Annotated in this window: 54 protein-coding genes and 4 pseudogenes (1 of these 58 only partly in view); 36 read left to right on the top strand and 22 right to left on the bottom strand. The window is 68.1% G+C overall.

Annotated features, from left to right (window positions below; genetic code table 11):
* From AB0G28_RS37935 to AB0G28_RS37920, 4 genes are all read left to right on the top strand, one after another.
* A protein-coding gene (locus AB0G28_RS37935) for a hypothetical protein (protein ID WP_361100927.1) crosses the window boundary here: on the top strand, positions 1–113 show its final stretch. The gene continues 175 nt to the left of window position 1, outside the view; the window shows 113 of its 288 coding nt (coding positions 176–288); the start codon falls outside the window, past its left edge; its stop codon occupies positions 111–113.
* Between the two features lie 35 nt (positions 114–148).
* Positions 149–1,663, top strand: coding sequence for an alpha-amylase family glycosyl hydrolase (locus AB0G28_RS37930; protein ID WP_361100924.1), 1,515 nt, complete (start codon positions 149–151; stop codon positions 1,661–1,663).
* 70 nt (positions 1,664–1,733) lie between these two features.
* On the top strand, positions 1,734–2,102 hold the full coding sequence (locus AB0G28_RS37925; RefSeq protein WP_361100921.1) for a low affinity iron permease family protein: 369 nt from the start codon (positions 1,734–1,736) through the stop codon (positions 2,100–2,102).
* 62 nt (positions 2,103–2,164) lie between these two features.
* A complete protein-coding gene (locus tag AB0G28_RS37920) occupies positions 2,165–2,545 on the top strand; it encodes an STAS domain-containing protein (protein WP_361100918.1) in 381 nt (126 codons plus the stop codon).
* Here the strand turns inward: AB0G28_RS37920 and AB0G28_RS37915 are convergent.
* From AB0G28_RS37915 to AB0G28_RS37905, 3 genes are all read right to left on the bottom strand, one after another.
* Positions 2,538–2,885: a hypothetical protein gene (locus AB0G28_RS37915; RefSeq protein ID WP_361100915.1), complete on the bottom strand. Its 348-nt coding sequence runs from the start codon at positions 2,883–2,885 to the stop codon at positions 2,538–2,540. The genes AB0G28_RS37920 and AB0G28_RS37915 overlap by 8 nt on opposite strands.
* A gap of 793 nt (positions 2,886–3,678) precedes the next feature.
* Positions 3,679–3,915 (bottom strand): hypothetical protein, encoded by a 237-nt coding sequence (locus AB0G28_RS37910; RefSeq protein ID WP_361100949.1) that lies wholly within the window; start codon positions 3,913–3,915, stop codon positions 3,679–3,681.
* Positions 3,916–3,976: 61 nt separating this feature from the next.
* Positions 3,977–4,354, bottom strand: a complete 378-nt coding sequence (locus AB0G28_RS37905; RefSeq protein ID WP_361100912.1) for a VOC family protein — start codon at positions 4,352–4,354, stop codon at positions 3,977–3,979.
* 105 nt (positions 4,355–4,459) lie between these two features.
* Here AB0G28_RS37905 and AB0G28_RS37900 point away from each other — a divergent pair, with 105 nt between their 5' ends.
* Positions 4,460–5,038, top strand: coding sequence for a TetR/AcrR family transcriptional regulator (locus AB0G28_RS37900; protein ID WP_361100909.1), 579 nt, complete (start codon positions 4,460–4,462; stop codon positions 5,036–5,038).
* Between the two features lie 642 nt (positions 5,039–5,680).
* Here AB0G28_RS37900 and AB0G28_RS37895 read toward each other — a convergent pair.
* From AB0G28_RS37895 to AB0G28_RS37880, 4 genes and pseudogenes are all read right to left on the bottom strand, one after another.
* The gene (locus AB0G28_RS37895) at positions 5,681–6,658 is read right to left on the bottom strand and encodes a sugar ABC transporter substrate-binding protein (protein ID WP_361100906.1); all 978 of its coding nucleotides are present in this window, start codon (positions 6,656–6,658) and stop codon (positions 5,681–5,683) included.
* 263 nt (positions 6,659–6,921) lie between these two features.
* On the bottom strand, positions 6,922–7,128 hold the full coding sequence (locus AB0G28_RS37890; protein ID WP_361100903.1) for a hypothetical protein: 207 nt from the start codon (positions 7,126–7,128) through the stop codon (positions 6,922–6,924).
* Between the two features lie 13 nt (positions 7,129–7,141).
* A pseudogene (locus AB0G28_RS37885) lies at positions 7,142–7,273 on the bottom strand (transposase); the annotation flags it as partial.
* A 281-nt stretch (positions 7,274–7,554) separates the two neighbouring features.
* Entirely contained in the window at positions 7,555–7,863 is a 309-nt protein-coding gene (locus AB0G28_RS37880; RefSeq protein WP_361100900.1) for a hypothetical protein, read from the bottom strand.
* A 346-nt stretch (positions 7,864–8,209) separates the two neighbouring features.
* Here AB0G28_RS37880 and AB0G28_RS37875 point away from each other — a divergent pair, with 346 nt between their 5' ends.
* Together AB0G28_RS37875 and AB0G28_RS37870 are read left to right on the top strand one after the other, a co-directional pair.
* Entirely contained in the window at positions 8,210–8,629 is a 420-nt protein-coding gene (locus AB0G28_RS37875) for a hypothetical protein (protein WP_361100897.1), read from the top strand.
* 73 nt (positions 8,630–8,702) lie between these two features.
* On the top strand, positions 8,703–9,233 hold the full coding sequence (locus AB0G28_RS37870) for a hypothetical protein (RefSeq protein ID WP_361100894.1): 531 nt from the start codon (positions 8,703–8,705) through the stop codon (positions 9,231–9,233).
* Here the strand turns inward: AB0G28_RS37870 and AB0G28_RS37865 are convergent.
* Both AB0G28_RS37865 and AB0G28_RS37860 read right to left on the bottom strand, forming a co-directional pair.
* Positions 9,218–9,895: a response regulator transcription factor gene (locus AB0G28_RS37865; RefSeq protein ID WP_361100891.1), complete on the bottom strand. Its 678-nt coding sequence runs from the start codon at positions 9,893–9,895 to the stop codon at positions 9,218–9,220. The two genes, AB0G28_RS37870 and AB0G28_RS37865, sit on opposite strands and share 16 nt — an antisense overlap.
* An 18-nt stretch (positions 9,896–9,913) precedes the next feature.
* The gene (locus AB0G28_RS37860) at positions 9,914–11,122 is read right to left on the bottom strand and encodes a sensor histidine kinase (protein WP_361100888.1); all 1,209 of its coding nucleotides are present in this window, start codon (positions 11,120–11,122) and stop codon (positions 9,914–9,916) included.
* Positions 11,123–11,424: 302 nt separating this feature from the next.
* Between AB0G28_RS37860 and AB0G28_RS37855 the strand changes: the two are divergent.
* The 3 genes and pseudogenes from AB0G28_RS37855 to AB0G28_RS37845 form a co-directional block, all read left to right on the top strand.
* Positions 11,425–12,278 (top strand): annotated as a pseudogene (locus AB0G28_RS37855) (IS110 family transposase); the annotation flags it as partial.
* Between the two features lie 313 nt (positions 12,279–12,591).
* Positions 12,592–12,753, top strand: coding sequence for a hypothetical protein (locus tag AB0G28_RS37850; protein ID WP_361100885.1), 162 nt, complete (start codon positions 12,592–12,594; stop codon positions 12,751–12,753).
* Positions 12,754–12,806: 53 nt separating this feature from the next.
* Positions 12,807–13,409 (top strand): TetR/AcrR family transcriptional regulator, encoded by a 603-nt coding sequence (locus AB0G28_RS37845; RefSeq protein ID WP_361100882.1) that lies wholly within the window; start codon positions 12,807–12,809, stop codon positions 13,407–13,409.
* A 56-nt stretch (positions 13,410–13,465) separates the two neighbouring features.
* Here AB0G28_RS37845 and AB0G28_RS37840 read toward each other — a convergent pair whose 3' ends face one another.
* Together AB0G28_RS37840 and AB0G28_RS37835 are read right to left on the bottom strand one after the other, a co-directional pair.
* Positions 13,466–14,263 (bottom strand): class II aldolase/adducin family protein, encoded by a 798-nt coding sequence (locus tag AB0G28_RS37840; protein WP_361100879.1) that lies wholly within the window; start codon positions 14,261–14,263, stop codon positions 13,466–13,468.
* Entirely contained in the window at positions 14,260–15,759 is a 1,500-nt protein-coding gene (locus AB0G28_RS37835) for an aldehyde dehydrogenase family protein (RefSeq protein ID WP_361100876.1), read from the bottom strand. Before AB0G28_RS37835 ends, AB0G28_RS37840 begins: the two co-directional genes overlap by 4 nt.
* 108 nt (positions 15,760–15,867) lie before the next feature.
* On the opposite strand from AB0G28_RS37835, the gene AB0G28_RS37830 reads away from it, so the two are divergent.
* From AB0G28_RS37830 to AB0G28_RS37800, 7 genes are read left to right on the top strand one after another with little or no spacing between them, the layout of a single operon-like run.
* On the top strand, positions 15,868–16,839 hold the full coding sequence (locus AB0G28_RS37830) for an SMP-30/gluconolactonase/LRE family protein (protein ID WP_361100873.1): 972 nt from the start codon (positions 15,868–15,870) through the stop codon (positions 16,837–16,839).
* Positions 16,840–16,852: 13 nt separating this feature from the next.
* Entirely contained in the window at positions 16,853–17,707 is an 855-nt protein-coding gene (locus tag AB0G28_RS37825) for an SDR family NAD(P)-dependent oxidoreductase (protein ID WP_361100870.1), read from the top strand.
* Positions 17,704–18,891, top strand: coding sequence for an amino acid deaminase/aldolase (locus tag AB0G28_RS37820; protein ID WP_361100867.1), 1,188 nt, complete (start codon positions 17,704–17,706; stop codon positions 18,889–18,891). The genes AB0G28_RS37825 and AB0G28_RS37820 overlap by 4 nt, the downstream gene beginning before the upstream one ends.
* Positions 18,892–18,912: 21 nt before the next feature.
* Complete coding sequence (locus tag AB0G28_RS37815) at positions 18,913–20,169, top strand: MFS transporter (protein WP_361100864.1); 1,257 nt, start codon at positions 18,913–18,915, stop codon at positions 20,167–20,169.
* 21 nt (positions 20,170–20,190) lie between these two features.
* Positions 20,191–21,468 carry a cytochrome P450 gene (locus tag AB0G28_RS37810; RefSeq protein ID WP_361100861.1) on the top strand — a complete coding sequence of 426 codons (1,278 nt, stop codon included), beginning with the start codon at positions 20,191–20,193 and terminating at the stop codon, positions 21,466–21,468.
* Entirely contained in the window at positions 21,465–22,637 is a 1,173-nt protein-coding gene (locus tag AB0G28_RS37805) for an FAD-dependent oxidoreductase (protein ID WP_361100858.1), read from the top strand. The genes AB0G28_RS37810 and AB0G28_RS37805 overlap by 4 nt, the downstream gene beginning before the upstream one ends.
* Positions 22,628–22,951 carry a 2Fe-2S iron-sulfur cluster-binding protein gene (locus AB0G28_RS37800; protein ID WP_361100856.1) on the top strand — a complete coding sequence of 108 codons (324 nt, stop codon included), beginning with the start codon at positions 22,628–22,630 and terminating at the stop codon, positions 22,949–22,951. The genes AB0G28_RS37805 and AB0G28_RS37800 overlap by 10 nt, the downstream gene beginning before the upstream one ends.
* Positions 22,952–22,964: 13 nt before the next feature.
* On the opposite strand, the gene AB0G28_RS37795 is transcribed toward AB0G28_RS37800, so the two are convergent.
* The gene (locus tag AB0G28_RS37795) at positions 22,965–23,597 is read right to left on the bottom strand and encodes a TetR/AcrR family transcriptional regulator (protein WP_361100853.1); all 633 of its coding nucleotides are present in this window, start codon (positions 23,595–23,597) and stop codon (positions 22,965–22,967) included.
* A 178-nt stretch (positions 23,598–23,775) separates the two neighbouring features.
* On the opposite strand from AB0G28_RS37795, the gene AB0G28_RS37790 reads away from it, so the two are divergent.
* The 3 genes from AB0G28_RS37790 (at position 23,776) to AB0G28_RS37780 (ending at position 25,901) form a co-directional block, all read left to right on the top strand.
* On the top strand, positions 23,776–24,147 hold the full coding sequence (locus tag AB0G28_RS37790) for a hypothetical protein (protein ID WP_361100850.1): 372 nt from the start codon (positions 23,776–23,778) through the stop codon (positions 24,145–24,147).
* Positions 24,148–24,184: 37 nt separating this feature from the next.
* Positions 24,185–24,685 carry a DUF1269 domain-containing protein gene (locus tag AB0G28_RS37785; protein WP_361100847.1) on the top strand — a complete coding sequence of 167 codons (501 nt, stop codon included), beginning with the start codon at positions 24,185–24,187 and terminating at the stop codon, positions 24,683–24,685.
* A 94-nt stretch (positions 24,686–24,779) separates the two neighbouring features.
* The gene (locus tag AB0G28_RS37780; RefSeq protein WP_361100844.1) at positions 24,780–25,901 is read left to right on the top strand and encodes an AI-2E family transporter; all 1,122 of its coding nucleotides are present in this window, start codon (positions 24,780–24,782) and stop codon (positions 25,899–25,901) included.
* A gap of 1 nt (position 25,902) precedes the next feature.
* Here AB0G28_RS37780 and AB0G28_RS37775 read toward each other — a convergent pair whose 3' ends face one another.
* Complete coding sequence (locus tag AB0G28_RS37775; protein ID WP_361100841.1) at positions 25,903–27,246, bottom strand: D-arabinono-1,4-lactone oxidase; 1,344 nt, start codon at positions 27,244–27,246, stop codon at positions 25,903–25,905.
* 335 nt (positions 27,247–27,581) lie between these two features.
* On the opposite strand from AB0G28_RS37775, the gene AB0G28_RS37770 reads away from it, so the two are divergent.
* From AB0G28_RS37770 to AB0G28_RS37745, 6 genes and pseudogenes are all read left to right on the top strand, one after another.
* The gene (locus tag AB0G28_RS37770) at positions 27,582–28,271 is read left to right on the top strand and encodes a TetR family transcriptional regulator (RefSeq protein WP_361100838.1); all 690 of its coding nucleotides are present in this window, start codon (positions 27,582–27,584) and stop codon (positions 28,269–28,271) included.
* Positions 28,261–29,237, top strand: a pseudogene (locus tag AB0G28_RS37765) (NAD(P)/FAD-dependent oxidoreductase); the annotation flags it as partial. The gene AB0G28_RS37770 and the pseudogene AB0G28_RS37765, both read left to right, overlap by 11 nt.
* A gap of 21 nt (positions 29,238–29,258) precedes the next feature.
* Positions 29,259–29,600, top strand: coding sequence for an oxidoreductase C-terminal domain-containing protein (locus tag AB0G28_RS37760; protein ID WP_361100946.1), 342 nt, complete (start codon positions 29,259–29,261; stop codon positions 29,598–29,600).
* Positions 29,601–29,719: 119 nt separating this feature from the next.
* The gene (locus tag AB0G28_RS37755) at positions 29,720–30,523 is read left to right on the top strand and encodes an SDR family oxidoreductase (RefSeq protein WP_361100835.1); all 804 of its coding nucleotides are present in this window, start codon (positions 29,720–29,722) and stop codon (positions 30,521–30,523) included.
* A gap of 81 nt (positions 30,524–30,604) precedes the next feature.
* A complete protein-coding gene (locus AB0G28_RS37750) occupies positions 30,605–33,037 on the top strand; it encodes a recombinase family protein (protein WP_361100832.1) in 2,433 nt (810 codons plus the stop codon).
* A 741-nt stretch (positions 33,038–33,778) separates the two neighbouring features.
* The gene (locus AB0G28_RS37745) at positions 33,779–37,375 is read left to right on the top strand and encodes a hypothetical protein (protein WP_361100829.1); all 3,597 of its coding nucleotides are present in this window, start codon (positions 33,779–33,781) and stop codon (positions 37,373–37,375) included.
* 154 nt (positions 37,376–37,529) lie between these two features.
* On the opposite strand, the gene AB0G28_RS37740 is transcribed toward AB0G28_RS37745, so the two are convergent.
* The gene (locus tag AB0G28_RS37740; protein ID WP_361100826.1) at positions 37,530–40,901 is read right to left on the bottom strand and encodes a P-loop NTPase fold protein; all 3,372 of its coding nucleotides are present in this window, start codon (positions 40,899–40,901) and stop codon (positions 37,530–37,532) included.
* Positions 40,902–41,606: 705 nt separating this feature from the next.
* Between AB0G28_RS37740 and AB0G28_RS37735 the strand changes: the two genes are divergently transcribed.
* Positions 41,607–42,143: a hypothetical protein gene (locus AB0G28_RS37735; protein ID WP_361100823.1), complete on the top strand. Its 537-nt coding sequence runs from the start codon at positions 41,607–41,609 to the stop codon at positions 42,141–42,143.
* A gap of 22 nt (positions 42,144–42,165) precedes the next feature.
* Positions 42,166–43,182: a hypothetical protein gene (locus tag AB0G28_RS37730; protein ID WP_361100820.1), complete on the top strand. Its 1,017-nt coding sequence runs from the start codon at positions 42,166–42,168 to the stop codon at positions 43,180–43,182.
* 5 nt (positions 43,183–43,187) lie between these two features.
* On the opposite strand, the gene AB0G28_RS37725 is transcribed toward AB0G28_RS37730, so the two are convergent.
* The gene (locus AB0G28_RS37725; RefSeq protein ID WP_361100817.1) at positions 43,188–43,964 is read right to left on the bottom strand and encodes a hypothetical protein; all 777 of its coding nucleotides are present in this window, start codon (positions 43,962–43,964) and stop codon (positions 43,188–43,190) included.
* Here AB0G28_RS37725 and AB0G28_RS37720 point away from each other — a divergent pair.
* Complete coding sequence (locus tag AB0G28_RS37720) at positions 43,954–44,691, top strand: hypothetical protein (RefSeq protein WP_361100814.1); 738 nt, start codon at positions 43,954–43,956, stop codon at positions 44,689–44,691. The two genes, AB0G28_RS37725 and AB0G28_RS37720, sit on opposite strands and share 11 nt — an antisense overlap.
* A gap of 61 nt (positions 44,692–44,752) precedes the next feature.
* Here AB0G28_RS37720 and AB0G28_RS37715 read toward each other — a convergent pair whose 3' ends face one another.
* Entirely contained in the window at positions 44,753–45,373 is a 621-nt protein-coding gene (locus AB0G28_RS37715) for a hypothetical protein (RefSeq protein ID WP_361100811.1), read from the bottom strand.
* Between the two features lie 200 nt (positions 45,374–45,573).
* Between AB0G28_RS37715 and AB0G28_RS37710 the strand changes: the two genes are divergently transcribed.
* Together AB0G28_RS37710 and AB0G28_RS37705 are read left to right on the top strand one after the other, a co-directional pair.
* The gene (locus AB0G28_RS37710; protein WP_361100808.1) at positions 45,574–46,986 is read left to right on the top strand and encodes a glycosyltransferase; all 1,413 of its coding nucleotides are present in this window, start codon (positions 45,574–45,576) and stop codon (positions 46,984–46,986) included.
* Positions 46,983–47,903 (top strand): galactose-1-phosphate uridylyltransferase, encoded by a 921-nt coding sequence (locus tag AB0G28_RS37705; protein ID WP_361100805.1) that lies wholly within the window; start codon positions 46,983–46,985, stop codon positions 47,901–47,903. Before AB0G28_RS37710 ends, AB0G28_RS37705 begins: the two co-directional genes overlap by 4 nt.
* Before the next feature lie 6 nt (positions 47,904–47,909).
* Here AB0G28_RS37705 and AB0G28_RS37700 read toward each other — a convergent pair whose 3' ends face one another.
* The 5 genes and pseudogenes from AB0G28_RS37700 to AB0G28_RS37680 form a co-directional block, all read right to left on the bottom strand.
* A complete protein-coding gene (locus AB0G28_RS37700) occupies positions 47,910–48,353 on the bottom strand; it encodes a hypothetical protein (protein ID WP_361100802.1) in 444 nt (147 codons plus the stop codon).
* Between the two features lie 79 nt (positions 48,354–48,432).
* Positions 48,433–49,416: a nitroreductase family protein gene (locus AB0G28_RS37695; protein WP_361100799.1), complete on the bottom strand. Its 984-nt coding sequence runs from the start codon at positions 49,414–49,416 to the stop codon at positions 48,433–48,435.
* A 4-nt stretch (positions 49,417–49,420) separates the two neighbouring features.
* Complete coding sequence (locus AB0G28_RS37690; protein ID WP_361100943.1) at positions 49,421–49,867, bottom strand: DUF6292 family protein; 447 nt, start codon at positions 49,865–49,867, stop codon at positions 49,421–49,423.
* Between the two features lie 129 nt (positions 49,868–49,996).
* Positions 49,997–50,730, bottom strand: a pseudogene (locus AB0G28_RS37685) (ABC transporter permease).
* Positions 50,727–51,452 carry an ABC transporter ATP-binding protein gene (locus AB0G28_RS37680; protein ID WP_361100796.1) on the bottom strand — a complete coding sequence of 242 codons (726 nt, stop codon included), beginning with the start codon at positions 51,450–51,452 and terminating at the stop codon, positions 50,727–50,729. Before AB0G28_RS37680 ends, AB0G28_RS37685 begins: the two are co-directional and overlap by 4 nt.
* Positions 51,453–51,576: 124 nt before the next feature.
* Here AB0G28_RS37680 and AB0G28_RS37675 point away from each other — a divergent pair, with 124 nt between their 5' ends.
* From AB0G28_RS37675 to AB0G28_RS37665, 3 genes are read left to right on the top strand one after another with little or no spacing between them, the layout of a single operon-like run.
* On the top strand, positions 51,577–53,127 hold the full coding sequence (locus AB0G28_RS37675; protein ID WP_361100793.1) for an AAA family ATPase: 1,551 nt from the start codon (positions 51,577–51,579) through the stop codon (positions 53,125–53,127).
* Positions 53,127–54,137: an NAD(P)H nitroreductase gene (locus tag AB0G28_RS37670; protein WP_361100940.1), complete on the top strand. Its 1,011-nt coding sequence runs from the start codon at positions 53,127–53,129 to the stop codon at positions 54,135–54,137. The genes AB0G28_RS37675 and AB0G28_RS37670 overlap by 1 nt, the downstream gene beginning before the upstream one ends.
* Before the next feature lie 14 nt (positions 54,138–54,151).
* Complete coding sequence (locus tag AB0G28_RS37665; RefSeq protein ID WP_361100790.1) at positions 54,152–54,391, top strand: SHOCT domain-containing protein; 240 nt, start codon at positions 54,152–54,154, stop codon at positions 54,389–54,391.
* Between the two features lie 67 nt (positions 54,392–54,458).
* Here AB0G28_RS37665 and AB0G28_RS37660 read toward each other — a convergent pair whose 3' ends face one another.
* On the bottom strand, positions 54,459–54,650 hold the full coding sequence (locus AB0G28_RS37660; protein ID WP_361100787.1) for a hypothetical protein: 192 nt from the start codon (positions 54,648–54,650) through the stop codon (positions 54,459–54,461).
* Between AB0G28_RS37660 and AB0G28_RS37655 the strand changes: the two genes are divergently transcribed.
* Positions 54,649–55,074 carry a hypothetical protein gene (locus AB0G28_RS37655; RefSeq protein WP_361100784.1) on the top strand — a complete coding sequence of 142 codons (426 nt, stop codon included), beginning with the start codon at positions 54,649–54,651 and terminating at the stop codon, positions 55,072–55,074. The genes AB0G28_RS37660 and AB0G28_RS37655 overlap by 2 nt on opposite strands.
* Before the next feature lie 20 nt (positions 55,075–55,094).
* On the top strand, positions 55,095–56,456 hold the full coding sequence (locus AB0G28_RS37650) for a wax ester/triacylglycerol synthase family O-acyltransferase (protein ID WP_361100781.1): 1,362 nt from the start codon (positions 55,095–55,097) through the stop codon (positions 56,454–56,456).
* Positions 56,457–56,610 lie beyond the last annotated feature (154 nt).

The following is a 56,610-nucleotide window of genomic DNA, read 5'->3' as shown; positions in this document are numbered from 1 at the left end:
GCATCCGGCAGGACGCCGAACGGGCCTGCGCCAAGGGATTCCCTCTCCCCCACGACCCGGACCACCTCTACGCCCTCCTCCGCGGCCAGCACCTCGCGCGGGCTCATGACTGAGTTTGTCCCCGGGGACCGCGGGTAGCCGCCGCATCGTGGACCGGTGGTATCGCAACGGGGTGATCTACTCCCTCGACATCGAGACCTTTCAGGACTCCGACGACGACGGTGTCGGTGACCTGCGCGGCCTCGCCGACCGGCTGGACTACCTCGGCCGGCTCGGCGTCGACACGATCTGGCTCAACCCGTGCCATCCCTCGCCTCGCCGCGACGGCGGCTACGACATCACCGACTACTACGGCATCGACCCGCGGTTCGGTTCGCTCGGGGACTTCGCCGAGCTCGTGAGCCAGGCCGACGAGGCCGGCATCCGGATCGTGCTCGACCTGGTCCTCAACCACACCAGCGACGAGCACCCCTGGTTCCGGTCGGCCCTCTCCGGCCGGGAGGCGCCGCACCACGACTGGTACGTCTGGGCCGACCGCGAACCGGCCGACCGGTGGGACGGCGCCGTGTTCCCCGGGTCCGAAGAGGAGACCTGGACCTACGCCGAGGCAGTCGGCCGCTGGTACCGGCACCGGTTCTACCGCTTCCAACCCGAGCTCGACGTCGAACACCCGCAGGTGCGGGCCGAGCTGGCCAAGATCGTCACCTTCTGGCTGCGGCTCGGCGTCGCGGGGTTCCGGATCGACGCGGCCCCGTTCCTCATCGAGTCACGCGGGCGACAGGACTTCGGTCTCCTGCGGCGGCTGCGGGAAACCGCTTCCTGGCAACGCGGGAACGCCGTGCTGCTCGCCGAGGCGAACGTGCCCGAGGACGAACTGCTGGTCCCGGTGACGTTCGTGGCGTGGGCGTTCGAGCGCCGCGACTCCGGGGAGATCACCGCCGAGCTGGTGTTCCGGACCTTCTTCGTCGGCGGGGTGCTCGGCGTGCTCGGCGCTTCGGTGCTGGAGACCTACCTGCTGTACCCGTCGACGTGGTTGTACGTGGGGGTCGGGCTCATCGAGGAGGCGGTCAAGCTGGTCGCGCTCGCCCTGCTGACCCGCGGGCTGGCCGTGAAGTCCATGCGGGACGGGATCATCCTCGGCGCGACGGTCGGTTTCGGTTTCTCCGCCTTCGAATCCGCGGGCTACGCGCTCACGTCGTTGTTCACCGCCCGAGGCCTGTCGCTTTCCGACCTGGTCACGACCGAGCTGCTGCGCGGGCTGCTCGCGCCGGTCGGGCACGGGCTGTGGACCGCCATCCTGGGCGGGCTGCTGTTCGCGTGGAGCACGCGTGAACACTTCGTGCTGAGCGCCCGCCTGGCACTGGCGTTCCTCGGCGTCGCGCTGCTGCACGCGCTGTGGGACTCGATGTCGGCCATCGCGCTGGTGATCACCCTGGTGCTGACCGGACAGGTGGCGCAGTTCGACCCGCGCGGCCTCGTCGTACCACCCGGGGACGTGACGACGGTGTACACCGTGACGACCTGGGCCGGCCTGGGCGTGATCGCGCTGATCGGAGTGCTCTGGCTGCTGGTCCTGGTTCGGCGGTCGCGGCGGGAACGCCGGGCACCCCACTGGACGTACCGGGTTCCGGCCACGCGCACGCCGGCGACCGGACGTTACTGACTCGCGGAGGGATTCGCCGACGTGACCACTTCTTCCTCTTCCCGACCGGCCACCATGCCCTTGGACGTGAATGCGCATCTCGGACCGTTCGACCGGTTCGCCGGCGTCATCAGCAAATTCGAACTCGCGCGCGTGGTTCTTCGTGCTTTGTGTCCTGGTGGTCGTCCTGTGGGCACCGTCGTTCCTGATCCTGCCGAGCGTCGACACGTGGCAGCTGATCATCAACACCGCGACCACGATCGTGACGTTCCTGCTCGTCGCCTTGCTGCAGAACACCCAGAAACGCTCCGACGACGCCACCCAGCACAAGCTCAACGCCATCGCCTCGGGCCTGTGCCACCTGATGGACCACCTCGCCGACGACCACCCGCAGCTGCACCGCGACTGCGCCCAGCTGCGCAAAGCAGTGGGGCTCGAAGACCACGAAAGCGCAGCCTGAACGCGCGCTCTTCGACGACAGCAAGGAGCACGGCAATGCAGGATTGCTTCCACGATGGTTTGGTGCGCCGTTCCGGCGGGGACTACTGGCGAGACAACCTCGCCTTGTCCATCACCCGCGACGCCGGCGTGGTACTGGCGATCGTGTCCGGCGAGATCGACCTCGCCACGGCACGCGTCTTCACCCAGCACCTCGAATCGACCCTCGCGGGGCCGCCGAGCGCGGTGATCGCCGACCTCGGCAGAGTCACCTTCCTCTCCTCCTCCGGGCTCGCGGCACTCCAGATCTTCACTCAGGCAGCGAAGTCCGCGGGCGTCGCGTTCTGCCTCGTCAGCGCCCAGCGCGCGATGCTCCGGCACCTGCAGCTGACCGCCTTGGACCGCGTCATGACCATCAAGCCCACCGTCGCCGAGGCCCGCGCCTGGCTCAGGCCGGTCAGCTGACGTTGAAGTTCTGGTCCACCTCGGCCGCCAGAGCGCGAAGTGCGCCGTCGAGGGTCGCACACACCTCGTCGGGGTCGACGGCCTCATCGACCTCCACCTGCAGCTCGGCCTGGCTTGCCCCGGTCCCGCTGTCGACGACCCGCAGGTGCCCGGCCCAGCCGTCGTGATCGGCCGGGTGCCACTCCACCCGGCCCTCCGCCGCACGCAAGTCGAGGTCGTAGGCGTGGGAGTCGCCACCCGGCAACCACGCCTTCGCGCGGGTGGCGTCGGAGGCGGTGTTGAGCACGATGTCGGCTTCGGCCGCCATCGCGCGGCTGCTGGTCACGATGCGTGTCGCCATTCCGGATGCTCCTTTCGGCCCTTGCTCGCGGCGAGTCGCCTTCGTGCGGTAGGTCCACGACAGGCTCACTGCGCGACCGCACCGGCGGGCCTGCCGTTGCCACAGTGCGCGTCTCGTGACCATCGGGTACCCCCGTCCTGAGGGGCTACCCGGCTTGTCGTCCCAGACGGGCGTGACCTCCGGAGCACGGTAAGAGCCGCAGGTCAGGTCGTCCGGCGCGGAGAAGCCCGGTTTCGGCTTCGCCGGTCCGGCGGCCGACCGGCGGGGCCGCTCCGCGTGCAGGCACACCGCGACGTTCAGTGGCAGGAACCTCGCGAACACCAACGGCAGCGCCACCACGGTCCGAGCACGACCAGGCCCGGGCTCGACCACAGGCTTCCGGGCACCGAGTACGGCCATTCGAGTGCAGATCAGCCCCGACCTCGTCACCGACGCCAGGCGACTGCATTCCACCCACGACCCGAACCCGCCTCAAGTACCGAGGTGCGCGATGTTCAGCACTACCCAACCAGCGACTCCCACAGACGCGGTGTCTCCCCGTCGGACCGGCGCCCGACGTCGCCAGCAACCGGCCGGGACCACAGGCTGAGGTTCGCGTTCTACGGACGGATGTCCACCGTCGAGTTCCTGGACCGAGGATCTGGGCGGCGTCGGGTCCAGCTTCCAGCCGGGCGATTGTCTCGTCGTGGTACTCATCAGGCGACATGGCGTCGGGTGAGTCCTGCTGGTTCATCAGGGTGGCCCGTACGGCGGGCGGCACCAGCTCGATGACCTGGACGGCTGTGTCGGTGAGCTAAACGCGCAGGCTCTCGGGCTGCATGATGCCGGCCATGGCGACGAGGCCGTTGAGGTCCGGGTGCCGGCCGAGCACTTTGTCTGCTGCGGCGGCGATGGAGGCCGGGCTGGTCGTGTCGATGACTACGGTGTCGATCGCCGGATGTTCGGCGCGAAGGTCGGCGAGCCGATCTGCGCGGCGGCCGCCGATGATGACGGTGTTACCTCGGAGCCGTGGGGCGAGGCCGAACCCGATGCCGGAGGCGGCGCCGGCGATGAAGATGGTGTTGCCGCTGATTTTCCTCTGCCGGTGCCGTTCAGTGTCCGGTGGAGTAGAGGTTGATCAGGTTGCCGTCGGGGTCGCGCAAGAGCATCGACCGGTTTCCCCATGGCTGGTTGGTGGGTTCCTGGACCCAGTCGGTGACCTGGTCGTCCAGGCGGGCGCGTTCGGCGTCGACGTCGTCAACCTCGAACTCGATGATGGCGGATCGGTTGGCGGCGGCCACGACGGCGTCGGTGTTGAAACGCCTGACGGCCGCGCTGCTGGCCAGCGCGATGATGCCGCCTTCGGTGTGCAGTTCGGCGTAGTCGCCGGGGCCGAAGGGGGTCACCGGCTCGGTGTTCGTGAGCGTGGAGTAGAAAGCGGTCAGGGCGGGCAGGTCGTCGGTGACGAGGCGTACTGAGGCGAGCTTCATGGCGTTCTCCTGGCTGCTCCCGGTGAGCCGGACCGTCCGGCTCCACGAAACAGTACGGTACTGTACCGTACTGTTTCTCTGCGGACAAGGAACGGAGATCGCAACGTGGCCCGATCCGGGGACTTCGTCGACGTTCGCGTCCAGCGGTCCAAGGCGGCGGTGCTCGCCCAGACGTACGAGTTGCTCTCGGCGGGCGGTATCGGCGGTGTCAGCATCGACGAGGTGTCGCGACGCTCTGGCGTGTCCAAGACCACGATCTACCGCCACTGGCCGTCCCGGGCCGCGCTGCTGGTCGAGGCGTGCTCGACGATCGGGTCGGCGCCTCCGGTTCCCGACACGGGCAGCTTCGGCGGGGATCTCGTCGCCTTGACCGAAGCGCTGGCCGAGCAGCTGCGGAGCGCCCGCTGGGCGGCGGTCTTGCCCTCCATCGTGGACGCCGCCGAGCGTGAGCCCGAGCTGGCCGGGCTCCATGCGGATCTGCACGCCCGGTTGATGGCTCCGTTCGGCGTGGTGACCGAACGCGCGCGAGCCCGCGGCGAGCTCGCCGCGGATCGCGGGCCGGCCGACGTCACCGCCGCCGTCGCCGGCCCGCTGTTCTACCGTCGCTGGTTCTCCCGCGAGCCGCTCGACGCCGCGTTCGTCGCGCGCGTGGTCGAGGACGCCCTCGGCCATCTCGGCGTCTGAACCCGTTCGACCTCATGGGCGGGCCCCTGCTGGTCGACGGGCACTACGCCTGGACGTCACCGCTGGAGCTGGCCGGTCCCGGCGTCACGGTGCTCGCCGTCCACGGCAGGGCCAACGAAGCCATGTCCGCCGAGCGGAGCCGCCGCTACACCGAGAAGGTGACCGCTGAAGGCGGCCTGACGTCGTGCTCGGTCTGCGCGAGCAGACAATCGCCTCGCAGGGCACCCTCAGGCCGATGGCCAGCCGTTCCGGGGTCGGCGCGTCAGGCCGCAGTTTCCCAGCCTCCCGCATCCGCCTCTTGCCGAATGCGCGGGAGCGGTCGCGGCAGAAGGCCGGCCCTTCAGCGTCCGGGGCTCGTTTCGCGCCGAGGACAGCTCAGTGGCCAGTCGGACCTCAGCGTGCTCCTGCATTGGATCTCGTCAAACGTCAGCTGCGCAAGCTCGACGCCGACGGGACAGAATTCGGCATGATCCTCCGCCGGCCGTTCGACGAGATCGACGCCGGGTCCGCACCGGCCGCTACAGCCCGAGCAGCCATGCCGGTCATCAGGGGCAATCATGATCAGGAGTTACACCGCTCGTCCGGCGGTCCCCACCGTAGCGGAACCCGTTCCCGGCTGGCGGGCGCGGAGCCGATGACCCGTCAACGGGTCCCGCCCTGGATGTACGGCGTGATCGCGTCGACATTCGACTTGTCGACGAAGCCGGGGCCGGTCTGCACCGGCTTGCCGCCGCCGAGGGTGTTCCCGTTCTGCGTGTACAGCTTGAGGATCACGATCGGCAGGTAGCCCTGCTCGTACTGCTGCTGGTCGATGGCGAAGAGGATGTCGCCGCTCTTGATGCCCGACACCACCTCGCTGTTGAGGTCGAACGTGGCGACCTGGGCCTTCGAGCTCGCCTCCTTCGCTGCGCTGTACGCGCGCCCCGCGATCTGCGAGTTCAGGGCGAGGACCGCGTCGATCGACGGGTTCGCCTCGAGCGCGCCGCGGATGCGCGCCTGGACGTCGCTCGGGTTGTTGATGTCGACCTGCAGTGTGGTCGCGTGGCTGAAGCTCTGCTTCGCACCGTCGCAGCGCTGGTTCTGGCCGACGTTCCCGGCTTCATGGATCACGCACAGCAGGTGCGTCTTGCCCGCGTCCTTCAGCCGCTGTCCCGCGCCGTACCCGGCGAGTCCTTCGCTCTGCCCCACGTGCGCGATGGCGCCGAACGCCACGCTGGAGTCCTCGCCCGAGTTGATCGTGACGACCGGGATGCCCGCCTTGACCGCATTCTGCACCGACGTCTGCAGTGCCTGCGGATTCGCCATCGAGACCACCAGCCCGCCGACCCTCTGGGCGACGGCGTTGTCGATCAGCTTGGCCTGGGAGACGGGGTCGCCGTCGGAATAGTAAGTCACGCTGACGTCCAGGTCCTTCCCTGCCTGCAAGGCGCCGTTCTGCACCACGTTCCAGAACGCATCCCCCAGGCTGCCGTGCGTGATGACCGCGACCTTCAGCTTCCCACCGCTCGGACCCGGCACGCCGGAGGTGGTGAACTGCTCCGCCTCCGGGCCGCTGCACGCGGTGAGAACCAGGGCGGCCAACGCGGCGACACCGGCCAGACGCATCTTGAACGATTGCACAGTCACTCCTTCGGAACCATGAAAATATTTTTCGCGTCAGGAAATCGGCCGCGCGGAATGTCGAACGTGGTAAATCAACTATCGGCGCAGTCCGTAAGGGCGCTCTATCTTCTAGCCTCCGTCGCAGCCGGAGTCAAGGGATTGCACGTCCTCACCGTCCACAGGGAACGTTCCTGGCGCACCGGTCCCATCGGTGGTGCGAAATTCACAGCCCCAGGTGGCCGCGTTCGCGATCGTGCGACAGGATCCCGATTCTCAAGAGCTTAAGCGGACATTTTCGCCGGCACATCCAACACCGTCTCGCCGTCGTGGACCAGCCGATGGGCGATATGCCGGCCGACGCCGTTACAGCCTTCCACCGCCCAGGCCCGCTCGGGAAACCTGCGTCCGACCGGCAGCATTTCCGCATAGCCGGACTCGTCAGCACCGAACTTCCCGACCGTGACCACCTCACCGATTTCGGTGATCACCTCGATCGTGGCCGAAATGATCGAGACCGAGGCCGTCTTTGAGTTCGCGGTAGTCGTGCTCGATGCGCCAGCGGATCTTCGCCAGCCGTACCAGATCCCGCAGACGTGTGTCGGCGGGCAGGGTGGAGAGCCAATAGCCGGTGGGTGCGGGTTCCCCGGGCGGACACGCAAGGCCAGGAATCTCGATCGCAGGGCAGCGGTGGGGTTACCCGGAGTCTTGCGGGAGCCGTGCCGACAGGTCACCATCTTCCCGGCTTTCCGTCCGGCTGCCATGACCAGGGTTTTCAGGTTGTCAGGCTGGTCGCGGTAGCGCGGAACCGGCCGTCGGCCGACGCCGGGGGTGTAGCAAGGTCCGTGGAACCGTGGCAGCAGGATAGGCCGTGGTTGTCGCTTTCACCGCCAGGACGTAGGACAGGCCTCGTTCGGTCAGACCGAGCCGAAACTCGGTGCACGTCCCACAGGCCCAGTCTCCGGCCCCCGTCGATGGCCGCCGGCATCGAGCCGCCGGGCCACTGTCACGGCGGTTCCGCCGGCGGTCACCAGCAGCCGTCCGTCCGGGCTGAACGCGACCGCTCTGACCGCGCTGTGGTGGGCCAGTGGCACGCCGATCGGGCCCGCCGCGTTCCACAGCCGGACGGTGCTGTCCTGGCTCCCGCTGGCCAGCACCTTGCCGTCCGGACTGAACGTGAGCGACGTGACCCGGCCGGTGTGCCCAGTCAGCCGCGCCGGCGGCACGAGTTGTCGTAGTCGACGACGTCCGCTCCGCGCGCTCTTCGCGCAGCCACTGGCGGAACGCTTCGATCTGGGTGTCGGCAACGTGGCTCGGCTCGGGTCGCCAGAGTACTTCGGGGGCGTCGGCGGTGTGCGTCCGAGCCTGATTCCTCGTCGCGAAATACCGCGAGGGTTGAGGCTCGGCTGCCGCCGGGGTGTACCGAAGTGTGGTGACTGCTGTGCGATTCACGCCGGAAGTAACGTCGGCGGGAGATGTTTACCTCCTGCCCTTTCACTAGGTTTTCCTTGCGCACACCGGTATCGGCGGAGGACCGCCCGGTGAATGCGCCGGGAAATCCGAGGAGGAACCATGAACCGTCACTTCATCCGTGCCGGGCTGGCCGGAATCGCGGCCGCCGCGACCATGGCCGTCGCAGCGCCGGCTCACGCGGCCACCGGCCCGTCGCCCGCGTCGGCGGATTCCGTACAGCTGAAGGCCAGCTACTCGCAGGATCTGGGCACCTGGAGCAACGGCAAGCGGTCGACCCACAACCGGCACGCGTCCTTGAACGCGCAGACGTGCATCCGGGCCGACGTGGTGAACCGCGGCAATGGCTACAAGTTCTCCCTGCGCGCGGCCGGCAGCCACGCGTCGGTGTGGTCCAGTGGGAAGTTCTACGACAGCCACGCCAGCTTGTGCAGCCCGTGGACCTACCACGAGGGGGACGTCTACACCCGCGTCGAAACCACCGGCACGCTGCACGCGAAGGTCTGGATCTACACCAACTGACCAAGGTGCAGGCGCGGGATGTGGGGCTGGTCGGGGGCTCCGCATCCCGCGTGCGCTGGAATCGGAGGACGGGATGAAGGTGGCGACGACCGCCGCCATCGCCTGCCTGGCCACGGCGACGCTGGCCGGGTGCGCGGCGACGGCACAGCAGGACCAGCCGGCCCCACGGCCGGATCAGGGCGTCCGGCCCGCCACGGTCGGCGTCGTTTCCGAGTACCACGCGGCGGGCCGGGACTGGCGCCTGGTGAGTTACCGCGATCCGGCGGACGCGTACTGCATCGCGGTCGATCAGCGCGACCGGCAGGGCATTCCGGCGTGCGGTCTGGAACTCGACGCGCGGCACCCGGTGAACGCAGCCATGCAGGCCGTGGACGACCATCTCGTGGTGCTTTACGGGCTGGTGGATTCGAAAGTGCGTGACGTTTACGCCGTGGTGGCGGGAAAACGTGTCGGCCAATCGATCGGTGTCGATTCGTATTCCGGCAAGCGCTGTTTCGCCGTATTCGTGGTCGACCGGTCCACCACCGATGTCGTCGCCGTCGCCGACGACGGCACGGATTTCTCCCTCAAGGAGGAGATCGACGAGTTCTACACACCCGGCTGATTTCCGCGCGCCCCAGGGACAACCAGCCCGGATTCGTAGGCGACGACCACGGCCTGGGCGCGGCTGGACACGCCGAGCTTGGTCATGGCGCGGTTGAGATGGGTCTTCACCGTGCCCGCGCTGACCGTCAGCCGCCCGGCGATCTCCGCGTTCGACATGCCGTGCCCGACCAGGCGGACCACTTCGGTCTCCCGGAGGGTCAGCGACGTCAGCGCGGGGATCCGCCGGTCGTCGGCGGGCGGGCCGAACGCCTCGATCAGCCGCCTGGTCACGGTGGGGGCGAACAACGTGTCGCCGGCGGCGACCGCCTGGATCGCGGCCAGGATCCGCTCGGGCGGCGCGTCCTTGAGCAGGAAACCGGAAGCGCCTGCCCGCAGCGCCCCGTAGACGTATTCATCGAGGTCGAAAGTGGTCAGGATGAGCACCTTCGGCCGGTGCTCGGACGCATGGGCCAATATGCGTTCGGTGGCCGCGATCCCGCTCAACCCAGGCATCCGGATGTCCATGAGCACCACGTCGACCTGCTCTCGCGCGGTCACGGCGACGGCCTGTTCCCCGCGGTCCACTTCGCCGACGACGTCGAATCCCGGTGCGGCGCGGATCAACGCGGCCAGCCCGGCACGAATCAGCACCTGATCGTCCACGACCAGAACCCGAACCATCGCGTTCGCTCCCCCAGGTCACCCGCGTCCGCCGCTGCCCGATCCTCCCGTCGAGGTTACCGGCAGTTCCAGTACGACCTCGAATCCGCCGTGCGCCCGGGGACCCGCGGTCAGCGTGCCGCCGTAGAGTTTCGCGCGCTCGCGCATGCCGATCAGGCCGTGACCGCCGGTTTCCTCGGGCACGCGTCCGTCCCGGCCGTCGTCGACGATGCGGGCGGTGAACGATTCGGAGCCGGCGTCGCCGTAGTCGAGTGACACGCTCGCCCGCGCCTTTCCGGCGTGCTTCACCACGTTGGTCAACGACTCCTGAACGATCCGGTACACGCACAGGGCGACGCTGTCCGGCAGAGCGCGGACGACGCCGCTGACCGTCAGCTCGACCGGCACGCCCAGTGCCCTGACACGGTCGACCAGCGCGTCGATCCGGTCCAGGCTGAACGCGGGCGCGGAATCGTCAGCCGGATCGGGGTCCGGCCGGAGCAGCGCCAGCAGCCGGCGCATCTCGTCCAGCACCTGGCTGCTCGTGTCGCCGATCGCCCGCAGCGCGCCGATCGCGGTGGGTGGGTCGGATTCGAGCACGTAACGGGCCAGCCCGGCCTGGACGGCGATCACCGACATGTGGTGGGCCAGCACGTCGTGCAGTTCCCGCGCGATGCGCATGCGCTCCTCGGTGACGGCACGCCGGGCCTGTGCCTCCCGGTCCCGCTCGAGTCGCCTGGTCAGGGCGGCCAGCTGGGCGTTGCGTTCGGTGAGAATCCGGCGGACGTCGCCCACTGCCCACACGACCGCGCAGAACACCGCGGCGAGCAGGACCAAGAGCCACGGCGGTCCCAGCTCGGCGGCGATCCCCTCGCCTGCCAGCACGGCGGTGGCGAGCACGGCGCCGGAAACCGACACGAGCCGGGATCGGAACACCGCGACCGTGTACACGGCGAGCAGCGGGCCGAAGTTGTTCAGCGCGTCCCAGTAGCCCGCGATCACCGACGCCAGTGACCCGGCGAGGCAGACGAGCAGCACGGTCACCGGTGCCCGGCGGCGCAGCGTGATCGGCGGGGTGGCCGCGGCGGTCAGCAGCATGCCGGGCAGATCGAACTCCCGGCCGTGGATCGCGTAGTTGTACCGGGCGGCGAGCACGATCCCGACGACGAGCAGCCAAGACACGACGGCGTCCACCAGCAGCGGATGAGCCGTGCCGTACCGCCGCGCCCGCGTCTTCGCCGCCCACACCAGGACACGGTAGCCAGCGATGCCCGGGTAGTCGTGAACCCGGAGTTGACGTTGGGTACCGCCCGGGTTGACCCCCGTTACCTTCTTCGTGGTTCCTGATCCAGGGAGCTGTGGTCGCCAGGCCCGGCATGACTTTGTCCCCCAGTCAAATGCATGATCCGGGGGGTGTCACCGGGTCTGGTGGCATCGACCGACCGCTGATAGGGACACGGCCACCGGAAGGTAGGTCTCCTCGTAACGTGGGTGCCGGCGCTCGATGCCCGACTCGGTGGCCACATCCGACGAGCGAAACGGCAGGGCGGATGAGCAGCACTTTCAGCGTGTTCCTCGGCCTGGACGTCGGCAAGGAAGCCCACCACGCGGTCGGACTCGACCCCGACGGCAACCGGCTGCACGACGCCCCGCTGCCCAACACCGAACCCAAACTGAAGCCCTGTTCGACAAACTCGCCAAGCATGGGCCGCTGCTGGTTGTGGTCGACCAGCCCGCCACGATCGGGGCGTTGCCGGTCGCAGTCGCCCGCGACCTCGGACATCAGGTCGCCTATCTGCCCGGGCTGGCGATGCGCCGCATCGCCGACCTCTACCCCGGCCGCGCCAAAACCGACGCCCGCGACGCGTTCGTCATCGCCGACGCCGCCCGCTCCCTGCCCCACACCCTGCGCCCGGTCGATGTCGGGGACGAGGCCCTGGCGGAGCTGGAGGTCCTGGTCGGGTTCGACGACGACCTGGCCGGCGAAACCACCCGCCTCAGCAACCGCATCCGCGGCCTGCTCACCGGCATCCACCCCGCTTTGGAGCGCGCCATCGGCCCCAAGATCAGCCACCCGGCGGTGCTGGAAATCCTGTCCCGTTGCGGCGGCCCGGCCGGGCTCGCCAAGGCCGGGCGTCGCAAGCTCACCGCGATCGCCAAGGCTCACGCGCCCCGCATGGGCGAGCGGCTGGTCGAGGCAATCATGACCGCCCTGGACGAACAGACCGTCACCGTCCCAGGCACCGCCGCCGACACCGTCTTGCCGCGCCTGGCGGACAGCCTGAAAACCGTCCTGCAGCAACGGAAACAGGTCGCTGAACAGGTCGAGGGGATACTTGATGCGCACCCTCTCGCCGGGGTCCTGACCTCGATGCCTGGTCGCCGACTCGGGCGAGGATCAGCCGAGGTTGTAGAGGTGGATGGCGTCGTCGACGGCGGCTCGGGGGTATCGAGGCTGGGGAGCTTCTCGCGGAGCTCTTCCAGCGCTCTGACCTGTTCTTCCATATTCGAATAAGGTCCCCTAACCCCACAGAACAATTTTGGATATGCGGTGCCGAATTGAGTCTATTTTGATATACATCGCGGCGACGTCACGGTGTGGTGTTCTTTGCCGCCCTGATCGTGCTGGGCATTGTTGTCGCGGTGCTGCAGATGGAAGGCACACTCCGTAGCCGCTATGGCTCAGCCAGACCGTCAGGCCGCCTCCACTGGCGGTCGTGCTGTTCATCAGCATTGAGCTGGTCGTCGGTAGCGCCGCCGGTGCGTTGCTCGCGATGCAGTTGCTGGCCGTGCTCAACGCCGGCATCCGGTCGCTCCTGCACGACCGCGATCCGCTCCCTCGCCCCCTAACTGGTCAACTGTCCAAGACGCCGTGGTAACGTGCGGAGCGGAACCTGGTGATCGGGAGGGAGGGGGTAGCCGGATGGCTCGCATGGCGTTGAAGGACCGTCGGGAAGAACTGATCGCGGCCGCGCTCAGGGTGATGGTCCGGGATGGGGTCGCTAAGGCGACCACGCGGGCGATCGTCAGCGAGGCCGGGATGACCTTGGGCGTCTTCCACTACTGCTTCGATTCCCGCGAGCAGCTCCTGCAGGAGGTGATCACCCGGACCACGGACAGCCTCGTCGCCGAGACCAGGCGGGCGTTCGCCGGCGAGGACGACCTGAGCTCGATCATCGTCAAGAGCCTGTCGACCTTTTGGGCGGGTGTGGAGGCGAACCCCGGCGAGCACCAGCTCAGTTACGAGCTTTCCCAGCACGCCTTGCGCCAGATGGGGCACGAGGCCCTGGCACTCCAGCAGTACCGGCACTACCTGGAGGTCCATGAAGAACTCCTCAGGGAGACCGCCGACCGGGCCGGGATCCAGTGGACCGTGCCTGTTCCGGTCCTCGCCCGTTACCTGAACTCGGTGCTGGACGGGGTCACGATGACCTGGCTGATCGACCGTGACAGCAAGCACAGCCGTGAGGTTCTCCGGCTGACCGGCGAGCACCTCATGACCCTCGCCGCCAAACCTCCATCCACAGAGGACTGAAACAGGGGGAAGTGCGGGCCCCGCGTCCGCCCTTCCCCCTGCTCGGCGCTGTCCGCTCAGTCGAAGAGGTCCGGCTCGGCCTTGGTGATCTGGTCCCACAGCGGCCGGAACTGGAACCAGCCGGGCAACGGGCCGGAGATCTGGTCCCGCACCATCCGCGCCGTGTCGGGGTCGATCAGGGTGGGCTCGCCGGCGGCCATGGCGAGCAGCTGCGCCTGACAGGAACGCTCCATGGTGATGAAGTACCAGGCGGCTTCGGCGACAGACGCGCCAACGGTGAGCAGCCCGTGGTTGCGCAGGATGACCGCCTTGGCCTCACCCAGTGCGACACCGATCCGGCGGCCTTCCTCGGTGTCGTTGACGACCCCGCTGTAGTCGGCGTACAGGCCGTGGTCGTCGTAGAACGCGCAGGCGTCCTGGGTGATCGGGTCGAGCTTGATTCCGAGGCTGGAGAACGCCTTGCCGTGCACGGAATGGGTGTGCGCGGCCGCGACGACGTCTGCGCGGGCCCGGTGCACCTCCGAGTGAATGCAGAAGGCGGCCGTGTTGACCGGCCGCCTGCCTTCGAGGAGGTTGCCGTCGTGGTCGACGAGGATGAGGTCGGACACCCTGATCTGGCTGAAGGACATCCCGAACGGGTTGACCCAGAACGCCGAGGGGTTGCCGGGATCGCGGGCGGTGATGTGCCCGGCGACGCCTTCGGAGAAGCCGAACCGCGCGAACAGCCGGAACGCCGCGGCGAGTTCCTGTTTGCGGATCAGGCGTTCTTCGTCCACGGTCGGGTTTTGCGGCGGCAGCGGAAGCTCGACGCCTTCGGGCATCTGCCCGACGGAATCATGGTGGACGGTGGTCATCGTGTTCCCTTCTTGCCGAAGAACGGCCGGCGGCCGTGGATCGCTTTCACCAGGTTCAGGATGAACCGGTAGTTCGCTGGGTTGAACGGAAGCATGTGCAGGTCCCGGCTCAGCGGGAACCGGTTGACCGACACCGCTTGCAGCTTGGTGTACTTGCGGATGCCCTCGGCGCCGTGCCGGACCCCGAGGCCCGATTCCTTCCAGCCGCCCATGGGCAGTCCCAGCGCCATGTAGTTCGACTGGACGTCGTTGATCGTCACACAGCCGACCTCGAGCTGTTCGGCCAGCCGCCGAGCCCGGCCGGTGTCCGAGCCGGCGATGGTCGCCTGCAGGCCATAGGGGCTGTCGTTGGCCAGCCGCACCGCCTCTTCCGCGTTCGCCACTTTCATGACCGGCAGCGTCGGCCCGAAGGTTTCCTCGCGCATGCACGCCATCGAGTGGTCGACGTCGACCAGCAGTGTCGGCTCGAAGAACCGCCCGGGGCCCGCCCCGGCGTGGCCTCCGTGAAGTACCCGTGCGCCCCGCCGGGCGGCGTCGTCGACGTGCTCGGTCACCGTCGAAAGCTGGGGCGGGAAGGTCATCGCGCCCACGTCCGCAACTTGGGCGAATTGCTCACGAAGGCGGTTGACGAATGCGTCGTAGACCGCGGCTTCGACGTAGACCCGCTCGACGGAGGTGCACATCTGGCCGCCGTTGACGAGCGCGCCGTGCACCGCCAGGTTCACGGCTCGCTCGATGTTGGCGTCCGCCAGGACGATCAACGCGTCCTTGCCGCCGAGTTCGAGCGAACACGGAACGAGCCGCTCACCCGCCCGTGCGGCAACCGCGCGGCCCGTCTTGGTCGAGCCGGTGAACATGATGAAGTCGGCGGTGTCCACCAGCGCACGCCCGGTCTCCCCAGCGCCGGTGACGACTTGGAAGACCCCGTCCGGCCAGCCGCACTCCCGCGTCATCTTCTCCATGAGGAGCGCGGTCATCGGGGTGTACTCGGACGGTTTGAGCACCACGGCGTTTCCGGCGGCGAGCGCGGGAATCGCGTCACCGAAGGAGTTGATCAGCGGGTTGTTCCACGGCCCGATGATGCCCACCACGCCCACCGGCACACGGCGGGTGTACATCCGCCGCCCCAGGACCAGCGGCGACAGCGTCCGCACTCTCGCGTTGCCGAGCAGGCGCGGCGCTTTCTTTGCCCAGTAAGCAAAAGCCGTGACGCCGTAGACGACCTCGACGATCGCGTCCTCGGCGGCCTTGCCGTTCTCCGCGACGATCGTGTCGACGACTTCCTGGCGGTGGCTCAGCAGCCACAGCCGCGCGCGGGCGAAGAGCCTGGCCCGGGCCCGGGGACTCAGGCGGGCCCAGCCGTGCTGAGCTCGCCTGGCGCGGGCGACAGCCTGTGCGACGTCGGCGGCGGAAGCCTCTTCCACGTGGTCGATGACTGCTCCGGTAGCGGGATTGTCCACCGCGATGCCCGCGGTCAGGGTGTGCGGCTGCGTCACGAAATCTCCTGCGGGGGCGTTGACTCTGTCCCTCCAGAATGAGACGGTCTCTCGTGCAAGTCAAGTGTCCAGTACAAGCGTCCAACTCATCGCAAGGGAGCTTCTGGCATGAAACGGACAGCATCGATCGCCCTCGACGGCTTCGGCGTGCCCGAGTCCCTGCGCTGGCACGACGGCGCCCTGTGGTTCTCCGACCTTGCGCACGGCACGGTGCACCGCTGGAGTGGGACCGGGAAGGCCGAGACGGTCATCGAGGTGCCAGGCCGCGCAGGCGGGCTCGGCTGGCTGCCCGACGGGCGGATGCTGGTCGTGTCGATGGACGGCGGCTGCGTCTACCGCCTCGAGAACGACGGCGACCTGGTCGAGCACGCGGACCTGCGCGACATCGCCGAAGGCCCGGTCAACGACATGCTCGTCGACCCGGCCGGACGCTGCTACGTCGGCAACTTCGGCTTCGACTACCACGCTTTCAACCGCGAACACCCGAATTCGATGCTCTATGCGCCGCCAGGACCGCCGAAGGCGCCGATCGCCGTCTTCGACCTGGAGGGTCGACTGCTCGGCCTGTCGGAACCGGCGTTGTTCCCCAACGGCTTCCTGCTCACCGCGGACGGCACGACGTTGGTCGCCGCGGAAACGCTCGGCCTGCGCATCACGTCGTTCCCGATCAAGGAAGACGGGACGCTCGGCAGCCCGCAGCCGTGGGGCTCGCTCGTCTCACCGCTGCTGTGGCGCCTGGTCACCCATCCCGGACTGCCCGGGCGGATCACCCGCCGGATCTCGGCGCTCTTGGATCATCCCGCGATCGCCAAGAGGTCCTCCTCGCCGATCGCCCCGGACGGGCTCGCGTGGGACTGCGACGGGCAAAGCGTGTGGGTCGCGAACGCGCTGCGCGGCGAGTGCGTCCACGTGGCCCGGGGCGGTCGCGTTCTCGGCCGGGTGGTGACCAGCCAGCACACCTTGAGCTGCCTCGTCGCCGGGGACGACGGTCGCACGCTGTTCGCCGCCACGGTCCCGACCGACGACCCGATCGACGCCGCCAAGCTCGACGGCGGCCGCATCGAAATCTTCCAGCTGTAATCAGGAGAACGCCATGCGCAGAAAGCCCGAAACCGACCGCGTTGTCCTGGTGACCGGAGCCGCCACCGGCATCGGCGCCGCGATCGCCGAAGCCGCGATCACCCGCGGACACCGCGTCCTGCTCACCGACATCGACGCCGACGCCGTTCAGGAAACCGCCCGCAGACTGGGCACGCGGGCCGCCGCGTTCCGGCTCGACGTCCGCGACGCAGCGAGCTGGGCCAAGGCGTTCGACACGGCCGAGGCCACGTTCGGCCCGGTCGACGTCCTGGTCAACAACGCCGGGATCATCCACACCGGACACGCCCGCGACCTCAGTCTCCAGCAGCACCGGGACATCGTCGAAGTCAACCTGCTCGGCACCATGACCGGCATCCACACCGCGCTGCCCCGCATGACCGCACAGGGACGCGGACACCTCATCACGATCTGCAGCATGACGTCGTTCCTGGCGCTGCCCGGCTACGCCACCTACGGCGGCACCAAGCACGCGATCCGAGCCTTCCACCACGCCGTCGCCCTCGAAGAACGCCACGGCCCGCTGCACTTCACGATCCTGCACCCACCGTCCACCCGGACCAAGATGCTCGAACAGGAACTGGCCGACCCCACCTCGGTCACCGCCTTCTCGGAAAAGTCGACGTCCCCGGAACACGTCGCCCGGATCGTCGTCGACGCGATCACCACCAAGCCCGTGGAGATCGTCTTCCCGCCGCTGGCCGGCCGCGTGCAGCGGATCGCCGGTGCCCTGCCCCAGATCATCCGCTGGCTCATTCCCACTGTCGAAGCTGCCGGAAAACGCAAACGACAGCAGCTGATCGACAGCGGCAAGACCCACCTCTTCACGGTGCCCGGAGGACCGAAATGACCCGCATGGCCCAGCTCGCGAAGGCGACCGAACACCTGGACCCGCCGTTCGCCGTCGTCGATCTCGACGCGTTCGACAGCAACGCCGCCGAGCTCGCGCGCCGGACCGGCGGCGCCGCCACCATCCGCCTGGCCAGCAAGTCGGTCCGCAGCCGTCAGCTGATCCAGCGCGTGACCGCACGTCCCGGATATCACGGCATCCTCGCGTTCACCCTGCCCGAAGCCCTGCTGCTGGCGGCCGACCACGAGGACGTCGTCATCGGCTACCCGACCGCCGACCGCGACGCGCTCCGCAAGCTCGCCGGCGACGAACAGGCCGCCGCGCGAATCACCCTGATGATCGACTCCATCGAGCACCTGGACTTCGTCGACGACGCCGTCGGACCCGGCCGCCCGGACATCCAGGTCTGCATCGACCTGGACGCGGCGCTGGAACTGCTCGGCGGCCGCATCCACCTCGGGCCGTACCGCTCCCCGGTGCACAGCCCGCAGGACGCCGCGACGCTGGCGAGGGCGATCAGCGACCGGCCCGGCTTCCGCCTCGTCGGCGTCATGTCCTACGAGGGCCAGATCGCCGGACTGGGCGACAACCAGCCCGGCTCGCCACTGAAACGCGCGGCCCTGCGGGCAATGCAGCGTCTCTCCGCCAGGGAACTCGCCGACCGCCGCGCCGCCGCGATCGCTGCCGTCGAGGAAATCGCTCCCCTGGAATTCGTCAACGGCGGCGGCACCGGCTCCATCGAACAGACCTCCGCCGAACACGTCATCACCGAAGTCGGCGCCGGATCCGGGCTCTACGGCCCGGGCCTGTTCGACTTCTACCGCCGCTTCCGGCCCCACCCGGCCGCTTTCTTCGTGCTCCCCGTCGTCCGCCGTCCCACCGCGAAGATCGCCACACTTCTCGGCGGCGGCTGGATCGCCTCCGGTCCCATCGGTGCCGACCGGCAACCGACCCTGACCTGGCCCACCGGACTCCGGTTGACCCCGCTCGAAGGAGCCGGGGAAGTCCAGACCCCCGTCCTCGGCGAGGCAGCGCACGGATTACGCCTCGGCGACCACGTGTGGCTCCGCCACGCCAAGGCCGGCGAACTGTGCGAACGCGTCAACGTCCTCCACCTCGTGTCCGGCGCAGTTGTGGTCGACCAGGTCCCCACCTACCGCGGCGAACGCCACGCCTTCCTCTGACCCGCCGCCCCCGGAGGTCCGATGTCCACCGAGTTCACCCCGCCCGTTCCCGCCATCATCCCCGCCGGACAGCTGCTCGACAGTCCGGTGTCCCGCCGCTGGACCGCACGCTACAGCCTGGTCTGGTTCGGCTACTGGATCGCCAGCCTCGTCCCTCTGCAACTGCTGCTGCCCCAGCAGTTGCAGGACATCGATCCCGGGTCCAAGGTCACCGCTTTCGCCGTGGTCAACGGGATCTCCGGCCTGGTCACCCTCATCGCCCTGCCCATCTGCGGTGCGCTCTGCGACCGCTCCCGCAACCGCTTCGGCCGGCGCCGCGTGTGGCTGAGCGGCGGCGTGCTCGCCTTCGCCACCGGCGTGGTCGTCACCAGCGTGCAGACCACGGTCACCGGGGTGACGATCGCGTGGTCGGCGACCATGCTCGGAGTCAGCGCCGCCACGGCCGGGCTCACCGCCGTGATCGCCGACCGGGTCCCCGAACGCCAGCGTGGCCTGATCTCCAGTGCCATCTACGGTCCCCAAGCCCTCGGCGTCGTCGTCGGCATCGCCCTCGTCGCCGCCTTCGACCTCTCCCCCGAACGCGGCTACCTCGTCGTCGCCGCCCTGCTCGTCGTCTGCACGCTGCCGTTCGTGTTGTCCTATCGCGACGTCGTGCACTCCGCAGAGCCAACGCTCAAGCTGCGCACGGTGGTGGCGTCTCTCGGCCGATCACTCAAGCATCGCGACTTCGCCTGGGCGTTCGGCGGACGCGTCCTGGTCAACCTCGCCAACTCACTGGGAACCTGCTACTCCCTCTACTTCCTCATCGACGGCCTCAAGGTCGCCGACCCCGAAACCAGCCTCCTGCTCGTCACCGTCATCTACCTCGCCGCCGGACTCGCCGCCACCACCGTCGCCGGCATCCTGTCCGACCGGCTCGGCCGCCGGCGCGTCTTCGTCGCCATCACGGCATTCCTGCAAGCCTTGGCCGGATTCCTGCTCGCGGCATTTCCCAGCATGACGATCTACTTCGTCTCCTCCGCGCTGATGGGCGGCGGCTTCGGGGCCTACATGGCCGTCGACCAGGCCCTCATCACCCAGGTCCTCCCCGACGCCGAAAGCCGCGCCAAGGACCTCGGCATCATGAACATCGGCGCCCTCGTCCCGCCCGCCCTCGCCCCCTTGCTGGCCAGCCTCTTCATCACCTCGGGCATGGGATATCCGGCCCTGTTCACCGCCGTCGGCATCGGCGCCACCATCGGCGCCGCGCTCACCTACCGCGTGCGCTCAGTGCGCTGACCGAAGAAAGACGGAACGTCCATGACATTCACCGATCTCAAAACCGTGGCCGACCTGCCGGCGATGGCCGACTTCGTGGACGGCGACGACTGGTCACGCGACATCCGCGAGACCGCCCGGCAACTGGCGCACCGGGCCGGAAAAGGCCTTCTCCGCGGACCCGAGAACATCATCATCGTGTCGCGCAACCACGACGCCCGGGAACTGGCCGCGAACCCGGACCTGGGCAACATGCCGACCGAAATCCTGCTCGCGGTGGCCACCGCCCGTGACGTCGCCACACCGACGGCCTCGGATCTCGCCGGGTTCGAACAGTTCCTGCGGAACCAGATCTTCACCGCCAATCCCCCACTGCACCAGCCGAGCCGCAAGACCGTCGCCCGCCAGCTGATGCCCAGGGGCATCCAGCGGTTCATCCCGGCAGCCCAGCACCTCGCCCAGGAACTCGTCGACGACGCCACGAGCCGGGGCAAGATCGACTTCGTCCGGGACTTCGCCGGCCCGTTCGTCGCCCGGTTCTGGGCCGGGCAACTCGGGATGAGCGCCGACCAGGCAGCGCACGTCCACGAACTCACCGACGAGATGAGCCTGACGTTCCTGCTCGCCCGGACACCCGAGCAGACGCGGCGGCTGTATTCCGCCGTCTCGACCTACATGGACGTCGTCGGCACGGCAGTCCGGCGCGCCTGGGAGGCCGGAGACAACGAGCTGCTGACGGCCATGGCGGCCGATCTCGCGGAGATCGACGTCGAAGGCAAGCCGGAAGACATCGGCCGGCTCGTGGCGTCGAACTTCTTCGACGGCTTCCACACCGTCGGGATGGCGATCGCCAACGTCGCCTTCCGCCTGCTGAGCGACGAAGCGGCACACGCGCAGGTCCGGGCCGACCCGTCCCTGGTCACCAATGCCTTCTACGAAGGCACCCGGCTCGAGCCGCCACTGATCCTCACCCAGCGGCTGACGCTGCGGGACGTGGTGCACGACGGGGTGCTGATCCCGGCCGGAAGCCCGGTCGGCATGGTCTGGGCGGCGGCCAACCGCGATCCCGAGGTGTTCCCCGACGCCGACAGCTACCGGCTGACCCGCCCGATCCAGCACGGCACGACCTTCGGCGGCGGCGCGCATCTCTGTCCCGGCCGCAACGTCGCCCGCATGCTCACCGAGGTGGCGATCACCGCGTTGACCGCTCCCGGCGTCGATGTCGCGCTGGTCGGCGAGGAGCCCGACTGGGTGCCCCACTCGATCGTCCGGCAGCTGAGGGCACTGCCGGTCACGATCCGCCGGGCCGATCCTCGATGAAGACCATCGTCATCCTCGGCGCCGGCCAGGCCGGCGCCGAGCTGGCCTTCGCGCTCCGGCAGAACGGCCACGAGGACCGGATCGTCCTGGTCGGCGCCGAACGCCACCTCCCCTATCAGCGACCGCCCCTGTCCAAGGCTTTCCTGCGCGGCGACGTCGAACAGGACGCGCTGCCGATCCGAGCCGCGGAAACCTACGCCAAGGCCGGAATCGAACTCGACCTGAACACCACGGCGGCCGGGATCGACCGCCCGACCCGATCGGTTCTCCTGGCCGACGGGCGGAAACTGCGCTACGACAAACTCGCGCTGGCCACGGGCGGCCGTCCACGGCCGCTGCCGTTCGACACGGCCGACGTGACGAGCCGGTCGTTGCACGCGCTCGACGACGCGATCTCGCTCCGGCACGCCCTGGCGCCCGGAGGCCGGATCCTCATCGTCGGCGGCGGTTTCATCGGCCTCGAAGTGGCCGCAGCCGCGACCACGATGGGAATCGCCGTCACGCTGATCGAAGCCGCGCCACGGGTGCTGAGCCGGGCCTGCTCACCGGCGATCTCCGCGTTCGTCCACCGCGAGCACTGCGCGCACGGCGTCGACCTGCGGACCGGAGTGGCGGTCCGCGGCATCACCCGCCACGGCAGCACTGTGCTTGCCGAGCTCAGTGACGACACCACCGTCAGCGCCGACCTCGTGCTCACCGGTGTGGGCATCGTCCCGAACGACACCCTCGCCGCCGATGCCGGGCTGGCTGTCGACGACGGCGTGCTCGTCGACGCGATGGCCACGACGACGGATCCCGACATCGTCGCCGCCGGCGACTGCACCAGGCAACGGCACGGCTTCCTCGATCGGCAGGTGCGGCTCGAATCCCTGCAGAACGCCACGGACCAGGCCAGGATCGCGGCCAGGACGCTCTGCGGAAAGCCGGCGGACCCCGCCCCGCCGCCCTGGTTCTGGTCGGATCAGTACCACCACAAGATCCGGCTGGCCGGGCTTCCGGAACCAGACGACACAGCCGTGGTCCGCGGCGACCCGCTGTCGGATTCGTTCAGCGTCGTGTACCTGCGCGACGGCATCATCACCGGCCTGCACACGGTCAACCAGCCCCGGGAATTCGCCGCCGGCCGGCGGCTCATCGCAGCGCGGAAGGAATACCAGACATGCCCGTGATCCGGTTCGTCGAGGCCGACGGAACAACGCACGAAGTGGACGCAGTGGTCGGCCAGACCCTCAAACAAGCGGCACTCGACAATCTCGTACCCGGCATCATCGGGGACTGCGGCGGGTGCGCCTCGTGCGGCACCTGCCACGCCTACATCGACGAGAAGTTCCTGCCGGGTCTTCCCCCGGCCGATGACAACGAGGACATGATCCTCGACGGCGTACCCGCGACACGGGCTCACAACAGCCGGCTGGCCTGCCAGATCCCGGTGACCGCGGAGATGTCGGGAATGCTGGTGGAGATTCCGGAGACCCAGCTGTGAGCTCCCGGGGAGCTCAGCCGGTGGCCGCCGGAGTCGCGGTGACCAGGGCGAAGACGGCGTCGGTGAGGTTGGCCAGACTGCGCTCGGCCTGGTCCGGGTCGGGGTTGACCAGGTGGTCGAGCAGGAGACCGTCCACGGAAGCGGAAATGAGCTGCGCGAGATCACGCGGCGAGTGGTGAACGGTGTGCCCGGTGTGGTCCAGGGTCCGGCGGATAATCTCCTCGGTGGCTGTGAGGTGGTAGTCGCGCAGGGTGCGGCCGAGGTGCGTGGCCTCGGGCGTGCGCAGCGCGTAGAGGATCAGCTCGAACTGCAGGCGCTGGGTCACCAGGTCGCCGTCCAGCAGACCCCAGGCCGTGCGCACCAGCTCGTGGATCACTTCGCGGAGCGCGGGTGAGCCGTCGGCCGGTGCGGCCAGGCGCGCGGCGATCTTGGCGTTGTCCTCGCGCGCGCGGTCGATGAGGGACTCCAGCACCGCGGCGAGGATGTCGTCCTTGGTCTGGAACACGTAGTGCAGGGTCGCAAGCGACAGGCCCGCTTCGGCGGCGATACGGCGTGTGGTCGCGCCCGCCACGCCGTCACGGGCGATGACCGCAGCCGCGGCTTCGATGATCTGCGTGCGACGCACTACCGCGGGAACGTGAGCCACTGGACTTCCTCACCTGCAATCTGAGTCGATCGTCCGACTACAGCATAACCACTGCTCAGGGCGCAAGTAGTCCATCCAGTGATCCAGAACACTGACTTGGTCATTTGACTTAGACGGACGACCGACTCCATGATGGCGGCACCGCGGCGAGTACGCCGCCAGTCCGAGGAGAACCGCCATGACCGCCTGGAACCCTCAACCGCCGACCGCCGCTCCCCTCGCCCCGCCGGTCACGGGAACACCGATGCCCTACGCCGCTCCGGCGGCGTGCTTCTTCGATCCGGCCCATGGCTACGCCGCCGAGATGGTGGTCTGGCAGCCGCCGCGAGGAGTCCCCCGGCCGATCCCGGTCTGCTCGAACTGCCGGCAGGTGCTGATCACCGAAGCGGGGCAGCAAACGACGCCGCGCCGGGAACGGGGCGACGGAGGTTCGGACGTGGCCGAGATCGCGCTCGGCGCCGTCGGCGGGCTGGCCGGCGGCATGGTGCTGGGCTCGATGCTCGGCGACGACGAGCCCACCGATGACGACGAAGACGACGACTTGTTCTGACCGCCGCCAAGCCCGCACACGACCGAAGGAGAACGCAATGACCGACATGATCGCCGTGGCCTACCCCAACCGGGACATCGCCCAGCAGGCCCTGGCCGAACTCCACGCCCTGCACACCGAACACACGGTGGCCCTGACCGACGCACTCCTGCTCACCCGCGACGAAGACGGCGCGGTCAAGATCCACAACGAACCGAACCCCGTTGCCGCCGGCGCGGTGAGCGGGGCGATCTGGGGCGGCCTGCTCGGGCTGCTGCTCCTGCAGCCGGTGCTCGGTGCCGCCCTCGGAGCGGCGGTCGGCGGCGTGAGCGGCGCGGTCGCCGAAGACGACGACCTCCACCGGTTCGTCAAACAGCTCGGCGAGCGCCTGGCCCCGGGACGCGCCGCGGTGATCGCCCTGATCGCCGACGCGACCGCGGACAAGGCCCTGCCGCGCATGGCCCGGTTCGGCGGCGACGTCCTCCACACCTCCCTCAGCCACGACGACGAACTCCAGCTCAGCCGCGCCCTGCACCTCCAGCAGCAGACCGCCGGCTGAGGACCACGTGCCGCTGGTGGCGACACCAGCGGCACGACCGCCGGTCCCGCCGATTGCCCACTCCGAAGCGCTCGCACAGAGAAGGAACCCATCAGTGGCCCACGACCGTCACGGCAAGTCCGCCGATCCGGAGCTGCCGGTGCCGCGGAGCCTACGAATAAGTGCCGCACTCGCGTGGCGCTTTCTCGTAGTGGGCGTGGCGCTCTACGCGATCTTCTGGCTCGTCCAACAGCTCTCGGTCGTGGTCATCCCGCTGGCGGTCGCGCTGCTGCTCTCCGCGCTCCTCGCCCCGGCGGTCGCCCGCCTGGTCCGCTGGACCGTGCCACGCGGGCCGGCGACCGCGCTCGTGCTGGTCGCCGGGCTCGCCCTCCTGGGCGGCCTGCTCACCTTCGTCGTCAGCCAGTTCACCGACGGCCTGCCGCAGCTGACCGAGCAGCTGGGCACCAGCCTCGGCCGGATCCAGGACTGGCTGGTCACCACGCTGCACCTGCACCAGGACCAGCTCCAGCACGGCCTCGACGACTTCATCGGCTTCCTGCAGGAGCACGCAGACGCGATCACGTCGAACGCGCTGACCACCGCGGGCGCCGTGGGCGAGTTCCTCACCGGTGCCCTGCTCGCCCTCTTCATCACGATCTTCTTCCTGGCCGGCGGCGACGGGATCTGGGGCTTCCTCATGAAAGGCGTCCCCGCTGACATCCGTCCCCGTGTCGACGTGGCGGGCCGGCGCGGATTCGGGTCCCTGATCTCCTACGTGCGCGCCACCGCCGTGGTGGCCGTGGTGGACGCCGTGGGCATCGGCCTCGGACTGTGGATCGTCGGCGTACCACTGGCGATCCCGCTGGCCACGCTCGTCTTCCTGGCCGCCTTCGTCCCGATCATCGGGTCCGTGGTGGCAGGCACGGTCGCCGTACTGGTCGCCCTGGTCACCAACGGATTCGCCACCGCTCTCGTCGTGCTCGGCATCGTCATCCTGGTGATGCAGCTGGAAAGCCACATCCTGCAGCCGCTGCTGCTCAGCCGGGCCGTCAAGCTGCACCCCCTGGCCGTCGTGCTCGCCATCAGCGTCGGCCTGGTGGCCGGCGGCATCGCGGGCGCACTGCTCGCGGTGCCGCTGCTGGCCGTGCTCAACACCGGCATCCGGTCTCTTGTGGACGATCGCATGCCACCGTCCGAAGAGGACCCCGTCATCGAGGCCACCGTTCCGGAAGGCTGAGTCAGTCACCCAAGACCCGTCGCAGGTACTCGTTGCCGAAACGCCGATCGGGGTCCAGTCGTTCGCGCAACGCGGTGAACTCGCCGAAGCGTGGATACGCTGACGCCAAGTAGCCGGCGTCACGTGTGTGCAGCTTGCCCCAATGCGGGCGTCCGCCGTACGCGGTGAAGATGCTCTCCGCCGCGGCGAAGTACTCACGGAAGGGCATGCCCCGGTAGGTGTGGACGGCGATGTAGCCGCTCTCACGGCCCGACGCCGTGGAGAGGGTGATGTCGTCCGCGGGTGCCGTGCGCACTTCCACCGGAAAGCTGATCCGCAGGTTCGAACGGTCGACCATGGCCTTCACCTCGCGCAGGGCGCTGATCAGTGCCTCGCGCGGGAGGGCGTACTCCATCTCGAGCATCTTCACCCGGCGGGGAGATGTGAAGACCTTGTACGGGATGTCCGTGTAGCTGCGAGCGGAAAGAGCCCGGCTCGACACCCTCGCTATGGCCGGGACGGCGGCAGGCACGGCCCGCCCCAGCGAGTTGACTGCCTGGAAAACACCGTTGGCGAGAACCTCGTCCTCGAACCAGCCTTTGAACCGGCCCATCGGGGCGAGCGGACCTGTGCTGCGGTTGTTGCGCAGGGTGTTGCAGTTGCCGGTGTGCGGGAACCAGTAGAACTCGAAGTGCTCGTTGGCCGCGTGGAGTTCGTCGAAGGTCGCGGTGACCCTGTCGAACGTCATCGGTTCGTCGTGCGCGGTGAGGAGGAACAGCGGTTCCACGGCGAACGTGATGGCACTGACCACCCCGAGCGCGCCCAGCCCGATGCGGGCGGCGGCGAACACGTCCGGGTTCTCCTGCTCGGAGCACGTGAGCAACGAGCCGTCCGCCGTTACCAGTTCAAGGCCGCGAATCTGGGCCGCGATGGCGGCCGAGCTGCGGCCCGTGCCATGAGTGCCCGTATTGGTCGCGCCGGCAACGGTCTGCTTCATGATGTCGCCCATGTTGGTGAGGGACAGGCCTTCCCGGGCCAGGGCGACGTTCAGGTCCTCGAGCCGGGTGCCCGCTTCCACGGTCACGGTTCCGGCCTCCCGGTCGACAGCGCGAACGCCGGCAAGGCGGTCAGGCCGGATCAGCACGCCCTCGGTCGCGGCGGCGGCGGTGAACGAGTGGCCGCTGCCGACCGGCTTCACCGGCAGGCCGTCCTCGGCCGCCTCGCGCACAACGGCGCAGAGCTCGTCGACCGAGGCGGGCGCGACGTCCCGCACCGGGCGGGCGGTGACGTTCCCGGCCCAGTTCCGCCACACACTCCTGTTCGCGCGGTCCTTGCCCGCGTGCGCGCCATAGCGGGTCGTTGCCAAGTCCTGCTCCTTCCTCGGTCGGCTGGGCGGTGGTGCCGTTCGCGTATCTAGCTGTTCTCAGCCCCTTCACTCATGGCCAACAACGTCTCCTGGTCGCTCGTCCAAGTCAACTGTCCGACAGGAGATTGCCCTCATTTGTTACCTGGGGATTCACGGCCCCTAGACGGACGGGATAACTCGTGCGAGTCACTCGTTTAACTCAGCTGTTTGACTTCGTACGGCGGACAGGCTTAACTAGTGAGGTAACCGTTCGGCTGAATGGAGGCTGTGATGCACCAGAACGGGGCAAGCGTGGCCGGGAGCGTTGCGCAAGCTGTGCCGGTGGGGTGGTGACCGTGGCGGGCAGGACGGTGCGGCCCGAGCGGGGCAGCGCAACGCGGGAGCTGATCCTGGCCACAGCGGAGCGGCTGTTCGCCGAGAACGGCATGCACGCGGTGTCCAACCGGCAGATCGGTGAAGCCGCGGGGCAGGGCAACACCGGGGCGGTCAGCTACCACTTCGGCACGAAAGCCGACCTGGTACGGGCGATCGCCCGCAAGCACGCCGAGCAGATGGAGCACCTGCGGGTGTACATGATGGCCGACGTCACGGGCTCGGCCGGCTTGCGGGACTGGGTGGCGTGCTTGGTGCGCCCGTTCACCGAGCACCTGGCGGCGAGCAAAGGCCCAACCTGGTACGCCCGGTTCCTCATCCAGGTGGAGTCCGACCCCGTGCTGCACGACATCATGATCGAGGAGTTGCTCGCGTCGCCCTCGCTGCGGCCGCTGCTGGACCGGTTGAACGGGGCAGTGCCCGACCTGCCGGCCGTGGTGCGTGCGCAACGGTGGGAGATGGCTCGTCACCTGGTCCAGCAGATGTGCGCCGACCAGGAACGTGCGCTCGCACGGGAAACCCGGCAGGTCACCGGCTTTCCGGCGAGCTGGGAGGCCCTCACCACCAACCTGGTCGACGTGATCGTCGCGCTGTGGCAGGCCCCGGCAACCACACATCCGTCCACTGTGGAGAGGAAAACCGATGAAGGTTGAGATCGACGACGCCAAGTGCGTCGCCGCGGGGCAGTGTGCTGCTGGACGACCAGCCCACGCCGGAGTCGCACGCGGCGATCCGGGAGTCGGCGCTGGTGTGTCCCGCCGCGGCCATTCGCCTGATCGAGTCGTGAACCGGGTGGTGATCGCCGGCGCCTCGGCGGGTGGCCTGGCCACCGCGGAGGCGCTGCGCCGGCTGGGCTACGCCGGTGTGATCACGCTCGTCGGCGCGGAGAGCCGGCTGCCCTACGACCGGCCGCCGCTGTCGAAACAGATCCTGTCCGGGCAGTGGACGCCGGATCGGCTCGCGTTGCGCAGCCAGGCGGAGATCGACGCGCTGAACCTCGATCTGCGCCTGGGGGTGGCCGCGACCGGAGTGGACGTGACCGGGCGGACGGTGGCGCTGGCCGATGGCGACCACCTGCCGTATGAAGGCCTGGTCGTCGCGACCGGCGTCCGCCCGCGCCGTATGCGGGGCTCCGACGGCATTGCCGGGGTGCACACGTTGCGCACCCTTGAGGACGCGGTGGCGCTCAAGGCCCGGTTGCGTCCGGGGCGCCGGCTGGTGATCGTCGGTGCCGGGTTCGTCGGCGCCGAAGTCGCCGCCGTCGCCCAGAGCCTCGGCGTCGAGGTGACGATGCTCGAAGCCGCCCCGGTACCGCTGGGCCGGTCGTCGGCGAGGAGGTCGGCGGGTTCCTGGCGCGCGTCCACCTCGACCACGGGATCACACTGCGTACCGGAGTCACAGTCGCCCGCGTCCGCGATGAGGCAGGTGAGGTGTCGGGTGTGGAGCTCACCGACGGGACCGTCATCGCGGCGGACGACGTGCTAGTGGCCATCGGCTCGGTACCCAACACCGAATGGCTGGCCGGCAGCGGCCTCACCGTCCACGATGGACTCGTCGGTGACCGGTACTGCGCGGCTGCCCCCGGCGTGTACGGGGTCGGGGACGTCGCCCGCTGGGACAACCAGCTGTTCGGCACCACGATGCGCATCGAGCACCGCACCAACGCCGCCGAACAGGGCCTGGCCGTCGCCCACAACCTGCTCAACCCCGGCCGGCCGCGCCCGTTCACGCCCGTCCCGTACGTGTGGTCGGACCAGTACGACCTGAAGATCCAGTCCTACGGCGTCCTGCGCGACCACGACGAAGCCGCCGTCATCGACGGCGATGCGGACTCGCGGCGGTTCCTCGTCGCCTACCGCCGGCAAGACCGCCTGGCCGGGGTGCTCGCCGCCGGCGTGTCGCCGAAGGTCCTGCGCGGCTGGCGGGCCCTCATCGCCGCGGGCAGCACCTGGGACGCGGCCATGGCGAACGCCGCCGCCTGAAACTGCACCGGCTGCCGGCCCTGCGACCGGCCGTGCCGATCGAGGAGATCCAGTTCCGGCACGGCTTCGCCACCTACGGCGTCCACCGACTTCCCGTCACCTGGTAAAGGAGAACCACCATGACACGACAGGTCCTGGTCGTCATCGGCGCCGGCGGCATGGGGCAGGCGATCGCCCGCCGCCTGGGTTCCGGCAAGACCGTCCTGCTGGCCGACTTCAGCGACGCCACGCTGAAGACCACCGGCGACACCCTCCGCGGCGAAGGCCACGACGTCACCACGCTGCACGTCGACGTGTCCTCGCGGGATTCGGTCGCCGAACTCGCTCGCCAGGCCGCGGCCCTGGGCAGCGTCACCCACCTCGCCCACACCGCGGGTCTCTCCGGCGCGCAGGCACCGGGCGAGCGGATCCTCGCGGTGAACCTGCACGGCGTCGCCCACGTCCTGGACGAGTTCTGCCAGGTCATCGCCCCCGGTGGAGCAGCGGTCGTCATCTCCAGCATGGCCGGCCACCTCGCACCACCCCTGACCCCGGAGCAGGAAGCCGCCGTGGCCCGCACACCCGTCGACGAGCTGCCGGGGCTCTCCCTCGCCCACCCGGAACTCGTCTACGGGGTCACCAAGCGCGCCAACCACGCCCAGGTCCGGGCCGCCAGCTCGGCATGGGGTGCACGCGGCGCCCGCATCAACTCCATCAGCCCCGGCATCGTCCTGACGCCCATGGCGCAGCAGGAGCTGTCGTCCCACCACGGCAACGCCATGCGCGCGATGATCGACGCCTCCGGCACCGGACGGCTCGGCACGGCCGACGACATCGCAGCCGCCGCGGCGTTCCTCCTCGGCCCCGACGCCACCTTCATCACCGGCACCGACCTGCTCGTCGACGGCGGCGTCGTCGCGGCCCTCCTCGCAGGCAAAGTCTAGCTGCCCGCTTGACGCGCCACCCCTCCAGCATCGTCCCACCTCGACAGCCGCTGCCCGCCGGCCGGCTCGAAGGAGAAATCCATGACCAGCGCGATTCCCGAATACGACCTCACCCGGGCGCCGGGCTGCCCGTTCGACCCGTCACCCACCCTGCGCGCACGCCACGCCGAAGGCCCGGTGACCCGCACCCGGCTGTGGGACGGCAGCACGCCCTGGCTGGTGACCGGCCACGCCGAGCACCGCGCGCTGCTGGCCGACCCGCGGGTCAGCGTCGACCAGTCCCGTCCCGGCATGCCGAGGGTCACCCAGGGCACCACACCGACCGAAGCCGAGATGGCACAGCTGCAGCAGATACTCAAGGACCGGCCCGCCCCCGGCCTCAGCTTCATCATGATGGACGAGCCCGAGCACACCAGGCTGCGGCGGATGGTCACCGCCACCTTCACCGCCAAGCGGATGGAGGCGATGCGGCCGGCCGTGCACAAGATCGTCGACGAGTTCATCGACACGATGCTCGCCGGCCCGAACCCGGCCGACCTGGTCGAGGCGTTCGCGCTTCCCGTGCCCTCACTGGTGATCTCCGAACTGCTCGGCGTCCCCTACAGCGAGCACGACCTCTTCCAGCGCAACAGCAAAGTCATCATCAGCCGTGCCTCGACCGCACTGCAACGCCTGCAAGCCCACCTCGAACTCGGCGAGCACCTCGACAGCCTGCTCGAAGAGAAGCTCACCAACCCCGGCGACGACCTGCTCCCCCCCTGGCCGAACGAGTCAAATCCGGCGACCTGCAACGCCAGGAAGACGCCTGTCTCGTGCCATTCGGTCAGGCCGCGCCAACAGGGTGGGCCCGTAGGCGCCGAACAGATTCACGGGACACAACTCGTCCGCGGTTCGCCTGCCACGGGGACGACGGGGTGTCGACATCCGATGCCTCCCCGCCGGCTAGCCACGGACATGGGCCGACTACCTACAGCGCAGACGGGTCATCCGAGCTGCGATGCGGCCATTCGGGTGTCGATCAGCTCCCAGCTCGTCATCAGTACCGGGCAACCGCGTTCCGCCCTCGACCCGAATCCGCCTCAAGCACCGAGGTGCACGATGACCAATACTGTGAACGCGGCCGCCCTGACATGTGCGGTTTCCCCGCGTCGAGCCGGCGTCCGGCGCGGCCGGCAGCCTGTCAGAAACCATGGGCTGAGGTTCGCGTTCTACGGTCGGATGTCCACGGTCGAGTTCCAGGACCGGGAGACGTCGTTCGGATGGCAGCGTGAGGTGGCCGAGGAGACGATCCGCGGGCACGGCGTGATCGTGGCGGAGTTCTTTGACGAAGGATGTTCACGTCGGCTTCCCTGGCGTCAACGGCCGGCCGCGGCGCAGCTGATGGCAGCCGCGGAGCAACCAAATCGTTCGTTCGACGCGGTCGTGATCGGAGAGTACGAGCGGGCATTCTATGGAGACCAGTTCAACGCCGTGCTAGCCACGCTCCGGGAGAACGGTATCCAGCTGTGGCTGCCCGAAGCGGACGGACCGGTCAACCGCGACGACCCCGTGCACCAGGCACTGATGCTCCTCCTCGGGTCCCAGTCACGTCGCGAGGTACTGCGGGCCCGGCACCGCGTGTTGGCGGCGATGCACGTCCAGGCCCGTGTTCAGGGCAGGTTCCTCGGCGGCCAGCCACCGTACGGCTACCGCCTCGCCGACGCCGGCCCACACCCGAACCGGGCCCACGCGAGCTGGGGTCGCCGCCTGCACCGTCTCGAACTCGATCCGGCCATCGCACCGTGGGTGCGGTGGATCTTCCAGCAACGAGCGACCGGGCGCAGCGTGGCCGGGATCGCGCGGGAGCTGAACGACCGGGGAGTCCCGTGTCCCTCGAGCGCTGACCGGGTTCGGAACCGACACCGGACAAAGCACGAGTGGATCGTCCGAACCGTCGTAGGCATCCTCGAGAACCCGAGGTACACCGGACGGCAGGTATGGAACCGACACGGCGCCAGAACACCCGGCCCAGCTCAGCAGGGTGCTTCAGTCCGGCCATCGGCGGCACGAGGTTGGGCCGAGTCGAAGAAGATGGCACATCCGGCGCTCGTGGACGAGGCCACCTTTGTGGCGATCCAGGGCATGCGCACGGCCCGACTCACCCAGGACGGCGACACCAGGAAGTACATCTTGACGGGACTCGTGCAATGTCAGCTGTGCGGACGTCGGCTCGACTCGCACTGGGTGAACGGCCGACCGGGCTACCGCTGCCGCCACGGCCACACCAGCGCCTGCAACCGCCCACCAGAGCACGCCAAGAACATCTACGTCCGCGAAGACCACCTACTCAACGATCTCCGCGCGCGACTCGCCGAGACCGTAGGCGACGACGGGTCCGCGATCGCCGACTACCTGAGATCGAACGACCTAACGATCATGTGCGGCGGCCCGACTCGAGAAGTCCAGGCATGCAGCCCACAATCCGCACTTGCCACGAGAGACGAGGCCGTCGGCGACCGGCTGCTGCTACTCTGACCCGTCCGCGACGCGCGACTCTATGGGGTAATTGAGTGTCCGAGCACATTAGTCACCCGCATACAGCTGCCTCGATGACTTCACGTAGTTTGCTGTGGACTCCGTCCCAGCTGGCTGATCCGCCACGAGCAGCAGTGGCCCGTTCTGGGCCAGCTTATGAGCAGCACTCGCAGCTTAGGTTCAGTACTGGGCAACGGAGCGTCGAACAGCGAGTACTGAGGGGTAAAGCCGACTGTGTGGTGGTCGCCCTTCTCCGGCATCCAGGCCTAGGAACACACTAGAACGGTGACCCATCACCATCGTGAGCGCTCACCAGCTGCACACCCCCCTTGCCGGCGACTGGCACAGCTCATATTCCAGCAGGAACCCCAGCTCATCAAACGTGACTGCCGTGCCGATCGAACAGCCTAGGCGCGAGCTGCTGCGCTGCTCGCATGCCGAGCCGACCCCGCCGACGAGACAGCGGCGTTACCTCGTGCAGGCTGCGTCGCGGTTCACTGGCGAGACAAGGTCCCAATCGGGTGGAGCAACCCACAGCGCAAGGGTAGTTGTCCCCTGAGCGACTCGTCTCCAACGGCCGAGTCGAAGCAGTTGCGAGGCAATCGCAACGAGTTCGTGCAGACGACCGAGGCGAACATTGATCGCGTGCGACCAGCCCAGGCAGGTATCAAGACTTGGTTGAGCCCACAGCTATGGTTAGAAGTGGTAGATAGCTAGCGTTGTCGAGCAGTGGGAGACTCAATGAGCGGGCAGGCGGCAGCGTCCGGATTCGAGTATCAGTTCCTGACCACGCTATCGTTCGCTCTACGCAGTCTGCTCGCCTCCGGCGGAGGGCTCACGGGGGTGATCGTCGATGCCCCAATATCTGACGACCCGCGGGCAGACCCGGAGATCGTCGACTTCGCATTGCTACAAGATGACCGCTGTGGTCTCGCAGCACAGGTCAAGGGGGGCGCACCGGGCAGCACCATGAGTGCAGTCGACGCTACGCGGGTGCTATTGCGGTTACTGACGCACGAGGCAGATAGATATGCGTTGATTACGAACAGACGGCCGAGCGCTGGGCTGTTAGAGCTAATCAAAGGCCTCCGAACCGCAAATCCTCGCGAGCGGATCGTCGCGCAGCTCTCCCGCACACCTGAACTTCGTCAAGACGTGCTCACCGCAAGTACCGAATGGAGTAATCGACTCGCCCGCGTACGGATCATAGTCGACGACCGCTCCACCGACGAACTACGGACGACCGTCCGCGAGCAGGTACGCGCAGCGAGACGGAAGGTCGATCCCGAGAGTGTCGGCTGGGACGCGGCAGGGCTGCTCACCGGTTACCTAGTCGCGGAAGTACTCGCCAAAGCCGCGGACCCGGATGGGCCTGTCCTCACTCGCGCAGCGTTGGAAGCCGCGCTTCGCGTCGATCGCAGGGTGTTGCAGTCGTTGATGTTGGAACGGGACTGGGCAGTTCCCCTGACACCGACCCCTCGGGTTACGGACATCGCCCGGCCGGAGATACTCGAACTGATGGGGCGCACTTTGCACACCCCGGTTACAGGCGATTCAGTTCCGGTATGCGTGTTGACTGGGCTATCCGGCATCGGCAAGACAGGTGTTGCCACAGCATGGGCGGAGGACCGAGCGGATGCGTACGCCATCGTCATATGGGTCGAAGCCGCCACGACAGCGCAGATCGAGGCGTCATTCGCACAGGCGGCAGCCTCGCTTGCTGGAACTTCGCGGGGGTCGGGGCAGACTGTGCGTGACGTCGTCCGCCTTGCTCTGGCGCGTTCGGCCAGGCCGTGGCTAATAGTTTTCGACAACGCCCCCAGCCTGCGCGCTGTCGCGGATTGGCTCCCAGCAAGCGGCATCGGCCATGTTGTGGTGACCACGGTCGACCCGACTACCGTGAGTGGCCCGCACATCAGCACTGTCGTAGTCGGTGCGATGACCGAAGACCAGGCATTAGCTTTGCTCGCAGCGCGGCTGCTGCCGAATCGGGCCGCCACGAATGCAGAATCCACTGTGATGCGACGGCTGGCTGTTCGACTACAGCACTGGCCGTTGGCCCTTGAATTGGCTGCCACCTACCTCAACGACTGCCTCGGCGGTCTAGCCGGAACTGCAGCCTACGAATCTTTGGTGATGCGTTCATTGGACGATGATGATTCAATACCACACGGTTACCCGCATACGCTAGTCCAGGCTATCCAAATATCTTGGCAGCGTATGGTCTCCAGGCGTTCGCCGGCCGAGCAACTCGCCGTCCAGGTCCTTCGGCGAGCCAGCCTACTCGCTCCGCGCAAGATCCCGCTCCACGTACTGTTGAGCGCGTGCCTTCTCGAACCTCGAGCATTGCTCGACGACGACGTTGTGCGGGGCCCCAGAGTGTATGGCGGCGAGGAACCATCCCTTGGCGAAGTGGTCAGAGCAATGCGTCGACAATCCCTTGTAATCACCGACACGCCATTATGGAACCGAGAGACCCGCGTCCCACCGGATTCGACAGCCTTTACCATCGGCGTGAACGAGATCGTCCAATCCATCCTGCGCGAGGATTTACATCGAGTCGGCGATTTCGACACGGCACTCACCGGAATTGCTTTCCATATCCAGTACTGGCTCTCGTTCTATATGGACGAAGAGAAATATTCTGTTGCAATGTCGCTCCTTTCTCACGCAATTACCGCAGCAGAGCACGCATTGCGTGCCAACTCTCAAGATTACAGCGTTGCCCTACTTCTCGGAAACACTGCACGAATGCTCGACATCGCCGACATTCAAAACTTGGCCACCCAATATCTTCGAGCCGAGATGAGAATCCTGAACCACAGTCGCAGTGATCAATCACTACTCCTAATTCAGACTGCAGCCAACCTCGCATCCGTTCTATACCATGGCACGGAACGCCCACGCGATGCCGCTGAAGATATAGCAGAGGCACTTGAACAACTCATTGCGCATATCTCCTTAGCATATGAAGCAGACCAAGAGGTCACCGCACATACAGTCCGTGTTGCACTGACCGCCGCAACCAACCTCATCCATGACGGAAGAGGAGCGACGCCACGGATCGAAAATCTACGTATCGCACTTGAACAGTACTGCACCATGATGCCCACAATAGGACGGCCCGACCTAACCAAAGAGGTCCCTGAAATCAACATGCTCATCAAGAGCAATGACTATCACGAGGCGTTATCGCGCATCAACGACTTGATTAATACACCCGGCCTCGTCAGCCTTGAGCGCACTCAACTATTCCGACTTCGACTTGAGTGCCTCGTTTGGAGCGGAGACTGGGAGCCGGCTCTCCGAGAGCTACAACTGTTCATTGAAGCGGCAGCCACCAACGCTCTGAGAGCAGGCGAAGCAGCGGATGTCTCGCGCAATGTAGCGGTTGCCTCCTTGATGGCACTCACTGGCTACAACGACCTTGCTGCGACTACTTTGGACGGAGCATTGACAGTCGCTGATCATATCGAGAGAAATGGCGGTTCATTACAGGCTCACGACAAGGTCGTCATCGACTTGTTCCGCTGCTTGCGAGCTGTACTGTCAGGAAATGTGAGACTTGTTCGCAACACTTTGGCGCAGCTCGACCTACACGAACTAGCGAAACAGCCGTTGTCCGCACTACATATTCTCCATAGCTTGCTTGGTCGATGGGCACAAAGGGCGCCATATTGGACCCCCAACGACACCCAAAAAGCCAGTGGCGAACTTCTGAGCTACGAAGACGCCCTGAATGTTACTAGAATTACTCCACTGCCATCGAGACCTCTCATGGCTGCGGCAGTCGCCCAGGCTTGCGTCGGGGTCAGCGACACAGTCGATAGCCAACGAGCTGCAGCCATCGATCTGATGCGTGTGCTCGAATTAATGGGCTTCGACGCGGAGGTCATTCGAACCTCTTGCACGCTGCGTCCCGGCCACAATCGAGAACGGGTCGTAGTCGAACGCGATCCCCACCATGTTGTGTTCTCAAAATACTTTGGGCGGCTCGTTGATCCCGGAGCTGCCAGCATAGCGGCATCAACTGATGCGCTGCCCGATCCGCCACAGCCAGGTCCGACAGTCTTGCCTATGGGAAGCCTCGAGCACTTACGCCGCGGCGCGGCGGCACTCACCGCTGGCAACGTTCTTCTGGTCTACCAAGGGGCCGCGCTCCTGACACAAGACCTCGCCGAACGGAACGATGACACTACTGCACGGACTGCCGCGACACCATTCATCATCGCGTTGAAGGCGGCGGTCGCATTGGCAGCCACAGGTGACCCGGAAACCCTAATAAGTGAACACCCAGCTCTGAAGGGCCTCATACCACCTGGCGCGACATGGGCGTAGTCCAGGGTGACGTCTAAGGGAGAAACACGCGGGCTGGCCTCGACGAGTCAACCTTCAACCCTGTCGAGAGAGTTCTATTCGGCTGACTAGCTCTAAAAATGGCAGAGATTACTAGCAGTCTGCATATAAGAATCTGCCGGAGACGCGTCTGCTACTACCGGTCCTCGAAGTGCATATATGTCTCGAATCCGAACCGGGCGACCCGCTTCGCCCACTTCTTGTAGTCAGTTACTCTCGCATCGCGCAGCTCGACAAGTCCGTCGATTGGCAGAACGGAAGCCAGCGCAGCCACAACGTCGCCGTCGTCGGGCAAGGCATGAACCTGCTGTAGCACTTCCTTGGCCTCTTCCGGCTCCCGCACGAGCACCGCAAGCAGTACCGCGGCGGGCCGGTGGGCGTGCAGGGCGAATTCGCCAATCTGATTGGACGGCACAGATAAGCGCAGCAGCCGATAAAGGTTGCTGAACTTCTTGACCGATCGCGGCGTCGGCAAGAACCCGCTTAATTCGGCAAGGAAATCCTGCTCAGCCATAGTGATCAGGAGTTGCTCCGGGTCGAGTTCCGCGTCGTCAACTTCGTTTCCGCCCTCGGGTATCGCAGATGCACCATCAGGCGATGGATCCTCCGCCTGAGCAGACGGTTGTTCTCGTTCGTCCGGGTCCGTCGACACCGAAACGTCTTCCTCCGTCGGTTCCACGGCCGCGACCAGAGGTGGTTCGTCTTTGCTTTTCCCATTAGGGAGATCAAGAGAGGCGGGCAGTAGATCTCGCATGTAGCGCCCCGCGTGGTTCCCCATGGGACGGATGGCGAACGGGATGTGAAATATCTTGTCCAGGTACTCCAGCGGGGCAACCGGCTTCTCGTCAACTGCAATGTCCGTTGCGAACGATGTCGTGACGTGCTTCCTGATCGACGCGGTTAGCCATCGCGGATCAACCGCGACGACCACCATAAACAGGTCCATAGTGAGCAGCAGGTTCACCGCTTGCAGCACGTCCATCACGCGGTCGGGCGGACAGCGGTCGAGATCGTCTACATATAGCACAATCCGTTCCAGCGGCGGCGCACCGATATCTGCCTTCCAAGCTTTACGAGCTTCCACGAGGGCTTGATCGAGTTGCCGGAGGTCGCGGTGGATTCGGCCGACCAGGCCGCGAAACGCCTCGTAGCGGGCGGAGTCCGCGAGATCCGCGAGCAACGACGTGAGCCGGCGGTCAGGGGCGATGCGGTCTAACTCCAGCTCACAATCATGGATCTTCCGCTCGATGCCGGTTTTCTCCTCGACCAGCTTCTTATGCGCCTGTTCGGTCCACTCCGCCATCTTCTGCTTTATAATTCGGACAGGGCCTAGCACCGTACCGGCGACCGAGATCAACCCTCCCGCTGCCGCGATCAGGTCCTTGCCGAAGTGAACTCCGAGGACGATGCCGACAATGCCACTGACAATCACAATTACCGTGAGCCAGGCCCGGAGTCGCCGCAATTCGTGCAGCAGTCCTTTGGTCGCCGCTGCCGCGATACGCGCGCTACGGAAAGGTGCGCGTAATGGCGCCAGCCACCCAGACCGGACGTCGACTCGGTCGATGGCGGCCAGGTTGGCCGAGATCCGTTCCTTCTCCGCCTTGTTCGTAGCGAGTTCGGTTTCCAGCTTGGCCCGCCGATCCGGATCGGCAACCGGCGAATCACCGGGGTGAGTGAGCCCCTGGAACAGGTGCTCGACGAGCCCGACCCAGAGGTGGTCGTCGCTGTAGTGCCAGGCGTTGAACCACACCTGGCGGACGTGTGAGACGAACGGTCCCTGCCCAGGTGTCCGCGCTGAGCGGGTAGCCAGCGCGTTCACTTGGCCGCTGAGCTGGCTCATGAAGCTCGACTTGCCGGCTCCCCAGTTACCCATGAGGGCGATGGACAGCGGCGGCGCAACCTCTCGAGCGCCTAGCAACAGCGCCATCTGCCGTACGTCTGCCGCCATGTCCAATGAGTCAGTGCTGCTGTGCTTATCGGTCGCGACGTTCGCGAACTGCTCGAACGCCGGCCCGTCCGAGCGGGCTGGCGGGAGTTCGTTGAGTGACCAGCGGACCAAGCCGCCGTTACCGGCGGCCAGACCGGTCGTGCCCGATGGGAGCGTAAGCACACAGTGCAATGGCGCGCCATGGTCTCCGAGCTGTTCCAGCTGTCCTCCGGTCTCCCGGTCCCACGCGACGACGCGTCCATCTGCCCCCACGGAGACGAGAACAGCGCCGTCAGCGGCATAGGTCACCGCGTTGGCGTAGCCGTCGTGCCCCGCCATCGGCTCTCCCAGCGGTTCACCGTCGGCGAGACGCCACCGGCACACCGTGCCGTCGTCGCTTGCGGAGGCGACCTCCAACCCGTCGGGAGCCATGGCGACCGCATTGATCTGCATGCGATGCCCACGCCAGTCCTTGCCTATCTGTTGGTCGTTGGCCAGGTCGTACTTGCGCAGAGCACCGTCGGCACCACCGGTGATGACATGGCTTTCGTCCGGGGTGACAGCAAAGGCATAGATCTCCTGCTTCGAAACCTTGATATGGTGGTCGCCTCTGGTCTCAACACCGGTGTCTAGTACCCATCTACGCAGTCTGCCGTCTGTTCCCGCGGAGAGCGCCGCCCTTCCGGCCGCGAGATAGCGGATCGCGGTAACGGCGCCGCCGTGTGCCTTGTCAATCCGGCCGGTTCGCCGTTTCTCGACCAGGTCCCATCGGCTGATGCCGCCATCGCGGTCGCCGCAAAGCGCTTCTCGGCCGTCATCGGTGATGGCGATCGAGACGATCCTTTCGTTGGTTTCGAGGAAGTCGAATCGCTCGGCGGTCTGGCTGATGAAGCGCTGCAGCACGCCATCAAGACTGCCTGACCATGCCTCCTGACCTGCCAGAGTCGTAGCCAGCGCGTCGATGGCCCGCTCATTGCCAACCGAGTCGGCGGGTTCCATCGGAGGCGGCTGGCGACTGGCCAGACGCCCGATTGCACGTTCGATTCCGTCGGCGTCCATAACCGAGAAGTAAGCCGTCGTATTGCCCGCGGTGGTCCGAAGGTCTGCGGTGAGATCAGCGTGACGCGGACTGGAGACCGGCGGCCCTGGATATACATAGATGACGGTCAAAGTGGCGGCCGGCTCGGCGAGGACCTGCTTGGCGCTGTTCAGCCGCCGCTCGAGGATTGTCGACGTGCCCTGTAGATGATCATCCAAGAATCCCTGCGCTGCCTTGATCAGCTTCGCGGTTCCCTTGGTGATGTGGCCGGTCTGCCCATCTGCCCAGGAAACGCCGATCAACCAGACCTGGGACGTGTCAGGCTTGATCACCACCGCATCGATTCCCAGGTCACCCGGCCCGTCGGTGATCGCGTCCAGCGCCTCGCGCGGCGAGCACCCAACCAGATCCGCGACAACCACAGCCGTCAGCACCCGCGAGGTGCCGTCCGGGCCGGTCAGCGCTTCACTGAGCAGTGCATCGGTCCTGACCAGGTCACGAAGGAGGTTCTCGACACCCCTACGTCGATCTTCGGGCACTCACGGTCCTTCGCTTGCCGATCGGAAGGCTGACATCGTAGACCGGACTTCACACAAGCGGACAGCTGATGTCGAGATGTACCGCGAGACGCAGATACCGGCCTCGGCAGCCTGGCGTGTCTGCTTGACAAGTATTCGCTGTCTCGGAGCGTGCGGCGTCCATCCCACACGCTTCTCTGCATAGTTCGTTATACAACCCGTTGGCGCCCGCCTCGCCTAGCTAGCGAGCTGCGATGAGGTCTGTACCCGACGCGGCGCCGAATCGCTCAACCCTCCCACCGCAGCCCTCTGCGGACAACGTCGCCCTGCCGCTCGAGATCGTCACCGAAAAAGTACCGATCAGTAGGTCGTTCCCGAGCCAGCGATACTGCCGCCGCAGCTTTCAGTGATCACATAGCAGCGCGTAGTGCTCGACGGACCGCCCTCTGCACTGCGTCCCGCCTTCGGCTGCGCTGTGGCAACTAGCGCCTCAAGACTGCCAGGTGGGGTGACCACCTGCACGGACCCAGGAGACGCCGTGTCGAACCCTCACCCTGGCGGGTTACAAGATCACACCCACCGTGAACCGACGCCTTGAGGGCGCGGATCAGGTCCGTCATGAGCCGGTCCACTCGGGTCGACGTAGAGCGCGGTGTCGCACGCCGGTTCTGTCGGAGCTCGAGCGTAGGGTCGTGGGGAACATACGCCCGACGAGGGGAGTCAAAGATGGCCGGCAGTGGCATCGACAAGCGAGGGATCAGGAAGATGCAGCGCGAACTTGAGAAGGAGTTCGCGAAGCGGCCGATCCGCATCCCGGTCGAGATGCAAACGACCGATCTCCCTTCGATCGGCATGGGGCCTACGAACGTGACGAACTACCACGGCCCGGTGTTCAACGGAGACATGACTGGTGCGCAAGTTGCATGGGGCAACAAGACGGTCACGCAGAATCAGCAGAATGCCAGCAGCACCGTGACGCCCGGCTATGAGGCGCTGGCCAAGTTGGTCACAGACCTGCTCCAGCAGCTTCCTCAGGTCGGCCTGACTGAGAGCGAATTGCGCGACGCCGAAGAAGCAGGGAACGAGGTACTGCTGGAGATAACCGGCCCGGAAGCCCCGGAACCCGGGCGCCTGCGACGCGCCCTCCGGGGGTTGCGCGGAATCCTCGCGCCGATCGCCACCGGGGTGGTGAAGGGTACTGCGGCGGGAGCTGAAGACTGGGCTAAGGCCGGCATCGAAGCCCTAAGCAACATCACGTTTTAAGCCATATTTCTGGAGAACCGCGATGGCAAGCACCAAATACGAGCAACACCGGACCGCGTTGCTGATGCACTTGGCCGAACCCGGCCAGCACGACGCAGACGCGTTTCTTGCCGAGCGGAGTCTCAACGCGGAACACGCTCGTGAACTGATCGAGGAACTTCAGCACGATGGCTTGGTGAGGGCCAACTTCAGTCTCGTCGGCACGTCGGACTGTCGGCTTACCAGTCGCGGCGAAGAGCGTGCCGAGCAGCTTTTCCGCGAACGCCCCGGCCGTCGCGTCGGCCTGCTACGGCAGCGCATGCTCACTTGGCTCGACTCCCACCGTGACGCCGCGGACTGGATGTCGTTCCTGTCGGACGACCAGATCCACCATGACGACGGGGATTTCACTAAAGATGAGCTCCAGCATGAAGCCGCCTACCTGATGGACAGTGGACTCGTGCGCGCTCACACCGTCGACCATTGGGGGGAAGGCATGATCGGGCCGCGGCTTACCAGCAACGGCCGCGATTGCGTCCTAGATCACGGTGGCGATGTCCGTAGCTACTTCGAGGCGCGGACCTTCGGCACATCGAGCACCACTCACGTGCATGGCCCGACGTTCAACGGGAGCATGGCCGGTGCTCAGGTAGCGTTCAACAACACGGCCGTCACGCAGAACCAGCGCACCGCCATCGAGCGAGCTGCCGATCAATACCAGAACCTGGCCCGGATCGTCGCCATCGTGGTAGAGCAGATGCCAGAGCAGAACATAACCGACCAGGAGCGTGAAGACGTCGAAATCGCCGCATCCGCGGTGTCATCGGAGATCACCGGCCCCAGCGCACCACAATCTGGCCGGCTGCGCCGTGCCGTGAAATTCCTCTCGGGCACGCTCGTCCACCTCGGCGACGCAGCCGACGACGAGGCGGCCGAAGGCATCCAGGAGTGGGGCTTACGGCGCGATCGGTGCGCTCTCCAGGTGGACGACTTGACGAATCAGGACCGTGCCGTCTGGCGGCGGCCACTCGATCTACTGCTGCTCAAGAAGGGAAGCTAATAGCCTTATTCATCTCCTAATCCGCGACGAATGCGCTCCACTTCCTCGTCTTCCCTTGCAGCGTCATCACGATACCGCTGTTCCACAGCACGAAGAACGGCCGCAGTGCGCGGCCAAGCTAGTTCAACTTGCTTTACCCAACGGGCATACTTTTCAGCTAGAACACGCTCTTGCTCGCCGCCGTCCATCACACCGCGAGCCGTCATTCCGCGCTTATTGACGATGCCAATATATAGACCCTGCTCTACATGACTACTGGCCACCGACTCGATGACCTCCCGAACTGACTTCTCCGGCCAGGCGCCGTCATCGTCAACCGCCGAACGAGCCAAGATTTGGCCAATGTATTGATCTCCTACATCTAGTCGGTCTGCTTCGACAAGACGGCGACGAGCTTCTACAACCCACGAGAGAAGCTTCGCCTGATCAACGTGACCTAGTTCTTCGGAAGTTCCCGGAATGATTTTCCAATTATTCAGCAACCGGTATGAATTCGTTGCGGTAGCTTCGGAGACCGAAGGCTCGTCGCGCGCTTTCCTCGGACGCATGAAGAGCGTAATAACTTCGACAAAGAAGGCCGGGTCTGTCGCAAGCTTTCGATCAAGGGCAGGACTACGCGCTTCAAATCCTAGCGCAGGCAACAACCGCCACTCTAGCCGAGCTACGGTATCCGCATCGACCTGACTTGCCCGCACGACCTCCAACACTCGCTCTAACGCATAATTCCGCAGGCGCGCGATCTCCGGGTCAGCGCCACCAAGTAGGGCATCAATGGCATCCACCGCGATACTCGCATTAACCCGCGTCGCCGAGCGGGGACCGTATGCGCCGGCCAAACCGTCCTCGGCGTCCACCGCCCCTCCGATCGCGTCCAGCGGTACTGCCGTACCGCTGGACAAGGACTGTCCCAAACCCGATCCGACGGATCCTTCACTGCCCTCTGTCGACCTCAAGGTCGTCTACTGGTGCAAAGGCGAGGTGTTCACTCCGGACGGACGGTTCGATCCCACGCACTACCAGATCAAGCTGCGGCCCCGCATCATGAACAACACGAGCGAGCCCATCAGCATCGCCATCGGGAAGCCCAGCGCGGTCCGCCTGCTGGTCACCGGGAAGCAGATCGACCAGAGATGGTCTCCCCCGCCGCGCACAGCCCAGGCAGGTGACCGCCCGACGCTCGTCCAATGCAACGGCCGGACTTTCTGGGCGATCCCGCCCAACGTCCCGCACGACGCGACTCGCGCCGGCAACAGCGGCTACTACACCGGTTTCGCGACGACGTGGGACGGAACAGAGCTCGGTGCGGGACAGAGTTACTTCCGTCCGCTGCGGCACGATCAGCGGGGCGCGCCGATCCAGGAGTCGGATCTGGTGTTCCAAGTACCGCTGGACGACGCCCAGGCGACGATCTACGGCCTCGCCGTGCTGGAGACCAAACCCGGCGGCGCGGTCTTGGGCGTAGCGTCCCTCACCGATTGGGGGCCCTCCGTCGACCCGTCGACTTTCTGAGCCCGCGTCGCCCGATGCCGGCGCCAGTTGCGCTTGTTCGGCTTCGAGTGGCGAGAGCCCATCAGGAACTCGTCGGACGTTGGTCGTCGCGGCGGGTGTGGCCGGTTGCTCGGCCGGCCCATTCCCGTTCCCACGCGGCCAGGCGGTGGCGGTTCAGCGCGTAGACCGCGCCGCGGTAGAGGAAGACGAGCAACGACACCACCGCCGCCCAGAGGGTTGCCGCGCCCAGAGGCGCGCCGATAACCGCTGCTGCCCGGGTCAGCGGGCGCTCTGCCGGTGCACCGGTTTCGTCCACCCAGATTTCGACCTCGTGGCCCGCGACCGTTCCCGCCACCGCGTCCACCACGCCCACTCGCTGCTGCCCGTCGCGGGTGCGCCACGTCGCCTGTGCCGGGCCGGAGCTGAACGGTGTTCCGCCGCGGCCGGCCGTGGCCGGGGCGGGTCCGTCGGCCAGCAGGACCGCCGTCACCGTGTAGCGCGTCGCCGTCTGCTCGCGGGACTTGGCCGCCTCCGCCGAATACTCGCCGATGCCGAACAACACGGCTCCCACCGCGGTCACGAGCGACAGGAGGATCACCAGTGCCAGGAACCTCGCCTGCCACCGGTCGGACGGGCGGACCAGGGGGCCGCGGCCGGGCAGGAGAGTGTGCCGCAGCCGGGTCAACCGCATCCTGGTGTACATCGCTCCTGCCCTCCGGGTCGCTCGGGAAACGTGTGCCCAGCATCGCCGGAAGGGGTGATCACGCCGCAGGGGCGACAGTCCCCGTTCGGCGGGCCTTGCGGCCGTTTCCTCCGCCGCGGTTCCGGTGACTTTGGGCCCTGGCCACCACACCCGGAGGTACCCGACGCTGGACACCTGGCCGTCGAGCGAGGGGTCCGGAGATGCAGACAGTCGACGTCGGTGCGCTTTCCGTTTCGGCCTACCGCGCGGTCGTGCCGGACTGGATCGTCGAGCCGCTTCTCGGGGTGGCGGAACGGCTTCGCGGCGCACGGGTGATCCACCTGAGCGCGACACCCTACGGCGGTGGGGTTTCCGAACTGCTGCGGTCCGCCGTGCCGCTCTACAACGACCTCGGCGTGCGCGCGAGCTGGAAGATCATCAGTGGCGAGCCCGCCTTCTTCGCCGTGACGAAGAAGCTGCACAACGCGCTGCAGGGTGGCACCGAACCGATCACAGACGACGAAATACGGCTGTACGAAGAGACATCGCGCCGCAACGCCGAGCAGCTGTCGGCCGATCCCGACTTCGCGGACTGCGACTTCGTCTTCGTGCACGACCCACAACCCGCGGCCGTACTGTCCTTTTCGGACACGACGAAAGCCCGTTCGGTCTGGCGCTGTCACGTCGACACGTCCGAACCCGCACCCGGCGTCTGGGACTACCTCGGCAAGTTCGTCGAGCGCTACGACGCGACCGTCTTCACCCTGCCGGATTTCGTGCCACCGACGCTGTCGCGCGCCCGGGCCGACATCATCTGCCCCGCTATCGACCCGCTCAGCCCGAAGAACATGTCACTCGACGACCGGACCGCGCACGCGGTGCTCAACTGGATCGGCATCGAGCCCGACCGCCCGCTGGTCACCCAGGTCTCGCGGTTCGACCCGTGGAAGGACCCGCTCGGCGTGATCGAGGCGTTCCGCCTGGTCCGGCCCGAAGTCCCCGGTCTCCAGCTGGCGCTGGTCGGCTCGATGGCCCTCGACGACCCGCAGGGCTGGGAGGTCTACCGCCAGATCACCGACGCCGGCCGGGACGACCCCGACATCCACGTCTTCACGAACCTGACCGGCGTCGGCAACGTCGAGGTCAACGCCTTCCAGCGGTTCTCGTCGGTGATGATCCAGAAGTCGATCCGCGAGGGGTTCGGGCTCGTGGTCTCCGAAGCGCTCTGGAAGGGCACACCGATCGTCGCCGGTCGCGCGGGCGGGATTCCGTTGCAGGTCGCCGACGACGCCGGCGGCCTGCTCGTCGACTCGACCGCCGAGTGCGCGAAGACCTTGCTCGCCCTGCTCAAGGACCCGGGACGCTCGGCCGCCCTGGGTGCCGCCGGCCGTGAGCGCGTGCGGCGGCACTTCCTCCTCCCCCGGCTCCTACTCGACGAACTGACCCTGCTCGACGGCCTCGCGCACGGCGACCCGCCGGGCGCGCTTATGACCCGGTCCGACCACCGCGACCCGGTCTGCGGCCTGACCGTCCCACCGGGCGGCGGCACGCTCTCAGCCCCCGAGGAGGGGCATACCCGCTACTTCTGCTCGCAGCGGTGCCGAATCGCCTTCATCGAGGGAGCTGCGTCGTGACGACCCGGCCGTGGCACGGTGGCGAGCTGCGCTGGAACGCCGAAACCGAAGACTGGACGATCCTCGCGCCCGGCCGCGGGGACCGCCCGCACCGCGTGGCGCGGACCGCGTGCCCGTTCTGCCCGGGAACCACGCAGGACACCCCGCCGGAGACGTGGCGGCTGCCGGGCGACGGGCCGGGCTGGCGCGTCCGCGCGGTGCCCAACCGCTATGCGTTGTCGGACAAGCACGAGATCGTCATCGAGTCGCCGCGCCACGACTGGGATCTGGCGACCGGCACCGAACGGGAAGTCACCGACGTCCTCGGCGCCTGGCAGCACCGCCACCGCGCGCTCCGGGCATCCGCTGCCCAGGTCGTCGTGTTCCGCAACCACGGGCTCGCGGCCGGGATCTCCCTGGAGCACCCGCATTCTCAGGTGGCCGGGCTGCCGGTGCTGTCCGCGGGCACCCGCCGCGAGCTGGAGACGGCCCGGACGCACCACCGCGACCACGGGCGGCGGCTCGCCGACGAGCAGCTCGAAGCGGCGCTCAGCGACGGGAAGCGGGTCGTCTTCGCCGACGACCACGTGGTCGCCTACACCCCGTTCGCGCAGGTCGCCGCATACGAGGTCCGGATCGTCCCGCACCACGCGCACGCGGACTTCGCCGCCGCCACGGCCGAGCAGATCCGCGCGACCGCCGGTTGCCTGCGGACCGTCCTGGCCGCGCTGCGCGGCGAGCTGGGCGATCCCGCCTACAACGTCGTCGTGCGGACCGCTCCCCGCGGCTACGAAACCGCGCCGTTCCTGGCCTGGTCACTGCAGGTGGTTCCGCGGCTGGAGGTCCCGGCCGGGCTGGAGCTGGCGACGGGTGTCCCGGTGACGACTGTGACCCCGGAGCACGCCGCCGCGCGGCTGCGCACCGCCGTGGCCGGGTGACCGGCGTCAGCGTGGTCTCCGCAGCCCGGCCCGGACCAGGGTGCCCAGCTGGACCAGCAGCCCGATCGCCGTACCGGCGAGGCCCACGACGAGCACGATCCGCACCGTCAGCGCCCAGTCGAACGTGGTGCCGGTGAAGTCGAAGGGGAAGACCTGCCACAGCCGCACCAGGGCGGCCAGGCCGGCGCACGACGTCACGACGCCGTCGAGGGCGACGAGCCACTCGGGGTCCTGCCACAGCTGGACGAGGCCCGTGACCAGGCCCGCCACCAGCGCGAGGTCGACCAGCCCGAGCACCGTGGGGAACGCGGGGGTGAGGAACGGCAGGACTTCCCAGCCGGGCCAGGCGTTGACCAGGACCAGCAGGACGCTGTTCGCCACGACCCCTACGAGGTATCCGGCGCGCCGGGTCCGGACGGGCGGTCTGCGCTTCCGCACGCTGGTCGTCATCGTGGCCTCCGTTCTCCCACCACGATCGTCGGCCGAAGGCGCGCCCGGAGGCAGAGTCCTAGGTCCACGGCGCCGAGCCCTAAGGTCCGCGCCGCAGCACCTCTTCCACTGCCCGGCGCGGAGTGAGCGGGTCCGCTTCCGCGGCGTAGCCGACGCGCAGGAGTGCCTGGGGGAAACCGGTGAGCCCGAGGTCTTCGCACAGCGCCGAGCGCACCGGCGGCAGGTGCAGGGGCTGCGTCAGGACCGCTGCTGCCAGGCCGAGGTCGACGGCCGCGAGCCAGGCGCGTTCCATCGCGTAGCCGGCCCGGACGTGGTCGAGGCGTGAGTCGTCCGCGGTGACGAAGAGGAGCAGTGTCTCGCCCGCCAGGCGGCGCTCGAGTTCGGGCGTTTCGGGGATGTCGGTCGCGCGGCGGACCAAGCCCGCCCAGGGCACCGAGCCGGCCGGGATCCGGCTCGCCGGGATGCCGACGCCGTGCCGGTGCGCTTGCTCGTCGCGGATCGTCCACAGCGACAGCTCGCGCTGGTAGCCGCCGTCCTGCCGGAAGGCTTCCGCGGCGAAGTGCAGTAACCGGGCGACGGTGGCGATCTCGCGGACCGGACGCGCTTCGACGCCCGGTGCGCCGCCCGCGGCGATGATCCGCCGCACCACCGGCAGTGGCACGGCCACCCCTTCGAACGGCGCGCGGTGGCTGGCCCGGCGCGCGATCGCACCGTAGTGCCGGCGTTCCTCGGCGCTCGGCAGCTCCGGCTCGCCCACGGCGATCCGCGCGATCAGGTCCGGCTGTTCGTCCTCCGGCAGGAACGCGACGACGCAGGACCGGCCGAGGGCGCGAACCGCCAGTTCGAGGTTGGCCACCGCGGCACCGCAGGAGGCGGCGCGGTCACGGCCGCGCGGATCGTGGTGGGGTAGGACCGGTTCCGCGCGTTCGCGCACCGACAGCTCGGCCGGGGTGACTTCCAGCTGCCAGGGCTGGGTGTTGTGCACCGACGGCGCCCGCATCATCGACCGGACCAGTACCTCGGTCTCGGCGGGCGTCCAGCCCGGTGCCTCCACAGCGGACACGAGATCACCCCATCCGGGACAGGTACGGGAAAACCCGGCAGTGGCGCCGCAGCCGGTCCAGCAGTTCGCCGCGGTCGCCGCGCAGATCCGGCGGCACCGGCTCACCGGACGGCCCGCCGGCGGACCGGATCGCCGCGACGAAGCGGCGGACGCGGGACGGGCTGGGCACGAGCTCGCCGCCGAGGTAGGCCATTACCAGCAGGTCCTCACCGGAATGGGTTTCCATGGCGAACGCCCACCCGTGCCGTTCGTCCCACAGCAGCGCCATGTCGCGGCCGGGATGGCGGGGCAGCCGCACGTCGAGGGCGATGTACGCCGAAGCGGGGGCGTCGAGGTCCACGGTGCAGGACTCCTCGCCCACACCGACCGCGGCGCTCACCGCGGCCAGGTAGCCGGTCAGTCCGCTGCGCAGGCCGTGGTCACGGTCGATACCGGTCAGCAGGGGAATCACCTTCCATCGCGCCGGGTCGTGCACCGGCCACATCGGACCGGTCTCATCGGGACCCGACGGTACGTTCCGCCGGTGCCGCCGGATGGCGTCGTTCGGCCCTGCCGATAGGGACTTTCGTCACCAGCGGCCTCACGCGGTGCGACGGCGCAGGGTGGCCGCACCGAGCAGGAGAGCGAGGACGCCGCAACCGGCGATGACGGCGACGTTCCGGATCAGGGTGCCGTCGATCTCGGCGGACCGGGTCAATTGGGTGAGCGCGTCCACGGCGTACGACAGCGGCATGACGTCCGACAGCGCGCTGAGCACCCAGCCCATGTCGCCGCGCGGGACGAACAGGCCGCACAGCAGGAACTGCGGCAGCACGAACACCGGCAGGAACTGGATCGCCTGGAACTCGGTGCGGGCGAACGCGCTGACGAACAGTCCCAGTGCGGTACCGAGCAGCGCGTCCAGCACCACGATCAGCAGCAGTGCCCGACCGATCCGGCGATGTCGAGCCCGAGCCAGGTCAGGGAGATCGCGGCCGCGACGACGACCTGCAGCACGGCCAGCAGCCCGAAGGCCAGCGCGTAGCCGACGAGCAGGTCCAGTTTGCCGATCGGCATGGTCATCAGGCGCTCGAGCGTCCCGGTCGTGCGCTCGCGCAACGTCGTCACCGAGGTGAGCAGGAACATGATCGTGAACGGGAAGATGCCCAGCAGCGCCGGCGCGATCCCGCTGAACCGCTGTTCGGAATTCAGGACGTAGCGCAGCAGGATCATCAGCACGCTGGGCACGCCGACGATCAGCGCGACCGTGCGCGGGTCGTGCCGCAGCTGGGTGAGGATCCGGCGGGTGGTGGCCAGGGTGATCGCCGCGCTCATCGCGTCGCTCCTTCCCGGCCCTTGATCAGTCGCAGGAACGCCTGTTCGAGGTCGGCCGCGCCGGTCCGGGCGCGCAGTTCCGCCGGCGTGCCCCGGGCGAGGAGCCGACCTCGGTGCAGCAGCAGGAGGTCGTCGCAGCGGGCGGCTTCGTCCATGACGTGGCTGGAGATCAGCAGGGTGACCCCGGTCGCCGCCAGGTCGTGGAACAGCTTCCACAGTTCGTCGCGCAGTTCGGGGTCGGAGCCGACGGTGGGCTCGTCGAGCACCAGCAGCTCGGGGGTGCCCAGCAGGGCCACCGCCAGGTTGGCCCGGCCGCGCTGGCCGCCGGAGAGGCGGCCGACCACGGTGCGGGCGGATCCGGTGAGGCCGACTTGCGCGATCGCCCGGTCCACATCGGACGGACGCGTGCCGAGCACCGCGGCGAAGTACCGCAGCGCCTCGGTCACGGTCAGGTCGGCGTAGATCGCGGGTTCCTGGGTCGCGTAGCCGATCCGCCGTCGCAGTTCGGGGCTGCCCGCCGGCCGGCGGAGGACGTCCACCTTTCCGGACTCCACGATCTGCACGCCGACGATCGAGCGCATCAGCGTGCTCTTGCCGCAGCCGTTGGGCCCGAGAAGCCCGGTCACCGTGCCGCGCCGCACGGTGAACCCGATGTCGCGCAGCACCTCCTGCCCACCGCGGCGGACCCGCAGATCCGTCACCTCGATCGCCGGTTCGTCCACGACGTCTCCTTCCGCCGGACACCATGGTGAGCGCCGGGACGCGCCCGCGGAGGTTTCTCCGGTCCCCGGTCCCGGTGACTTTCGTCCCCGGCGCACGAGGTGCCCGGAAGCCGATGCTGACGGCATGGACGGACCCTGGGCCGACGTCCGCGAGACCCACATCGGTGCGGTCTTCCTCGTCGGGGACCTCGCGTACAAGCTGAAGAAGCCGGTCGACCTCGGCTTCCTGGACTTCTCGACGCGGGAAGCCCGCGAGCACGCGTGTCACCGGGAGGTGGAGCTGAACCGGCGGCTGGCCCCCGACGTCTACCTCGGCGTCGCGGACGTCACCGGTCCGGGCGGCGACGGCCGCGACCACCTGGTCGTGATGCGCCGGATGCCCGAGGACCGGCGGCTGTCGGCTCTGGTCCGCCATGGCGCACTGCCGCCCGCCACGATCCGGGCGCTGGCGCGGCAGCTGGCCGCCTTCCACGCCCGGGCCGCGCAGGGGCCGGAAATCGACGCCGACGAGACCCGCGACGCCGTCCGGAACCGGTGGCGCGACAGCTTCGCGCAGGTCCAGCCCTTCCACGGCGAGGTGCTCGACCCAGCCACCGCCGGTGAGATCGAAGCCCTCGCCGAGGAGTTCCTCGCCGGCCGTGAGCCCCTGTTCGACCGCCGGATCGCCGAAGGGCACGTCGTCGACGGCCACGGCGACCTGCTCGCGGACGACATCTTCTGCCTCGGCGACGGTCCCCGTGTCCTGGACTGCCTGGAGTTCGACGATCACCTCCGGCACGTCGACGTCCTCGACGACGTCGCCTTCCTGGCCATGGACCTCGAGCGGCTCGGTGCTTTCCAGCCGGCAGAACAGCTCCTGCTCGACTACCGCGAGTTCACCGGCGACCCCGCTCCCCCGGCGCTGGTGCACCACTACCTCGCCTACCGTGCGTTCGTCCGCGTCAAGGTCGCCTGCCTCCGCCACGCCCAGGGTGACGCGGGGGCGGCCGCGGCGGCCGCCGAGTACGCCGACCTCACGCTGCGGCACCTGCGGCTCGGCCAGGTACGTCTGGTCCTCGTCGGCGGCGAGCCAGGCACCGGGAAGTCCACCATCGCAGGCGGGCTGGCCGACCGGCTCGGCGCGACCCTGCTGCAGTCCGATCGCCTCCGCAAGGAACTGGCCGGGCTCGAACCGGTCCGGCGGCCCGCCGAGGGCTACCGGGAAGGTCTCTACGACACAAGCCACACGGACGCGATGTACGCCGAGCTCGTGCGCCGCGCCGGCGAACTGCTGGCGCTCGGGGAAACCGTGGTGCTGGACGCGTCCTGGAACGCGGCCCGGCACCGCGCCCTGGCCGCCGCGGTCGCCGAACGGACGTCCAGCTCCCTGGTCGCCGTGCGCTGCCTGGCGCCGGAAACGACCGCGGCACGGCGCATCACGACCCGGACCGGCGCCTTGTCCGACGCCACTCCCGAGATCGCGCACCGGATGGCCGCGGACGCCGACCCCTGGCCCGAAGCCCATCCGCTGCCGACCACCGGCACCCCGGCCGAATCGCTCGCACGGGCCATGGCCTGGCTGGCGTCCGGGCATCGAAAGTCCCCTCACCGAAGGCACTCCGGCCCTCCCGGCGGCGAGTGCCGCGGTGCGAAGGTCGAGCCGGCAGACACCCCCGACGACGAGGAAAGCCGATGATGGACCGAGCATTCCCGGACGACTTCACCGTCAAGACCGCGGTCGCGATGGCCGTCCGCGCGCCGTCGGTGCACAACTCCCAGCCGTGGTACTGGCGGATCGGGCAGAGCTCCCTGCACCTCTACGCCGACCCCGACCGGCGGCTGCCCGAAACCGACCCGGACGGCCGCGACCTGATCCTCAGCTGCGGTGCCGCGTTGCACCACCTGCGGGTCGGCTTCGGCGCGCTCGGCTGGGCCGCGGAAGTACACCGCCTGCCCAACCCCGGCGAGCCCGATCACCTGGCGGCGATCACGCTGCACCCGCGCGACCCGTCGCAGGACGAGATCGCGATGGCCGCGGCCATCCCCCGGCGGCGGACCGACCGGCGCCGGCACAGCTCCTGGATCGTGCCGCGCGGCCACGTCGAGGCGATGGCCAAGGCCGCCGCGCTGGAGGGCACCGTGCTCCAGGTCGCCGACAACTCGGCCCGCTACTACCTGGCGACCGCGATCGAGGAAGCCGCCGACCGGCACGCCGCCGACCCGGCGTACCGGACGGAACTGGCGGCCTGGAGCGGCCGTCACCTGTCGCCCGACGGCGTCCCGGCCCGCAACACCCCGGCGCCGGACGACACCCCGGGCGGGCTCCGGACCCGGCCCTTCGCCGACCCGCTGCTGGCTCAGCCGCCGGGTGCCAAGGCCGAGGACGACGAGACCGTCCTGCTCGTGCTGAGCACCGCCTCCGACGACCGGATGTCGCGGCTGCGGGCCGGTGAGGCCACGAGCGCCGTGCTGCTGACGGCGAACGCCTTCGGGCTCTCGTCGTGCCCGCTCACCGAGCCGCTCGAGCTGCCGGAGGTCCGCGACACCGTGACCGAACGGGTCACCGGCGGGTCGTTCCCCCAGATGGTGCTGCGCATCGGCTGGGCTCCCGTCAACGCCGAGCCGCTGCCCGCGACCCCGCGACGCGACCTCGGCGAGGTGCTGCAGCCGCTCGAAGCTCCCCCGAAGCACTTCCAGGCCCGCTAGGAAAGGAGCCGGTCATGCCGTACTGGCATTACCCCACGACCATGGGCTGGGCCGGCGACGTCGGCATGCTCGTGCTGATGGCGCTGGTGCTGGCCGCGCTCGTCGTCCTCGTCGTCGTCCTCGTGCGCCGGGCACCGCAGCCGCCGTCACCGGACGGCACCGCCCGGCGCATCCTCGACGAACGGTTCGCCCGTGGCGAGATCGACCAGGACGAGTACGAACGCCGCCGTGACGCCCTGACGAGGACGAGGTGACCACGCGCGGGCGGGCGGCGCTCGTCGCGGTGGCGTGCGGCTTCGCGCTCGCTGGGTGCGGGAGCGATCAGGGCGCGTCGCCCCCGGCGAGCACGCCGTTGTCGGCTTCGGTGCTTCCGGCCCCGGCGACCACACCGGCCACCACCCCGGCGCCGCCCACCACGCCCGCGACGCCCACCACGTCGGCGCCGCCCCCGGCGAATCCGGCGTGCCGGGAGACTTCCGGCTGGCGCACGGACACGCGCTCGTCGGACTCCATGAGCCAGGACGCGCTCTACCTCGTGCGAGCCGGGCGGCACGCCTGCTTCGACCGCGTGGTCTTCGACGTCAACGGCCCGGCGGCGGCCGGGTTCGTCGTCCGGTACGTCCCCGTGGTGACCACCGACCCGAAAGGCGACCCGCTCCCGGTACCCGGTGGCGCGGCACTGCAGATCGTCGTCCGGGCACCCGCACTCGGCACGGACGGCTCCGGGCACCAGCCCGGCCGAGTGCTGGCCGCGGTCGGGGACACCCTGGTCAGCACCCCGGGTTGGCCGTCCCTGCGGGCGGTGCGCTTCGCCGGGTCGTTCGAAGGGCTCAGCACGTTCGCCGCGGGTGTCCGCGCGAAGCTCCCGTTCCGCGTGTTCACCCTGCTCGGCCCCCAGGACCAGGTCCGGCGAGTCGTGGTCGACATCGCCCATTGAGAGCCCACTGAGAGGACGCCATGGACCGGCTCAGCCCCCTCGATGCGGCCTTCCTCGAGATCGAGGACGAGGACCCCGGCTCGTCCCTGGCCATCGCCTCGGTCGCGATCGCCGAAGGACCGGCCCCGGACCAGGACGAGTTCACCGCCGCCGTGCTCGCGCGGCTGGCCGGGATCCCGCGCTACCGGCAGAAGGTGCGCACGGTGCCGTTCGACCTCGGCCCGCCGGTCTGGATCGACGACCCGGCGTTCGACCCGCCCGCGCACTTCGGGCGGGTCGCGCTCCCGGCGCCGCACGACGAGAACGCGCTCTGCGAGCTGGTCGCCCTCCTGATGGGCGAACGGCTGGAACGGGACCGGCCGCTGTGGGAGTTCTGGGTGATCGAAGGACTGCCGGACGGGCACTGGGCGATCCTGACGAAGGTGCACCACGCCCTCGCCGACGGCCTGGCGGCGGCGCGGCTGCAGACCGTCCTCTTCGGCGACGCCCCGGCCGGTCCGGGTCCCGCCGCGGAGGCGGCCGACCCCGGTTCGGCCAAGCTGCTGCTGGACGCGGCCGGCGCGCTGCTGCGCAGCCCGTGGTACCAGATGGGGTTGCTGGCCCGGGAAGCACTGCATCCGAACCGGCTGGCCCGCCGAGTCAGTGACGCCGCCCGCGGTCTCGCGGCGATGACGTCCGCGCTGCTGCCGGTTTCACCCACGCCGCTGACCGGCCCGCTCGGGCACGACCGGCGCTACGCGACCGCGTCGGTGCCGCTGGCCGACGTCCAGGCCGTGGCCCGGGCCTTCGACGTCACGGTGAACGACGTCCTGCTGGCCGCCGTCACCGGCGGGTTCCGGGAACTGCTGCTGCAGCGCGGCGAGACGCCCGGCGCCGACAGCGTGCGGTCGCTGGTCCCGGTGTCCGTGCGGACGGGAACCGCGCTCGACAACGAGGTCTCGCTCCTGCTGCCCCTGCTGCCGGTCGACCTGGCCGACCCGGCGCAGCGGCTGGTCCGGGTGCACCGGCGGCTGGGCACGCTCAAGGCCGCCAAGGAAGCCGACGCGGGCGCGCTGCTCACCGCGACCGCGGCACAGGAGCCCTTCGCCCCGGTCGGGTGGGCGATCCGGGCGGCCGTGCACCTGCCGCAGCGCAACGTCGTCACGGTGACGACCAATGTGCGCGGACCGGCGGAACCGCTGTCCGCCCTCGGGCACCGGATCGTGCGGATCCACCCGTACGTGCCCATCGCGCTGCGGGTGCGGATCGGGGTGGCGATGCTCAGCTACGCCGGCGAGGTGACCTTCGGGATCACCTCCGACACGGACACCGTTCCGGAGACGGACGTGCTCGCCAAGGCGATCGAGCGGGAGTTCCCGGCGCTGCTGGCCGCGGCCCGCTGAGACCTCGGATTGATGGATTGATAGAATCATCAATCCAGGAGGTGCCGATGCCCGCCCGATCCCGCACGACCGAGCCGCTCTACCGGATCAAAGCCGATCTCTTCAAGTGCCTCGCCCACCCGATCCGGATCCAGGTCCTGGAGGTGCTGGCCGC

The sequence above is a fragment of the Amycolatopsis sp. NPDC021455 genome, assembly GCF_040640995.1.
Classification (GTDB): domain Bacteria; phylum Actinomycetota; class Actinomycetes; order Mycobacteriales; family Pseudonocardiaceae; genus Amycolatopsis.
Note: the sequence above shows the minus strand (reverse complement) of the source record. Positions and strands in the feature narration are given on the sequence as shown.

What these genes read in the sequence shown, in the direction of transcription:
- AB0G28_RS37865 (WP_361100891.1), bottom strand. Translation starts at nt 9,895, where the DNA reads ATGGTTCGGGTTCTGGTCGTGGACGATCAGGTGCTGATTCGTGCCGGG.
- AB0G28_RS37815 (WP_361100864.1), top strand. Translation starts at nt 18,913, where the DNA reads ATGTCCACCGAGTTCACCCCGCCCGTTCCCGCCATCATCCCCGCCGGA.
- AB0G28_RS37810 (WP_361100861.1), top strand. Translation starts at nt 20,191, where the DNA reads ATGACATTCACCGATCTCAAAACCGTGGCCGACCTGCCGGCGATGGCC.
- AB0G28_RS37840 (WP_361100879.1), bottom strand. Translation starts at nt 14,263, where the DNA reads ATGACCACCGTCCACCATGATTCCGTCGGGCAGATGCCCGAAGGCGTC.
- AB0G28_RS37750 (WP_361100832.1), top strand. Translation starts at nt 30,605, where the DNA reads ATGACCAGCGCGATTCCCGAATACGACCTCACCCGGGCGCCGGGCTGC.
- AB0G28_RS37785 (WP_361100847.1), top strand. Translation starts at nt 24,185, where the DNA reads ATGACCGACATGATCGCCGTGGCCTACCCCAACCGGGACATCGCCCAG.
- AB0G28_RS37805 (WP_361100858.1), top strand. Translation starts at nt 21,465, where the DNA reads ATGAAGACCATCGTCATCCTCGGCGCCGGCCAGGCCGGCGCCGAGCTG.
- AB0G28_RS37675 (WP_361100793.1), top strand. Translation starts at nt 51,577, where the DNA reads ATGGACGGACCCTGGGCCGACGTCCGCGAGACCCACATCGGTGCGGTC.
- AB0G28_RS37875 (WP_361100897.1), top strand. Translation starts at nt 8,210, where the DNA reads ATGAACCGTCACTTCATCCGTGCCGGGCTGGCCGGAATCGCGGCCGCC.
- AB0G28_RS37660 (WP_361100787.1), bottom strand. Translation starts at nt 54,650, where the DNA reads ATGGAGTCCGACGAGCGCGTGTCCGTGCGCCAGCCGGAAGTCTCCCGG.
- AB0G28_RS37870 (WP_361100894.1), top strand. Translation starts at nt 8,703, where the DNA reads ATGAAGGTGGCGACGACCGCCGCCATCGCCTGCCTGGCCACGGCGACG.
- AB0G28_RS37715 (WP_361100811.1), bottom strand. Translation starts at nt 45,373, where the DNA reads ATGTACACCAGGATGCGGTTGACCCGGCTGCGGCACACTCTCCTGCCC.
- AB0G28_RS37720 (WP_361100814.1), top strand. Translation starts at nt 43,954, where the DNA reads ATGGCATCCACCGCGATACTCGCATTAACCCGCGTCGCCGAGCGGGGA.
- AB0G28_RS37845 (WP_361100882.1), top strand. Translation starts at nt 12,807, where the DNA reads ATGGCGTTGAAGGACCGTCGGGAAGAACTGATCGCGGCCGCGCTCAGG.
- AB0G28_RS37730 (WP_361100820.1), top strand. Translation starts at nt 42,166, where the DNA reads ATGGCAAGCACCAAATACGAGCAACACCGGACCGCGTTGCTGATGCAC.
- AB0G28_RS37925 (WP_361100921.1), top strand. Translation starts at nt 1,734, where the DNA reads ATGCGCATCTCGGACCGTTCGACCGGTTCGCCGGCGTCATCAGCAAAT.
- AB0G28_RS37655 (WP_361100784.1), top strand. Translation starts at nt 54,649, where the DNA reads ATGAGCCAGGACGCGCTCTACCTCGTGCGAGCCGGGCGGCACGCCTGC.
- AB0G28_RS37650 (WP_361100781.1), top strand. Translation starts at nt 55,095, where the DNA reads ATGGACCGGCTCAGCCCCCTCGATGCGGCCTTCCTCGAGATCGAGGAC.
- AB0G28_RS37735 (WP_361100823.1), top strand. Translation starts at nt 41,607, where the DNA reads ATGGCCGGCAGTGGCATCGACAAGCGAGGGATCAGGAAGATGCAGCGC.
- AB0G28_RS37915 (WP_361100915.1), bottom strand. Translation starts at nt 2,885, where the DNA reads ATGGCGACACGCATCGTGACCAGCAGCCGCGCGATGGCGGCCGAAGCC.
- AB0G28_RS37665 (WP_361100790.1), top strand. Translation starts at nt 54,152, where the DNA reads ATGCCGTACTGGCATTACCCCACGACCATGGGCTGGGCCGGCGACGTC.
- AB0G28_RS37825 (WP_361100870.1), top strand. Translation starts at nt 16,853, where the DNA reads ATGCGCAGAAAGCCCGAAACCGACCGCGTTGTCCTGGTGACCGGAGCC.
- AB0G28_RS37755 (WP_361100835.1), top strand. Translation starts at nt 29,720, where the DNA reads ATGACACGACAGGTCCTGGTCGTCATCGGCGCCGGCGGCATGGGGCAG.
- AB0G28_RS37905 (WP_361100912.1), bottom strand. Translation starts at nt 4,354, where the DNA reads ATGAAGCTCGCCTCAGTACGCCTCGTCACCGACGACCTGCCCGCCCTG.
- AB0G28_RS37700 (WP_361100802.1), bottom strand. Translation starts at nt 48,353, where the DNA reads ATGACGACCAGCGTGCGGAAGCGCAGACCGCCCGTCCGGACCCGGCGC.
- AB0G28_RS37830 (WP_361100873.1), top strand. Translation starts at nt 15,868, where the DNA reads ATGAAACGGACAGCATCGATCGCCCTCGACGGCTTCGGCGTGCCCGAG.
- AB0G28_RS37710 (WP_361100808.1), top strand. Translation starts at nt 45,574, where the DNA reads ATGCAGACAGTCGACGTCGGTGCGCTTTCCGTTTCGGCCTACCGCGCG.
- AB0G28_RS37670 (WP_361100940.1), top strand. Translation starts at nt 53,127, where the DNA reads ATGGACCGAGCATTCCCGGACGACTTCACCGTCAAGACCGCGGTCGCG.
- AB0G28_RS37760 (WP_361100946.1), top strand. Translation starts at nt 29,259, where the DNA reads ATGCGCATCGAGCACCGCACCAACGCCGCCGAACAGGGCCTGGCCGTC.
- AB0G28_RS37790 (WP_361100850.1), top strand. Translation starts at nt 23,776, where the DNA reads ATGACCGCCTGGAACCCTCAACCGCCGACCGCCGCTCCCCTCGCCCCG.
- AB0G28_RS37820 (WP_361100867.1), top strand. Translation starts at nt 17,704, where the DNA reads ATGACCCGCATGGCCCAGCTCGCGAAGGCGACCGAACACCTGGACCCG.
- AB0G28_RS37800 (WP_361100856.1), top strand. Translation starts at nt 22,628, where the DNA reads ATGCCCGTGATCCGGTTCGTCGAGGCCGACGGAACAACGCACGAAGTG.
- AB0G28_RS37745 (WP_361100829.1), top strand. Translation starts at nt 33,779, where the DNA reads ATGAGCGGGCAGGCGGCAGCGTCCGGATTCGAGTATCAGTTCCTGACC.